This window comes from Caballeronia eucalypticola (assembly GCF_047608185.1).
In the GTDB taxonomy this organism is placed as follows: domain Bacteria; phylum Pseudomonadota; class Gammaproteobacteria; order Burkholderiales; family Burkholderiaceae; genus Caballeronia.
In genome coordinates, this window is the sequence record NZ_JBLKRU010000051.1 from 1 (window position 1) to 52,796 (window position 52,796).

The window sequence follows — 52,796 nt, forward strand, 5'->3', positions numbered from 1 at the left end:
CAAAGCCAAAGTCACTATGAGAAAAGCCTATGGATATCGCACCTTCAAAATGACGGAACTCTCGCTATATCACGTACTTGGCAAACTTCCTGAGCCAGAACTCGCCCATAGATTTTACTGACGGACCATCTTGCGTGGCCCATCGCGCAAAGCCACGTCTTCGGCGTGACCGGCATCGCACTCGGCACGGCCGTGCTGCTGATCAACGCGCATGCCAGCAGTGCTCCCGGAAGCGCTCGCCTGCTGGCGCCGCTACGCTGGAGTGGCAGACTCAGCTACGAGCTTTATCTGTTCCATCTCGTTGTGCTCGGCGGGCTTCGCACGCTGTATCCACCATCGGCGACGCACGGTAATGAGAAACTGCTGTTACTCGGCGTTTTTCTGGTGCTGTCGGCTGCTGTGAGCACACTGATCGCGCGAGGCTATGCGACGCCGCTCGATCGCTTCGTTAAGCGGAAGTGGCTTCGCGCCTCGGCGCGAGTTCCGGACGGCGCTCGCCTTTGACACCGCGACGCGGGCTCCCATCAGTTGCATCGATTGAAAATCATCTAGCGGACCTCCTGCCGCCGCCCTGCCGGGCGACGGGGTTAAAGTGAGTTTGCCAAAACCGCTTTAACCGGAAGGAGGTCATCATGAACTATAGCGGCATTGACCTGCATTCGAACAACAGCGTGGTGAGCGTGATCGACGAAACGGACCGCGTGGTCGCCGAAAAGCGATTGCCGAACGACCTGGCAAAGATTCTGGCGTTCCTTGCCCCGTGGCGAGCCGAGCTGGCAGGCGTCGTGGTCGAATCCACGTACAACTGGTACTGGCTTGTCGACGGCCTGCAGGCTGCAGGCTTCGCGGTCCATCTGGCCAACACCACGGCGATCAAGAAATACGACGGGCTCAAGCACAGCGGTGACGAGACCGACGCGCGTTACCTGGCCCACCTGCTGCGCCTGGGCATCCTTCCTACCGGCACCATCCTGCCGGCGAAGCACCGTGAGGTGCGCGACCTGGCCCGCAAACGCATGCAACTGGTGCGCAGCCGCACCACCCACATCCTCGCCGTCGAGAACACAACGGCGCGTCAGTTTGGCACGCGAATCACGAGCAATCAGGTCAAGCAACTGGACGAGGCCGCTGTCGACCAGCTGCATCTACCAGCCGACGTAGCGCTCGCGGTCCGCGCGAACGTCGCGGTCATCACGACGCTCTCCGCACAGATCGCAATCGTGGAAAAGCGTCTTCAGGAAAAAGTCGCGGCACACGCAGACTACGCCCTGCTGACCACGGTGCCCGGCATTGGCCAAACCCTTGCCACCGTGATCATGCTGGAAACCGGGACTATCGAACGTTTCGCCAGCGCTGGCAACTTCGCTTCCTACGCGCGGTGCGTGGACAGTCAGCGCATGAGCAACGGCAAAAAGAAGGGCGAAGGCAATACAAGGAACGGAAATCCATACCTGAGCTGGGCATTTATCGAGGCGGCCAACTTCTCGATGCGCTTTAGCACCGAAGCCCGGCAGTTCTACGAGCGCAAGAAAGCCAGGACCAATCCGGTAGTCGCGCGCAAGGCACTGGCCCACAAGCTAGCGCGAGCGTGCTTCCACATGCTGAAGGAGCGAAAGCCATTTGATGTGACCCGCTGCTTCGCATAAGAGTTACGACGGCGACCGGCAAGCCCTCATCGCTGACTGGCGAGAAGCCACCGAGATTGAATGGGATGCCGTGCCGCCGTCCCCGATGTGCAGCAAAGCGGATCGCCCGCAACACGAGCCAACCCTAGATTGGTGCCGGACGTTTGGCAACCACGAGTATTGTGCGAATTCATTGGACGTGTTGCGGCACCAACGTTCGGGGGTGGCAGAGCCACCAGGGCGACAGGCAGCCGATGTACGCCGATCGCTTGATCCTGATGGGTGTCTGGCGCGATCCGTCGCAGCCATGAATCGAAGAAACGGGTGCGCTCGGCTACTGCGTTCGGTCAATGGAATCGAAATCGACTGCTCAGACGGTCGAGGGTATTGTTTGCTCACTTGACACCGGGCCCGCTAATGGGTGTCAGCGATCTAGACATCAACCGCGAATGGCCGAATGTGGCCGAACCCTGACTCATGCAAACCGCATTGCTCGCCAATCTCGCATGGGCGCGATCGGCGGCACGCGACCCTGAAGGGACCTTTAGATTTCCCAAAAGCGGTCGTTCTGCGATATAAAATCCGGTTCACGGGCAACGTTAAATCGCTCGAGCCATTCGGTACATTGCGGGCTGCACAACGCCTAACTCGATTGACGGAGAACTAATCAGGATGAAGTGCAATTGCCGCGATCAACCTGCCATCCAACGAGTCGACGGGACAATACGACTGTTGTTTCCCGAGTTTGATTATGTGGATACGGCCAACTGGAAGGCGCTCTTGAGATGTCAACATTGCGCTCAACTTTGGGCCGTGGACGAATGGGACAAATATCAAATCCAGTTGGCCGTGAAGATCACCGATGAGGCCGATTGGCAGACGTCTGATGAGACATACCGGAAGGCGTATCTCACGCAATCACACGGCGGTACCGGAAATGCTAACTGCATGTGGAGCGATTGCAGCAACAAACAGCTAAAAGGCAGTGCCTATTGCGGCGACCATCTGTACGCGACCGGCGTACGAGAATAAACCGACGCTCTGATTGTCCTGGCCGGACCCAGCCTCACGGCGAACTCCCGTAGTCGACCCGTAGCGGGCAATCAAGATTACCTTAACCGGACGTTCGCGAGTGTGAAGCCGGCCATTTGCCTTGTGATGTCGGCGGCGCTACACTGCGCGGGCGATAAGGAAGTGCCAAGTAGCAAGCTTCCAGCGGGGCATCTGTCATATGCCGGTAAAAACGAGTTAGGTGGCAAGAGGTAACAGCGACATGACTGCTCCATTTTCCGGTGGGTGTGCATGCGGATCGATCCGATATGTATGCTCGCGCGCGCCAGTTGCGACGCTCAACTGCCACTGCCTGGACTGCCAACGCTCAAGCGGTGCTCCTTTCGCTTCCGGCTTCATCGTGCGGGTGTCGGACATGGCGATCACCGGCACGCCGAAGACGTACTCGGTTCGGGCTGGCAGTGGCAGGCTCGCGATTCGCGGCTTTTGTTCCGATTGCGGCTCTCCCCTGTTCACGAGTGGCGAGACTGCTGCAGAAGTTATGTCCATCCGTTTCACTACGCTGGACAATCCGTCGGAGTTTCAGCCAATGCTGGATATCTGGACATCCAGTGCACAACCATGGGTTTGCCTTAGTCAGGCAATTCCTCACTACCCTCAGGTGCCCTAGTTCGCTCGTCGCCGATCGACCCCGAACCGCCGCTCAGACTCGCGCGGCCGCAACGACCGCTTCCAAACTACAACGGCCCCTTGCGCAACCGAGCTGATCGGAGCTAGCTGGCGAGTGGGGTCCCCGTATAGCACGCGCCTCATTATTGGCTCGCCCTTGCAGTGAGACATCCGTCGTCTTGCCAAAGGACCCGATTGCATCACCGGGCGAAACCACTATGGCTACGGCGAGCGCGTAGTCATTCCCTGCAACTGACGAAGCGGGTTAAGCGGGGCGAGAGGAGTTAGCTCAAAAGTCATAAGATGAGCTTGACCCAACGGCAGCTTCTCGAGCATCTCACGGGCTGCTGCGAGATCCGTGACGCTTAAGACGAGAGCCACGCCGGTGCGGTCCTGCAACGAGTACCATTGGTCGATCTTGCCATCAAGGTAGAGTTGCACGGTCGCGCGCACTTCTTGTGGAAGGATACGCTGGACGAGCTGCGGGCCCGCGTCAGGGGTAAGGGTTCCGATCGCCAGTATCTTGGTGGTCGGCGTCGGGCGCTGCGGAACTTGAGCGGTCGCCGAAGTCGCGACGGCTAACAAAACAGCGGTGGCGACGGTTCCAGGGCGAAATCTTCTGAGCATGAAGCGGTCCTTGATTTATCGTGGATGACGCGCGCCGATAGATTGGTTGTCGGATGTCGCGCCTCTTCTTCGCAACTAGGCGTTCTCCCGCTCGGCCGCGCCGGTCGGAGTCGCCGCCAAAATCTCGCGCGCGTCGGTCCTTTGATTGAAGGCGTCGATGCTGCGGGCTGCGAGCTCGGCGACAAGCAGCGCCGCGCCGGCTAGACCCGCCGCGATAAACCCCAGGTTGTGCCCGCCAACGAACTGGAGGCCCGCCGCACCGACGATGCCTGCCATAGTGGTCCCGAGGAAGGTCGCGGAGTTGTTTAGGCCCAATAGAATGGGCGCGAGCGTTGGTGCGATCGTCACGATACGGTGTTGTTGTGGCACGAGCAGGCCCCATCCGCAGGCACCCCAGATGATGACCGCTGGGATGGCAGTCCAGAGATGTGAGCTTGTCCAAGGCAGGAGCGCGAAATCGACGATCACGATCACCAGCATCGTGACGAGCACTTTGCGCGAGCCGATAGAATCGACTAAGCGCCCACCAAGAGGTTCGAAAGCGTCCCGGCCACGCCCCACAGCACCAGAGAGCCGCTCAGCAAGGCAGGGCTAGCGCCGATCACCCGATCGAACACCACGGACATGTAGGTGTAAATTGTGAACGCGGCGCTCAGGAACAAGAATGTGGTAGCTAGTGTGAGGCCGATGCGTACATCTGCCAGCGGCGCGAGCCGCTTGGAGAGCGACACGGGCGGGGGCATTGGAATGTGCGACAGAAGGGCCAGAACGCCGACGCCGGAGACGGCGGCGAGCGCCGCGACAACACCATCGTCCAATGCCAGTTGCCAAAACCGCCTATGAGGGTTCCGAGGGGAGCACCAAGGGCTGTGGAAATCGTCATGCCGGCGATCACGACCGAGATGGCGAAGCCACGGCGCTCGGGAGGGACAACCAAAGTCGCGGAGCCGGTTGCCGTCGGCCCGAACATGGCAGCGCCGAGGCCGGCGAGAGCCCACGTTGCAAGCGCAAGCGCGAAGGTCGGGGCGAAGGCGGTGCAGAGGTTCGCGATCACAAAGACGGCGAGGCCGCCGAGCAGAAGTTGCTTTCGTGGAACGTGTGCGGCCAGAGCCGCGATGATCGGCGCAAGCAGCGCATACGTTACGGCATAGACGGTCGTCATCTGCCCCGCGGCGCCGATGCTGATGTTAAAGCCGCGAGAGATTTCGGGCAGCAAGCCGGCGACAACGAAGCTGTCAGTACCAAGCGCGAACATGCCAAGGACGAGAACAATAAGTCGCCGATCCATTTGAATCCTACCCATAGTGGTTTTGCACCCGGCTGTTGGCCGCCCGTTTAAGAGAGCTGGAAGTCGCTAAGGTCAGCCGCCATGATGACGACCTCTTTGTTTGGCTTCTGGCCCGGCCCACGCGGATAGATGCGGCGGCGGACGGGGAAGATGATTCCCCCGAAAGCTTGGTGATCGTGGAGGTAGTGAGCGGCCATGCCGCCAGCGGCGATATCGACCGAGTAGTCCTGTCGGCGGATCAACCCCTCGTCATCAAAATAGAGGACCTGTTCAGACGAGTGAGTGACGTAGGACTTGGGGAAAGTGACCGCGACGGCCCTCCACATTTCACCGTCCTCAATCCACGGCTCAATTTCGTGACACTGGACGCCATCATTTAAAAGAGAGAACGGTAGGGTGAGGTAGGTCCACAGCGCATAGCCGGCGAAGTACGCGAGCTGGGGCGCGCTCCAAGGTCCCTCTGCCGAGAACGAGTCACGGGGGTTTTTCAGCTCCTGGAGAACCACGCCGTCCCGCTTCTCAACGGCTGTGCGGTAAGGCTCGAATACGCCGATTTGCCCCGGTGCTAAGAAGGGGTCGAACGTCGTCCTTTCTTCGCGGGTCTTGATAGTCACCCGCGTGGGCGTGTTGGCAAACGCCGCCTGGCCCCTCAGGTGCAAAGCAGCACCATCAGGAACGCAGATCGCGGAAATCTCTCGAACGTTGTTCCAACGCTCAAGCCCACCATGTGCTTCAATGGATTTGTCGATAAGGTTTTGCATCGGTCTCTCCCTCCGGTCCTAAAGTTATGCGAATGAATGCCTGTTTCGCTCGACAAATTCGGCGACCGATTCCGGCTTGGCCGGTGATCTTCTCCACGATGTCGTTGGTGCCGGCCATGTCGCCTCGCTCGTGCTGCTGCACAATCCCGTTGTCAGGCATAGCCCACCACAACGGCGGCAATCACGAGGGTCGCTCCGGCGCCGATCACGAAGGCGAGCGTTCGGACTACCGGGACGCCTGCGGCGTAGACGATGTAGTGAACGAGCCGCGCTCCCAAATAGGTCTTAGCCGCGAAGATAGCGACCGGGGTGCTCGCGCTGGTTAGCGCCAAGATAATCACGAGCGGCGCGAACACGGCGAGATTCGCCACCGCGTTCGCGTGCGCGCACCGTGCCCGCTCGGCCCACGCGGGGTCGGGAGGAAAGGCCGGATCAGCGGGGTTGGCCAGCGTCGGGCCAACCCCGCGCGTCACGATTCTCGCCAACATGTAGGGAATCCACATGAGGGCCGTCGCTGCGGCGATAAGGGCCAGGACATAGAGTTCCGGTGTGAGCTTCATAGTGATGGCCTCTTATCGCTCTGTTCGTTGGCGCCCGCTTACTTGCCTTGCAGCAAAAGACCCAGCGGTGCGAGCGGACCAATCTGAAGGAACTCGAAATCGAGGAAACCGCCAGAAGCGAGCGGCATCGCATTCACGGTCGCCCTCGCCTCGTCCACCGATCCGACGTTCATCAGAAAGACGACGCCAGGCTTTTCCACCAAGAAGAAGAACTGCTCGATCTTGCCTTCGAGGTAGAGCTTGAGAGTGTGAGGAACTTCCTTCGGCATGATCTGCTGCTTAACTTCATCCGTGAGTGGCTTTACGCCTTTGCCGATAGCTAAAACTTTCATGAGTGAACTCCTTGTCCAATGTTTGTGGCGGGGTGAAGGCTTAAGTCTGTGCTCAATGGCTCCAAAAACGAACAGTCGCAAACGACAACTTTGCTGTCATTCGCGCCACTAAGAGGGTAGGAGATTTGTATCTTTCGCTGTGACAACGCGATATAGTCGCAAACGACAACTTTAGGGTCGTTTGCGCCATGCACATCTCTTTACTCGCCCTCGACGGTGTATTTGACACAGGGCTGACCGTGATTCTCGACGCGCTCGGGCTCGCCCATAAGTTCGCCGCGCAGCAAATGGGTGGGTCGCTTACTTTCGACGTTTCGATCGTGGGTGTGCGGAAGAAGGTCCGCTCCGGTCAAGGATTGGGGATTCCCGTGAAAGAGGTAACCCCGGATCTGAAGCCGGACTGGGTCATCGTTCCAGCGTTAAATACCGGGACTCCGGATCTGCTGGTCCCGGCTCTTGGGCGGCGGGATGTGAAGGAGGCTATGGAGCAGTTGGTGAAATGGCACGCTGAAGGCGCGCACATCGCGGCTTCCTGTATCGGCACGTTCCTTCTGGCCGAGGCCGGGCTTCTCGATGGCGGGGAAGCGACTACTACCTGGTGGCTCAGTCCGTTGTTCCGACAGCGGTACCCGAATGTCCTGCTCGACGAGACTCGGATGCTCGTGCCGTCGGGCAGAATCGTTACTGCCGGAGCCGCTATGGGTCATCTGGATCTAGCCCTTTGGCTAGTGCGCAAGGCCAGCCCGGAGCTGGCGGCCGTCGTCTCTCGCTATCTGCTCGCCGACTTCCGCTCCTCGCAAGCGCCCTACATCATCCCCAATCATTTAGCACAAGCAGATCCTGTCATTCAGCGTTTCGAAAGGTGGGCGCGAGACAATCTCAAGGAAGGTTTTTCGCTAGCAGACGCAGCCGGTGCACTCGCTACAAGTCCTAGGACATTGCAACGGCGTTGCCAGGCTGTGCTCGGAAAATCTCCGCTTTCCTACTTTCAGGACCTGCGTGTTGAACGCGCGAGATCCCTCGTTCACGGCAGCGACCTCGACCTAGACGCCATTGCAGCGGAGGTCGGCTACGTCGATGGGGCGACGTTGGGAACCCTCTTGCGTGACCGCTTAGGACGAGGGGTGCGCGATCTCCGCGCCGATCTGCGCTAACGAGCCGAAAACAACCAATAGCTGAGTGCGGGCCACGAAATGGACGAATGACGGCAATGGCCGAGGAAATCATGTTCTCCGTCCGCAATCAAATGGCCGCTCACTGGGACCATGCGCCATCTGAGTGTCCAGGCGACGCGGCGGACCGATGGCTTTTTATGGCCGATCGCCGTCTGCTAGCGCTCGTTGGCACGCAACCCAATTCGCGTATGTCAGATTTCTACAAACCGGCCGTTCGATCGTCGTGAAGTGCTGGGGTTATCGGTCTCATCGCGAAAAAGGTAACACTCCTACGCCAGTCGCAGATCCCACAATGCATCGAGTACATGCTGCGTGGACCGATCGACGTACCCTGTACGATGCGCAATGCCAAGCCGACGCCACAACGCTGGACATAGCGGACGCATGGCAATGCGGCTGTCCGGTAACGGTGTAGTGGCCTCGTGAGGTAACAGCGCCGCGCCGTAACCTGCCGCTACGAGACTCTTGATCGCATCGTTGTAATTGAGCTGAATGCGCGGCGCAGGATGATGCCCTCCCGTTGCAAACCACTCGGCGGTCAGACGCGAGAGACGCGTGGTCGCATCATTGAGAATGAGAGGGCGAGCGGCCAGCCATTCAGGTGTGAGGCGAGCCGGACACTGCCAATGGGCCGGCACAAAGGCCATCACGGGATCGCGGCGCCAAGGCTTTATCACGAGTCCCGCCGCCGGAGGCTGGGGCAGTGCGACCAGCCCGACATCCAGCGTTCCATCCGCCAATCGGGTTAGCGTTTCATGCGAAGTAAGAACCGCGATCTGAATATCGATAGCGGGATGGTGCTCACGCAGCACTTCGAGCGCTTGAGGCAACAGGTGCGCAATCGCGCCGGTCGACGCACCGAGCCGAACGCGTCCGACAAGCCCTTGGACCTGGCGGTGAACATCGTCTAACGCCTGTTCCGCGTCGGCCAGCAGTCGACGCGCGCGCTCGACCAACACCTCGCCTGTTGCGGACGGCCGAACATGTCCGCGCTTGCGCGACAAGAGCGGAGCCCCGATACGCTCTTCCAGTTCGGCGATGTGAAGGCTGACCGTTGGCGGAGCCAGATGCAACGCACGCGCCGCGTCGGCGAATGAGCCACGGTCGACAATAGCCACCAAGGTACGCAAACGGTCCAGGCTGATCTCTCGCATGTCGGCCTCCAGATTCAGAAAAACTGAATCTTCACGTTATGAAATTCAACTTTCGCTATTCTAGCGGTGCGCGGAAGATAGCAGGCACGTTCTACTTGTTGTCATTGAGTCACCGGAGGATCCCCGCGCATGAGCTCTCCCCTTGTTTTCATCGACGGCGACCAAGGCACCACAGGGTTGCAAATTCACGAACGGCTTCGCGGCCGGACCGATCTGAAGCTGGTCACGCTTCCCGCGGCGGAGCGCAAGGATTCCAAGCGTCGCGCCGAAGCCATCAATGCCTGCGATATCGCCATCCTCTGCCTGCCCGACGCCGCCGCGCGCGAGGCTGTGGACGCCATAGTCAATCCCGCCACCAGAGTAATCGACGCAAGTTCCGCTCATCGCACAAAGGCGGACTGGACATACGGCTTTCCGGAAATGACACCGGGCCAGGCTGAGCGCATTGCGACCGCACGTCGGGTCACCAACCCAGGTTGCTATCCAACGGGTGCAATTGGTCTGCTGCGTCCCCTGTTGCACGCCGGCCTCATTCCAGAGAGCCACCCCGTCAGCATTTACGCGGTGTCTGGCTACTCCGGACGAGGGCGTGCCGGCGTGGAAGAACACGAGAGGCCGGGGGCTGCCAATGCACCGTCGTACCAGGTGTATGGACTGGAGCTCGCGCACAAGCACATCCCGGAGATCCAGCAGCACGCCGGCCTCGCGCAGCGTCCGATCTTCGTCCCTGCGTATGGTGCGTTCCGTCAGGGCATCGTGTTGACAGTGCCCTTGGATCTACGGCTGCTGACACGCGGCGTAGACGGCGTCACGTTACACGCATGCCTCGCACGCCACTATGCCGAGGCGGCCCACGTACATGTCTTGCCGCTGCATGAATCGTGCGTTTTAAAGCAGTTGGATCCACAGCTACTGAACGGTACGGACAATATGCGCTTAAGCGTATTTCCTAACATGGAACACGGGCACGTCTTGCTATCCGCAGTTTTCGATAATCTCGGCAAGGGCGCAGCCGGCGCAGCGGTTCAGAACCTGAACCTGATGCTTACGCGATAACAATGTCCGCTGGCTTTCGGTGACAGACATGGCAGATTCAGAGATCCTACTACGCATCGCGTTGCGTGATGATGCACGATGCATTGCAAGGCTACACACCCAAAGTTGGCAGGCAGCTTACCGGGAAATCCTACCAGCCGCGTACCTACGTGAAAACGTCCCGGCCGAGCATGTCTCGCATTGGGAAAACTATATGCTGCGGCCAGCAGCAGCGCGAGGCCTCGTCATGTTGGCGGAGCTTAACGGCACAGCGATTGGCTTCGTCAGTGTGGAGAAGGTTGAAGACTCATCCCACGGAACTTTACTTGACTGCCTACATGTGCTCGCCACTCATCAAGGACGCGGAGCAGGACAGCTCATGATTGACGCGGCACGCAAGTGGACGAAGGAACAAAACCAGAATTTGATGCATCTTTACGTTCTCGACGCAAACGGTCCTGCGATTGCCTTCTACGAGCGGAATGGTTGGCGATTTGCAGGGATTGAAGCCGGTTACATCGACGCTACACCAGTGGTCGACCGTCGATACGTTATCGACGTATAGATTGTCGGCGGTTTGGGTGCATTTCGTGACGGTCCGTTATTGGCCGAACGCCGGCAAATACCCGTGCCGTAATTCGACCCTGCCAGTCATCGATCGTAGTTCGGCGCTCGTCGACCTTAAGTGGACGGTCAGCGTGGCGACGAGTATTCACTCACATTGAGTGAGCGCGATATCGCCCATACGCGAGCAGCATGAAGAACACCACAGCAGCGAAAGCACCAACAAATAGTGCCGCTCTTGCTTCCCGCGCCCAGCTATCAATTTGTGGATCGTTCAGCGACCTATAGTCACCAGTGGCGAGCCAGATAATCGAAGCGTAGTTGAACCTCCCGCCTACACCGACAGCAGCATCACTGAGGCGCGCACTTTCTGCCGGGTAGTTTTTCTCCAGCTTGGCAGAAATTTTGTTCTGCATAAGGCCGCAGCCTCCCAAGCCGATGAGCGCTAGGGCGATAAGCGCCTCGAAGATGTGCATAACGTCGGCGGAAGTCATGTCGCGGAAGTTTCCTGGGTTTAATACATGCCAAGCACCAAAAGCCCGGCATTGGGGTTGCGCAATTGGCAACGATCTAGCGCCTCGGTCAAACGGCGGCTTCAGCAATGAGCTGTCCATACTTGCTCTACGGGGCAATGACTATTAGTTCGGTCGCCGTGACCATGCGCCGAGAACAAAGCTGCCCGGAGATTGTTACCGATATAGTGGTCTGTGTCGAATGACCGTTCGTGGCGTGCGCCGTGCAAAGGCGGCGCTTTCCCAGCGGGTGCAAGCCCCGCCCGGCAACCGCTCCAGCCGGAAGCAACCGGAGCAATCGTGGAGGTAACGAAGCGGTTGAAGCCTTCGGTGAAGCGTGTCACGAAATACGGTGACAGCGCGAATGTGCAGGCCGTAACGCGAGTGAACGCTGAGCAAGCCTCGAAAAGGACGATGCGCAGGCCGACCTGACTGCCATATCGGGGAAGGCTGATACGGCTGGGTGAACGAGCAGGCAGGACGCCCAGTCGCTGCGCCGGGGTAGTGGCGACAGCATGCACACAGCCGAGCATATCGGGCGCTCGATAGCTACACCAGCACGCGGTTGCGTCGGTGGTTACGTACCAAGCACAAGGTAAGACGTCGCAGGGGCGGGAGCTATCCAACCTCGCACCTCTACGGGCACTTCGGTCTCGTTCGTCTCCAAGGGCCTTGTCCCAGAAGGACCTGGCATTGCGTTCGTTGGATCCCAGGGCCGGCAGCTTGACGGCAATGTTTAAAGCAGACCGATCGGCAATCCCGGGGGCCGATAGCCAAGGCCGCCGGCATATTTCCTGCCGAATAGAATTTGCTCGTAGGCGTAGTCTTGGGTCTCTAGGGCCACCCGCATGATATTCGAGAGCGCGTTGAGAGAGCCTACGCGCTGGAGGCATTTCCAAATTTGGCCGACGATATTTTCGATACCCTCAGAGCTGATCTGGTATCGGCCTGAGCGGATTGAAAAGGCGTAGCCGAACCGTTTGATCCGAGTCGCTGCGTCCGCAACCGCCTTGGTGCGAGCGTTGGAAAAAGGAAATCGCTTGAGGACCGTGAAGGCGCGGCCTATGAGCATGGCTTCCAGCCAAGCCGACTCATTGTCGAGTGCTTTCACGAAGGCAGTGACTTGCGGGGAAGGAGATGCGCCTGGTTGAACGGGCCCAGATGGAATCCTCGTTCCGTCGGGCTGAGCAATTCCGGGCAGGCAAGCCGCGATGTTGTTGAGCGCCTCGGCGATCGGTTCGCTCACGTTATCCAGCACATTGGCCAAAAAGAAATGATTGGCTAGAGAGCGCACGGTGCCAACCGTTTGGTCAGTATTCTCCAAGACGATCAATAAATCGAAGAGTCGGTCCGTTGCGTGTTGTAGGCTCTGATAGGCTTCCAAAGCCTTATTCGCAGCAGCTTCATCTTTCATCGGCACGGCTGTGGCGGAATCCAGATAAATCGCTCTTAGCTTTTGCACCTGATCGTCCAGGTCCTGCATCCGGGTCTCCTTAAGGCGAAATGTTTGATGAAGAGCAATGCCGTGAATTTAAACGCGCATCGCACGCTGGCTATAGCAGGGCATATTCAACCAGCTACTCAACAAATTGGCTCTCCCAGCGGCGTAATATAAAGCAGTCGTCCTGTCACGATCAGAAAATTTGATTGATTCGGCCGAAGAGGTGATCTGTGAACTCACTCCGGGATGACCGCTATTTGAGGGGAACGGTCGTCCGAACGTCCACAGCGCGCTTTCGGATAATCACCGTAGATGGCCAACCAGAGACCTTACTGCGGACGCGCTTCCACGATCCAATATCCGCCTAAGACAATTAGTGCCTGGAGATTTTTTCCCGGCAAACCCCACCGAAACGTGGTCGGTTTGGAGCGATTTTTCTTCCCAACAGATGGCGCTGCGCTGGCCGAAGCGTTCAATATAATCGACGCGCATGGCATCACATACTTAACGGGAAAGATACCTGCGCACGTGACGAATCACCTAGCGCTGTGAAGCTATCCGTCAAATCGTTTGCTGTGAGCGCCTTAGATGGAATGTGGCGGATTTTCATGAATCCCCGCGTTACCTCTCGTACGTGGACTGGAAATGGCTGTAACGTAGCGCGAGCGGAAGTAGGAATCTAGCGTGACCGCATGCATCAAGTCGATATGGAGCTTGAGTCTACGCTGTCCGTCTGCTGCTTGAGTCTACGCTGTCCGTCTGCTGCTTGACCGAAAGCAGGCCGCCGTATGACTATAAGCGCGGTAGTCGCGTTCGTAGTGAGTTCGGAAACCTTGACGTGGAGCATTGAAGTGGCGTCTATCAAGAATATTAACTGGAACCTCTTGCATACCTTCGTCGTAGTGGCGGAAACTCGCAGCATCTCTAAAGCGGCACAGATATTGGGACGTGGCCAGCCAGCAATCAGCGCGGCACTAAAGAACTTGGAAGGGCAGATGGGCCAGCAACTGGCGGAGCGCGGGCCCAGGTTTTTTGAACTGACGGAGGCCGGCCGCCTGTTGTTGCGCGAGGCTGGCGAAATCTGCGGTGCGATCGATCGGATCTCGGTGCTTCTAAAAGATACTGGCGATGAGCTAACGGGCAATGTGCGGCTTACGCTCGCAAGTCACATGACCAGCCCAATAATCGACCGAACCTTGACGGAGTTCCACCGACGGCACCGTCGGGCGACGATCTCGTGCGCGGTCATGAACAGCTCCGAGATTATTGAGGCGCTGTCGAACCGGCTGATTCATTTCGGTATTGCTCCAGTATTCAATAAACGCCCGGAGTTTGAGCATCTGCACGTTTTTAAGGAGTATTGCGGATTTTACTGCGGGGTCTCCCATCCCCTGTTTGGGCGAGAAAATCTGACCCTCAAGGACCTGGAGGACCAAGATGAGATTACCTATCAGACGGCCGTCCATTCCGACTATCTGCACTCGATCACGGAGATGCGTCATCAAATCAAGTTCCGCAAGCCCCTGACCGGTATATCCGCAAACCTCGAAGAGGTTCACCGCATGATTGTCGCGGGTATGGGCATAGGGGCCATTCCGGTGCAGATCGCCGCGCGCGATGTACGCGACGGCATTCTGTGGCGCTTGCCGCCCTATGAAAACATCATGCCTATTGACGTTTTCATGATCAAGAACGACAAGGTTCGGGCCAGCCCTACTGAGCAAGCATTCCTTAAGACGTTGGCCGATGAAATCGGCAAGGCTTCAGACTTGGAACGAGGAACCCAATAGCCATAGTTTTGTTGCCGTCAGATGATGCGAGTTGGCACAAATACTAGAGCCATCATCCTGACGCCTCGTGAACCGCACGCCGGTGAACGCCGCCCCGCGTCTTGCGGGCGCCATTGTTTGCTTACTTCTTGCCCGCAACAATAGCCGCGGCGATCCAGGCATCGAACTCAGCTTGGTGTTTGGCTATCCACTCCCGAGCGTGGCGTCCGATGTCTTCTTCGCGGTTCTCGCCATTGAGCATTTTAATGTTTTGCTCGGCGCGATCTTCTAATGTCATTTTGAACTCGCTGAAAAACTTCATCGCTGCGGGATTCTCGGCCGCCCAAGCGCGGTTAACCGCAATGTAGTAGACCGTCGGAAGCCAACCTAGATTGCACGGATTGGACGCACATCCTTCGACGTTGGGCCTGGCTTTATACTTTTCCATCTGGTTGCCCGGCAACGATACTTTCTTCAACTCAAGCCACACCAGGTCCTTTCCGGGACGTAGCTTCATCGTCGTCGGATTCGGGTACCAGGTGTACAGGAATATAGGCTTCCCGGCAGCGTAACGGCCCACCGCATCTGCGGCGAGGGTGGTGTATTCACCCTGCACCACGCGAATGCGATTTCCCAGCCCCAGCGTTTTAATGTGATTCAGCGCTACCGCCGAAGACCCCGTCCAGTCGACTGAGGGGCCAATCATGTCGGCGCGGCCGTCGCCGTCTTGATCGAACAACGCGGCAATCTTGGGGTCGGCAAAGTCTTCGAGATAGCGGATGTTGTATCGGTCAGCGGTCTTCTTGTCGATCATGTAGCCTTGCAGAGTGCCTGGGTCCATAATGGGCCCTACGGGCATCACTTCCTTTTCCGTCTTGGCATACAAGTCCGCATGGTTGGGCAGGATAGTATCTACGGAGTACATAAGGTCGCCGCGCGCGATCGAAGTGAAAATGGCCGGCGGCGTTAAGGTCGCTGGCTTTTCCACCTTATAGCCTAACCGCTCCATGCCCATATCCACGACCTTCTGACCGAACCAGAAAGAGTCCCAGTTCGGCCGAGCCGGCCTTACCGTCTTGCCTGCGCCCGGGAGCGTTACCTGCGCTCCTGCGTCTGCGCAGGCCAAGATAGTTACTGCAGATGCCACTGCCATCATCAAGCTTCTTCTACGCAAGTTCATTGTCATCCCCCTATAACACGCTGTGAGTGGTTTATCTTCATTTACAGATCTTCAACACTTTGTGCCCACCTGTGATACATCCACTGATAGTCGCATTCGTTCAGCGAGCATCGACCTTGCGCATCCATCCGATGCGCAAAGCGCGCCGTGCCAGGGTATGCGTCGGCCTGGATTTCTCTCCCATGCCCTGCGTTATGCGATCTAGTGAAATGGCCAACAGAACGATCGCCAAGCCGCCAATACCGGCCAGCCCAACGTCCAGCGCACCAATACCACGCAGCACGGTCAGGCCCAGGCCCTCAGCACCTATCATCGAAATGATCACGCTCATCACCATCGCCATTAGCAAAGTCTGATTCAGGCCAGCCATGATCGACGGCAGCGCCAAAGGCAATCGCACATTGATCAGCGCTTGCCACTCAGTCGCGCCGAAAGACTCGGCCGCCTCAATGGCTTCAATAGGTATCTGCCTTAACCCCAGGTTGGTCAGACGGATAATTGGCGGCATAGAAAAGATGATCGTCGCAATGACACCGGGTACGGTGCCGATGCCGAACAGCATCACCACCGGTACCAAGTAAACGAAGGACGGCGTCGTCTGCATTACATCAAGCACCGGCCGCAACACCGACCAGAACCTATTGCTTCGGCCAGCCACGATGCCGGTAGGCACGCCCACCACGACGCAGAAAGCCACGGCGGTGGTCAGAATAGACAATGAATCCATAGCCTCTTCCCACAGCCCCATTACGGCAATCAGCCCAAATGACGCACCGCAGAATATGCCGTTGCGCACCCCCGCAGTCCTGCAGCCCACAACCAGGAAAAACGCGATGACCAGCCAGAACGGCAAGGCATGCAATCCCGCGGATACCGAAGCCAGCACCTGTGAGATAGGCCACCGTACCGCCTGAAATAACGGTCGCCAATCATTGACAAGCCAGTCCACGGCGCCTTGAATAACTTTATCCACAGGCAGAACATATTGATTAGGAAGACGATTCATGGGTCCACTGCCTCGAAACGTTGATTAGCCGGAAAGATCGGTTGCGAACCCTCGGTTGTGCCGTCGGGCGCAGCGACAGCCGCCGAGGATTCGGCATCCACGGCACCCCGTAACGGCTCTAACTGCCCAAGGTGCGTCAGCACGTCGTTGGCGTCGAGCGTGCCGACGATGCCGCCAGTTCCGTCCAGGATGGCTAGGGGCATACGGCTGGCAAAATGCGGGTAAAGGGCAGCAAGGGTTGTGGTTGCGGGGAGAGAAATAGCCGGCTGCGCAACCTTGCAGTCGAGTGCGGACTTGCCATCAAGCGCGCCAGACCTTTCCAGGTCGGCGCGGCACAGCAAGCCTACCGGCAAGCGAGCAGCGTCCTGGATAATCCCGTAGGGCCGATTTGACTCTCGCAGCAGATCCAATGCGGCCGCGGCGGGTATGCCGGCCGGAATCGAATAGGCGCCGGACGACGCGATTTCCCCGGCAGTGATTGTTTGCGCGCGGTCTATATCCCGTGCAAACCTCAACACATAGTCATTTACGGGTCGCAGCAGAATTTCTTGGGGTGTGCCCACCTGCACGAACTTGCCGTCGCGCATAATTGCGATTCGGCTGCTGAGTCTCACCGCTTCGTGGAAATCGTGTGTGACGAAGATAATCGTCTTCTTGATATCCAGTTGCAGCTTTAGCAGCTCCGCTTGTAGATCCGCGCGAATCAAGGGGTCCAACGCGCTGAACGGTTCGTCCATCAACAAGATGTCTGGGTCATTAGCCAAGGCGCGTGCTAGGCCAACCCGCTGCTTCATGCCTCCGCTCAAGTTATCGGGAAACCGGCTTGCCCATTGCGCTAGGCCGACCTTGTCCAATGCACGGTTCGCTTTGAGACGCCGCGCCTTCGGCGTCTCGCCCCGCAGCTTCAGTCCGAATTCGACATTCTCAACGACCGACTTATGCGGCAGCAGGGCAAAGTTTTGGAAAACCATCGCGATCTTCGTACGCCGCAAATGCCGCAGCTCATCGCTGGTCTTCACGCAAATGTCCTGTCCATCGATCAAGATAGACCCAGACGTAGGTTCGATAAGCCGATTCAAACATCTCACCAGCGAAGATTTGCCAGATCCGGACAGGCCCATAATGGAAAATATCTCGCCTTGCTCGACACACATGGACACGTCGTTGACCGCCAGCATCTGGCCGGTCTGTTCAAGAATCTCCTTTGGATGAAGGCCTTGTTTCGCGAGTTTCAGCGCATCGAGAGGTTGATGCCCATAGGCCTTGCTCACCCCCCTGATCTCCAGTTTTATCGTCATGGATGGTTTCCGGATTAATCGAGTTTTAGCGACCATTGCGTGGCAATGGCCATACTGATTGAGCGATAACTAAACTGGCTTTCGATAAGGCACTTCGCACATGCAAGACACCTCGAGTGCTAACCACCAGCCATCTACTACGCTTTGATCCCGTGCGAATCGATCAACAGCATTTAATCCAGCCGTTATAGATCAGTCAATTCGATAATTTCAATAGTTCTATCAAAAATATCGATATTGCTTTTGTGCTTCTCCGCATTTTTTATCAGCAGATTGTGTCAGGCGCAATGAACGGCGGTGTTTGCGAAGGCAGCAATCTCATTGGCCACGCGATCGGGGATTTCCGTAAGGATGCCGTTCTTCATTTGCGGGAAAATAACGAGCTTGGCTGTCGGTATGGAATTGGCTGTGTATTGGGCAACGTCTGCCCCGCAGCCCTTAGCGAACTCACCCGTCATTACTAAGGTGGGCGCCGCGACGGTTGGCAGCCAGGCGTCAATTTCCGTGCGGTTGTACAACTCGTAGGCGCTGACAAAGGCGCTTTCGCCTATGCTCAGCAACTGGTCCAAGCGTCGTTGCAACAGCGCCGGGTGAGCCACAACGAAGGGGTCGGTGTACCAGCTCTTTACCAAACTGGAAATGGTCTCTTTCACACCGTTGCGCTTGATCTTTTCGATCAGCGTTGCGTTGGACTGCCTTTCCTGATCTGTGCGCTTTACTGGCGTAGCCATCAGGCAAAGACGCTCTACGTGCCGAGGGTATTTACGCGCGTAGGCCGCAGCGATGAATGAGCCCAACGAATGTCCTACGACAAAGACGCGTTCGATATCGAGCGTGGCGCGTAGCTGCTCCAAGTCTTCCACTAGCACGTCGAGTGTCAGCTCGCCTTGGATAGATTGCGAATGACCATGTCCCCGGAGGTCATAAACCGTGCAGCGGAAGGCGTCCGTCAGATGCTTGACAGTGCTTTGCCAGGTCTCGTGGGTTGAGCCGTTGCCGTGTACAAAAATGATGTTGAGACCTTCGCCTTCAGTCCTCCAGGCCGTGCCGCCCACCATGGTCATTTTCATGGTTAGCCCTTGAGTCTGTCGCTGGCGAGTCGGCCGGCGACTCCCCAGTCGCCCGGCGAATACTCCGTTATCACGACCTGTACGCTTTCGATCTTGCCGCCGCAGGTGCGCATGAATCCGTCGGTCAGCTCTTTGACCAAGCTACTTTTTTGGTCCGCATTGCGGCCCTCGAACATTTCTACGCGAATGATTGGCATGTCTGCTCCACTTGAATTAGATATTGGGTTTATGGTCGAGTGCGCAACGCAGGTTGCGCTGCACGCGTTGCGTCTTAGCCAGCAGTGGAATGAGTTTGGTGCGGAGGTCCAGCAATCCTTTCGGCCAGCGGGTGCCGACGGCACCATATAGATAGGACATACGCTGTGTCTGGCTGATATAGGGTCGTTCTGCCTGTTCCCAGAGTTGGAGTGCGGTAAGGATGTTGCGCTCCCCCGACACCGTGCGGGCCAATACCACTGCGTTGACGATGGCCACGCAAGCCCCCTGGCCAAGATTGGGTGCCATGCCGTGCGCGGCGTCGCCAATGATGCATACATTGCCCTTGGACCAGGATGAACAAGTGACGTTGTAAAAAGGACGCCAGTGCTCGACTGGATGGCGCGGAATACGCTTCAGATAGTCTGCGTAACCAGGGTGGCTGTCGATCCACGCCTCCAGATTGAACGGTTGCTGGATTCGACCGGCCACGTCTTCTTCGGGGCAGCACAGGAAAACATAATGATGATCCTTGCTGGCCGGCGCCATGCCGATGCGGCGGCCGCCATTCCACATTTCCACGCGCCGGGTGTCCAAGCTGTCGCCCGGCAGCCGGGAAATAAGGTGGCGGCCGCAACCGTCTTTCATTTCGCGGATTTCTGTAGCTAGTTTGAGCGAGTCCCGGACTTTGGAGAATACGCCATCTGCTCCCACAATCAGGTCGGCCTTTTTGCCCATTCCGTCGGCAAACTCCAGACGGCCTTCGGGATCGGCACCCATAACCTTTGAACTAGTTACAATTTCCACGCCATGGGCGATGGCGTTTTCTGCAAGGATGCGGTGCAGTTCGGTTCGCAATATAACGATCAGTTCCGGCACCTCTTCGTTAGGCCGACGCATATTCAGTTCACGTTGCTTGTGGTCCAGCAGTAACCTGGGGTTGGGCGAACGCACGCCCGCGGCCGCAACTTTGTCGTACACACCCAGTTCGCGTAGGGCGTCCAAAGCATTTTGCCAAAGGTACAGCCCGGCACCGATTTCCCGCAGTTCCTTGCTTCGTTCATGAACGCGGACGCTCCATCCTCGCTGCGCGAAAGCCGCTGCTGCCGCAAGTCCAGCGAGCCCCGCGCCCGCAATTTCAACTACTGGTTTCACCGTTTGCATCGTCGTTGTCCGTTTGCTTTGAATTGGCATCGTTGGATTTTTATGACTGCCGCCGCGACTTAACAAAGCGGCGGATCTCTGCGGCGACCCTAGCGGGTGCCTCCATCAGGATGGAGTGCTTCAATCCATTCAGAATGACAAGTTCCGAATCGTCCAGCTGGCTCTGTATGTAGGTGTTGAGACGGGGATTGCAGGCGCCGTCGTGTTCGCCGGTGACAATCAGAGAGGGTGTCTTGACCTCATGCAGCCAAGGCGCCATTTCTGTCTCCGCATAGATGTCGAAGACGTTGAGAAATATCTGGGCATTCATGCCGGTGATTTGATTAAGCCTCGCTTGGACCACGGCAGGATTATTCTTAACGAACTCGTCCGTGTACCAACGGTCTACCAGCTTATCCAGGATATTCGGGATGCCGTCACGTTTCATGGCCGTAACGACACCCCGCACTTTGGCGCTATCCTCTTCCGTGCGGCCGGCGGCCGTGGATAGGAGTCCTAGCGTTTTGACGCGATGCGGGTATTTTCGGGCGTACGCCGGGCCTATCATGCCGCCCAGCGAATGGCCGGCGACGTGCATCGACTCAAAGCCCAGTTTTGCGCGCAAAGCCTCCAGGTCGGCTACGAGTTCGTCCAAGCCAAAGGCGCAGTTAGGCAGGGGCGATGCACCATGGCCACGCAGGTCATACGAGACACAGCAAAAGTCCGACTTGAGTTCGTTAACGATGCCGTCCCACGCTGCGTGCGAGGCGCCAATGCCATGGAGCAGGAACAGTGGGTCGCCTTCACCAACCATCCAATGCGCACAATCTATGACGGGCACTTTTGATTTTTGATTTTCGACTGTTTCGACCATCGCGAATCCTGTTAAATGTTGAGCAACAATCTTTGGAATTTTTTGCTGCTAAGAACATTAAATAATGAGACCCATTGATCAGTCAAATCGATAATTTGAATATATTCATCAATAAATTTGATGTTAATAGATTAAAGAACCGCGTGTGGGCACATGCTGGACGAGCGCATATGACGTCGCAACGTATTTGGGTTATTAAAGCCGGTGGATGTCGAGGACTCTTGACCATCGTTCCAGGGCATTCGTCGTCTTTGGAAGCCTTGACGAGCGAGGTGCGAACAATTTAGAACAAGGGCTTCAATCGCAATCGGAAGTGAACGTGCGAGACCTGCAGTTCACGCAGTTATGCAATTCCGATCTTCGATGGGGAGATGGCTTGTCTAAATCTACTCGGAGTCGTTGTTAGTACTGCTTCCCTAGTCACTTTGACATTCGCGGCCAACTTCTTCGTCAGGCCCGTTCGTTGATCATGTAGTCGAATTTCAATCGTCGCAAAGACGGCGCTTGACCTGCCATATGCCTTTGGTTCAGTAGAAGTGCCACGCGTGAGGGATGCGCCAGACGCGTCTCAAGGTCCAAGAAGTACGAGATGCTACGGCCCAAGCGCGTAGGGAAGCGAACATTCACAAATCTTCCCTGACGGCGGTAAGTGGCCGGACCGCGACAGATGGCGATCGGCTCAGCTTGGATCGAAGCCGACGCCTGAACGTCCTCCTTGGCGTCCACACGAACGACTGCAGGTGGCCGATTTGCCCCGTCGTATCCGGCTCTTTCCCTGCTTCTTGCCAGACGTCGGTCGTGCTTCGATGCAGCGCCCGCGTAAACGCAGGGGGCGCCTGTCAAACATTGGTGGCCATACCTTGCTGAAGCTCCTCGTAAAAGTTCTCAACGCATTAGAGGGCCTCCTTTAGGTGATCACTCAAGGCCTCGATGAATGCCCGACTTTTTTGCGGTGAGACCACGACGACTGGCGCAAACGACGTGCGAGAGTGAACCAAACCGTGGGAGGCCATTTCCGTCGACTTGACCGCCGTCATAGACGGCGTGACGGCGCCGTACCCGATGGGATACGGCGCTTGGAATCTGCGAAGTTTCTAACGAAAAGAGCCCAACGAGTCCGCCCAGCACGCTGGCCTTATCAGCTATGCTGGCGACGTTGCCAAACGATCGGAGTTGCCATGCGACTGATCATCGAGGCCCGCCTGGAGGGTGGGGAAACGAGTGAGGCTGAAGCGACGACCGTCGCTGTTGTGGAACGAAAGGACCGGAGCGTCGCCGACCTGGGACTCACACTTGCCGAAGGTCGCGCCTTGCTCGCTGAGGTTCAATCGTTACTGGTGTCGGAGCAGACTGCCGGGTGGATGGAAAGCCAATTGGCTTGCGATCGTTGTGGCTCGACGCTGGCGCACAAGGATGCCCGGTCGATCGTGGTGCGAACCGTGTTTGGCAAAGTCGACGTGCCGAGTCCGAGGCTGTGGGCGTGCAACTGCGCGGCAAAGCAAGGGCAACCGCGTCGCTCTGTGAGTCCGCTGTGCAAGGCCGTTCACCAGCGTGTGACGCCGGAATTGGAGTATCTGCAGGCCAAATGGGCCGCCCATCTACCCTACCGTCAGGCCACTGAGCTGCTTCGAGAGGTCCTTCCGCTGGACAAAGGGATTTCCTTCGGTAGCACTCGCCGTCGGGTCCTCGCCATCGGTAGGGCGCTGGACGCGCAGATCGAGCGCGATATCGCGTCTGGACCAAAAGCGGTCAGCGGAGAGCAGCTTCGCGAATCGACCACCGTCGGCTGCGTGAGCGTCGACTCGGCGTGGCTGAGCTTCCGCAGCAGCCCTAAGAGCCGCAAAGCGGCGCGCGACCTTGCGGAGCTGAAATCGCCTTGGGCGCAGAAGTTGACGCAAGATCGACATGTCAACATCGTTGCGGGCCGTGCAACTCTTACAGATCGCGCCCCGCGTCTCTACGCGTACGTGCATAAGCTGGTGCCATCGGCGCCCGCGCGGCTGGACCAATTTCTCTGTGCAAGCGGCGTGGCTCCGGACGAGCGCGTCACCGTGATCAGCGATGACGCTGGCGAATTCGGCAAAGCTGTGGACGGCAGCCAGCTCGCTAGGGGGAGGATTCTGGACTGGTTTCACATCGCGATGAAGTTCAAGACTGCCAAGAACTCGGTGTTAGGAAGCCAGACGATTGAGCCCGGAGAGCGAATCGCTGTAGAGACAGAGATCGATCACGCCAAGTGGCTGGTTTGGCATGGAAAAGGCCGACAATCCGTTTTCCGCATCAAAGCCCTGGACGCCACGCTGCTGGCAAGGGAAGGTTATGAGCACTCGACGTTGTACTGGAACCTGCGCCGCCTGTACTTCTACATCGAGAACAATGCCGGTACGCTCGTGAACTATGGCATGCGCTATCACAAGGGGCTACCGATCAGCAGCAGCATTGCCGAGTCCGCGGTGAACCTGGTGGTCAGCCATCGGATGGCGAAGAAGCAACAAATGCGATGGACGGACGAGGGAGCGCACTGCCTGGCACAGGTCAGAGTTGCTGTTCTCAACGAAGAATTCTCGGTTAAGAAACTTGCCGCGTTGACCAAGACTTCTGCAGCTGAAAACTCGCCGAGTGCGCGCCGAGCGGCGTGAATTGACCTCCCATGGTTTGGTTCACTCTCTTTGACAGCTGCACAGCGCCTCGGATGAACGACAGTCGCAGCTGCTCGTCTGGCTTGAGAGAGCGTGGCGCATTTGCCGTCAACGCCCCAAAGACAAGAACAAGCTGTATGCACTGCACGCGCCGGAAGTCGAGTGTATCGGCAAAGGCAAGACGCGCCAGCCCTACGAGTTCGGTGTCAAGGTCAGCTTGGCAATTACTGAGAAGCGCGGGCTGATCGTGGGCGCCCGGTCGTTTTCCGGCAATCCGTACGATGGCCACACCCTAGCCGAGCAGCTCGAGCAGACGGGCATTCTATTAGGGAACGTGCCGGGTGAACCGAAGCCCAAGACGGTACTTGCCGATCTCGGCTTTCGCGGCGTAGACGCCGAGCTTGGTCCCGTACAGTTGATTCACCGAGGCAAGCACAAAACGCTAACGAGACCGCAGCGGCGCTGGCTCAAGCGACGTCAAGCGATTGAACCGATCATTGGCCACGTGAAGCAGGATCATGGCATGCGACGTTGTTGGCTGAAAGGACAAAGCGGCGATGCGCTGCATGCGGTGTTGTGCGCGACAGGCTATAACCTGCGCTGGCTGCTGCGTGCGATTGTTCGCCTGGGACTGACGGCGGTATTTTTGCGCTCGCCTTGCTGCGCTGCTTCACCGCGAACACCGGCTTACCAGGCACTTAACCCTTCCAACGTGCGATCCCTTATTCATCCCTGCATCCAATCACAATTCCGATTTGCATTGCCGAGTGAATTTTGCAGGGCCGACGACATACATCCGTCCTCCGATGGGCATGTCGGCCGTTTCGAAATATCCAGGGACAAACTGACCTGGATTCATTCTGGACGAGAACCTTCGGTTCTCGGAATCTCAAGCCTAGGCCGCGTCGCTAAAGGTCGAGCCGGTCCAACATATTGTATCTAGAATTTCGCACTGCCTAACTTAAGCAGAGTCGGAAAAGAGATGTTATCGTGACAAGTAATATCTCTTTCTCACACCATCGGACCGATATGTTTACTTTCAAGCAAATGGAAGCGTTGTACTGGATTGTTCAGTTAGGCTCATTTGAGGCCGCTGCCCGAAAGCTGAATGCGAGCCAGTCAGCGGTATCGAAACGGATAAATGAGCTGGAGTCAACATTTGACTTCCCTGTGTTTGACCGGACGTCACGTACCGCACGCGTTACTGATAGGGGAAGCGAACTATTTGAATATGCGAAGGAACTGCTGGAGAGGCGTGATGAGATTGTTGAGCGAGTCAGCGCAAAAGAGGTTCTCGTCCGGCGCATTCGGATTGGAGTCACCGAATTAACCGCGCTTACCTGGTTGCCACGCCTTATATCGGTCATCAGGGACACCTATCCGAAGGTAATCGTCGAGGCCGAGGTTGATTTGAGCGTCACTCTAAGGGAACGACTCGCGGCGGATACGGTGGACTTGGTCGTTGTTCCCCAAGCCCTTACCGGCGAGCGTTTTGTAAGCACCCCGGTCGGAACGGTTACGAACGCGTGGATGTGCTCCCCGTCGCTATACACGCGTAAAAGTACCATTCCAATCGCAGAGATTGCCCAGTTGCCGTTGCTTCTCCAAGGTAATCTCTCTGGTACCGGGTTAACGTATTCTCAGTTTTTGTCAGAGAATGACGTGAGTATGGCAAGAATACTAATGGTCAACAATCTCGTTGCCCAAATTGGTTTGGCTGTCTCCGGCATGGGCGTGAGCTACTTGCCAAAATCCTGTCTAAACTACATGCTCACTGCAGGTGCACTCAGAATTGTCAAGACAAGACCCGCCCTTCCCCCAATCCGCTACGTTGCACTTTATCGAGCAGAACACGCGCATTCTCTCAGTAATCAGATCGCGCAGTTGGCTCAACAGTGCTGCGATTTCGGTGCAAACATCCTGGACCCGCGAGCCCTTTCATCTATCAGCTAACAGGTACATGCCGCCCCCAAGATTGTCTTTCGTGGGCGGACACCTTCTTTGTACCGGAGTGGATATCTGAACTACAACTTTACAACGTCGACCAATTGCTGAATCCCGCCCACGTAACGATACAAGGAAATAACACTTTTCGTTAGGTCGCCACGCGAATTGAACTGGATTTCCCCAAGAACCCCCTTATAGTCTGTCGCCGGCATTGCCGCCAATATTTTTGCTGGGTCTATTGAGTTTGCACGCTTCATTGCATCGACAATGATATACACAGCGTCGTAGGAGAACGGTGCATTCAACTGTACCGCCTGGCCGAACCGAGCTTCATATCGTTTTCCAAAGGCCGCGCCACCTGCCATATTTTGTAGTGGCACACCAGCGATCGAACAAACGACATTGTCAGCGGCTTCGCCAGCGAGCTTCGATAGCGTTGTCGCACATAATCCGTCGCCGCCCAATAACTTGGCGGAGATAGCGAGTTGTTCCTCCTGTTTAGCAAGAGGCCCGCCGGTAGCATCCATGCCTCCGTACATGATCACGTCGGGTTTTTCGCCTTTGATTTTGGTCAAAATCGCGCGAAAATCGATCGCTTTATCGTTTGTTGCATCGTGCGATAACACGTTCATTCCATTCGCCTTCGCGCGCTTCTCGAACTCGTTGGCCAGCCCTTGCCCGTAAGCTGTAGCATCATCGACAATCGCAACCGATTTCGCATGCAATATTTTTGAAGCGTAATCCGCTAGAGCGGGCCCTTGTTGTGCGTCAGTCGCAACTACACGGTAAGTGGTCTTGAAACCTTGCTGAGTGTAGACAGGATTAGTCGCGGCCGGGGATATCTGAACTATTCCAGCATCGCTGTATATTTTTGACGCTGGAATTGAAGTGCCAGAATTCATGTGCCCAACCACAGCAACCACTTTATCGTCCACGAGTCTTTGCGCGATCTGAGCCGCTTGTCGCGGATCGGATGCGTCGTCTTGAGGATCAAGCTCCAGGAGGAGCTTCTGACCACCGATGACCAGTCCTTTTGAATTGATTTCTTCGATCGCGAGGCGAGCGCCGTTTTCCGTATCTTTTCCGAGATGCGCGCTGCCCCCTGTAAGAGGCGCTGCATGCCCTATCTTTGCGATCTCACTCGCGCCTACGCAGGAAACACCAAACACCAGAAATATCGGTAGTGAACTGACACAGATATTGCGATATGCGTGGATAAACATAATATTATTCCCCAGACATGAAAAGTGCGCGGATTGATAAGTTCACGATTTGCTAGTTTCCAATGCCGCAGTTTCCGCAATATCAGCAGTGATGCGGAGGAAGGCATCGATGTCTTCTGGTGAATTGCAGTGCAAGGGGGAGATACGGACGGCCCCTCTCAACCCGAATGAGTCGAGCATCCGTTTGGAATAGAGACTTGTCGAAATCCTTTCGTAGACAATGACGCCACGCCGTTCGTATTCTCTAACGGCGTCTACTTCTGCAATATCCTCGAATGCCAGCGCGAGAATCAGGTCACGTCGGGTAAGGTCGCTGTGGTCTACCAGCACCTGTACGCGCGGAAGCATGCGAAGCCCTCGAAGATCCTCAGTTCCGTCAAGTATTCTCGTCAGAAGAGCTCGCTCATGAAGCCCGATGGCTTTCATGCCTGTGACAAATTGCATTCGGCGGTCGGACGACAGTTCGACCTGCCCGCCCAGCCAGCATACATAGTCCACAATCTCGCTTACCACGGCAAATTGGCCCGGGGCAGCACTACCCAAGTCCCAGAAATCCGCTGGTTTCGCTGCGAGTTTGTGATGAGGCAGCTTAGCCGCTCGAGGCGAAAGCCATGAAATGCCGGAGCCCCTACATCCGAAAAATTTATAGGGCGCAAAGTTGATAGCGTCGACAGGCGTCTTTTCTAAATCAATCACTCCATGTGGAGCATGCTGCACCGCGTCGACAACGATGTACAGATCTGGCTTGATAGCTCGCGCGTCTCGGACGATTCGCTCAAGGTCAAGCTTTGCTCCGGTGATGTTGGAAGCGTAGATGACGCTAAGCAGGCACGTCTCAGAATCTATCAAGCTAACGATTTCCTCCACGTCGACTCCGCCCGTAACCTGGTTGCTTCTTGCGACGCGAAGCTCTTTACCCAGTTTCTCGGAATACAAGGTCATCGCGTCGAACGAACACGGATGCTCCAGCACCGTCGTGACCAGATTAGCCCCGGGGACGGCTCCTGCTATCGCCTCGACCAATTGGAACATTGCTCCCGAAGCCGTCAAAGAGGCATAAATCGTCCCATCTGATGCATTGAGGATTAGCCGGGCGTCTTCCTCGCCACGCTTTTGGATAGCCTGCAATTCGCGGGAAATTTCGTGCATTCGCTCCGCGTTATCGGGGGTGGAATCAACCTCCGCGAACCGGTCAACGGCCTTCTTCAAGCGGAATGAGCCGCCTGCGTTGTCAAAGTAGAGCCGCTTGCGCCCCGTGAAGTCGGAATCAACGTAATGAAATTTTTCCTTGACCTCGCGCATCAGCGCGTCGCTGAACAGCTGCCCGTTGGCGTTCTCCATTGCATACCCCTCTGCGTTTGTTGTTCACGAGCCACCCTCACGAATGTGCAGGGTCACGATAAGCTCCCATAAATCGGACGGAAAGCGATTTTTTTCGATGAATTTTCATCGCTTTAATTCGCCTTGGAAAGTTGACGCATCGCTGCAGGTCGTGTTGAAACGTCAGAGAGTACCGACCACTGTGCGCCGCGCGTAACTCCCGTTCCTGGCAGGTGTTGGATGTGAAAAATAGCCTTGGCGCTGGCCCGCTATCGCACGACGGCGCGGTTAAAGGGGTGTGAAATGCAGGTGTGCAATGCGGGCGAGCGATGCTTGATAAAAAGCGATGAAAATACATATAAAAATATCGCTTTTTAACAATTTTGTTGCGTGAAAGAATGGTTTGTCAGCAACGGGGTAATCGCTACATCTGCTGAGTAGCGTCGGAAACGATAAATCGAGTGGCGAACGCCGTGCCATTGCAGTGTCGCCCCCTCGGGCTGTTCAGAGCGTAATGTGGGGGTTGAAATAGCATCTTTTGGGAATTGCACTAACGTTTATGACCGATCGCAAGCTTCGCTACCTATGCGCGACAGACGCACAACAACTGATCGCGCGAAAGGAATTGTCGGTGCTCGAGTACGTAACGGCGTCGCTCGACGCAATTGACGCGGAAAACGGCGCGCTGCACGCTTTTCTAGAGGTCTATCGGGACGAAGCGCTCGCGGCGGCGCGCGATGCCGACAATCGCATGGCTCGAGGAAAAATTAGCGGACCGCTTCACGGTTTGCCGTTTGCCGTCAAGGATCTGATCGATGTCAAAGGTAAGCCGACTACTGCGCAATCGGATGTCTTGCGTCATAACGTTGCCTACCAGGACGCAGTCGTTACGCGTCAATTACTTGATGCGGGCGCGATCCTGATCGGGAAATTGACGCTCGAAGAATTCGGCATCGGTTCGCCATCCGATGTATTGCCGTGGCCGGCAGCGCGCAATCCCTGGGACATCGAATGTACGCCCGGGGGCTCGTCGAGCGGCTGTGGCGTCGCTTTGGCCGCGTGCCACGTACCGCTGGCGATCGGCACCGACACAGCTGGCTCCGTTCGAAATCCTGCCGCCATGTGCGGGGTGGTCGGTCTCAAGCCGACATACGACCTGATCAGTCGTCAAGGCGTCTTTCCTCTTGCCCTATCGCTCGACCACGTCGGCTTGATGGCACGCACAGCTAACGATTGTGCGCTTCTGCTCAACGTTCTGAAAGGTGGCTTTGGCGGGCCGGTCACCGCAAGCGCGGCGCACGTCAGCGACTTGCCGCTGCGCGGTCTCCGGGTGGGATTGCTCGCGCATTTCTATATGCGCGACGTCCTTGCAAGCGATGAGACGCGTGCCGCGATCGCGTCGGCTACACGCCAATTAGTTCAACTTGGCGCCGAGTTCGACGAGGTCAAATTGAGTGACCTCCAGTCATATCGCCGGTGCGGCTCCACGCTTCTGCACGTCGAGGCCTACGCGATTCACTGCGAGGCTCTGGCGCACACGCCCGAACGCTACGGCCCTCGCTGTCGCGACGCGCTACTAAAAGGTGCTGCGATTCTGCCGTCGGAATACGCGGAAGCGCAGAGACAACAACGCGCTCTCGCGGACGAAATCGATCGCCTGCTCGACACATCTGACATCTTGATGACAGGCGTCTCAGCCGAAACCGCCGCGTCACTCGCCGACGAGGAGGCTACCAACAAGTCCACCAACGACATGCGCGTGCCGTTCAATGTAACCGGCCATCCGGCGCTTTCGTTCTGCATCGGCTTTTCATCCGACGGTATGCCTATCGGTGTGCAGTTGATCGGGCGGCGCTTTCAAGAAACAAAACTGTTGGCAGTCGCAGCTGCATATCAAGGTGCTACCGGGTGGCATTCGGAGCATCCATCCGTGCCGTTTTCCCGCCGTTACTGATCTGCTTGAAATCAACCCGACTGCCTCAACACAGTCGTTGTCTCGCGCGGCGTGGGAAATGCATTCGGCCCACCATGGTTGCACCGACGATTGGAATAGAAACTACTACGCGCAGAATAGCGGCTCCCGATTTGTGGACTTCGCAACTTTAAAGGAGGCATGTCATGGCGCAGAAGACACATTCGCTGATTGAAGACTTTGAAACCCAGTTGACAAGGGGTGAGACTAGCAGCAGCGCTCTAATCGAAGCGGCGTTGACGGCAGCCGGCACTCACGACGCGGCGTTCACCCGTATTTATGCCGAAGCGGCGAGGGCCGATGCGGCTGCGGTCGACGCACGGCGCGCGTGTGGTCTCGAGAGGCCAAGTGCGTTAGCCGGAATCCCGATCACGATAAAAGACAACATGGATGTTGCAGGCGAACCGACTGCGGCAGGCTCGAGTGCTCTTGCGAACGGAGCACCTTCGGCGGCTAATGACGCTTTTGTGGTCAGACGGCTTCGCGAAGCAGGCGCGATCATTTTAGGCAAGACGGCGATGGCGGAACTCGCCATGTCATCGGTAGGCCTTATTGCAGGAACCGCTCGTCTGGCCAACCCCCTTGATCATGAGCGCGTTCCCGGCGGTTCTTCGTGCGGCGCGGCCGTGTCGGTTGCCGTGGGAGCGGCGTCCGCCGCACTGGGTACCGATACTGGCGGTTCAGTGCAAATTCCCGCCGCACTATGCGGGCTCGTCGGTTTTAAAGCGACGGCCGCACAGATTTCGTGCGAAGGTGTCGTTCCACTCTCGCGCCATCTCGACTCCATAGGAACAATCGCAACCTCCGTTCGTTGTTGCCGCATTGTCCATGAGGTGCTTGCCGGAAAACCCCGAATCTACCCACCCAACGCAGCGCTGAGACCTATCAAAGGACTGAGGCTCGCGGTGCCACGGAACTATGTGCTGGATGACCTCGAACCCCCTGTGGCGGCTGGATTTGAACGGGCACTCCAGCTTCTGTCGGAACATGGAGCTCTTTTGCAGGATGTTAACCTCCAGGAACTCGACCGCATCCCCGATGTTTATCAAGGTGGTGGTTTCTCGATGGCCGAGATTTATACCTGGCTAAGGGCTCGCGGCTTTCTTAAGCAATCGCTCATTGCATCGCGAGCATTTTCGCGAATCGAACAGGGTGGCGTTCTTTTGGCTTCCGACATGCTTGATAGGCTTTCGTTGCGCGCTTCTCTCGTCGAGAGCGCCGAGCAGCAGACAAGGTGGTGGGATGCAGTGCTGATGCCGACGTGCCCAATACTTCCGCCGCTGATTTCTGCCGTCGCCAGTAACGAGGGTTACAACCACTACAACATGCTGTTGATGCGAAATACTCGTGTTGCAAATGTCCTCGATCGCTGCGCGGTGACCCTGCCAGCCGACCGTTACGGTGGGCTTTCCATCGGGCTTACCTTGATGGGAAACCCGAGGTGTGACGACGCCTTATTCGATATTGCGGAGGCCGTAGAAAGTCTTCTCGAGACCGTCCCGAGCAAAGTGTCAGGGCGGAATGGATTCAAAACAGCGGAATAAGGAGCGGAAAATGCGCGTGAAACTTGATCATAGTGTTCTGCACGTTTCGGACTGGGAACGTTCAAATGTTTTCTATCGGGATGTCTTGTTCGCCGAGGTTGTCCCGCACAAGGGGTTTTGGGCCTATCGGTTCGAACGTGGGCAACTCAACCTGCATGGACCGGGCGCCACTCCGAAGCCGGTGGCACGCATACCGGTTGCGCCCGGCGGCAGCGATTTGTGCTTCGAATGGGACGGTCCAATCGAGACCGCGATCAGCCATCTTGGAAGCCATGATGTGGAGATCGAATTAGGACCTCTCCCGAGGTTTGGATCACGCGGGAACGGAATAAGCATCTATTTTCGAGATCCCGATGGTTCGCTATTGGAGTTCATCTCCTATGCCGAAGTCCCATAAGAGGTCTGGTCAGCGCCACACCTAATATCGTTTTCGTCGGACTGTTAGCGCACGCGAATGGACCTACTTTGGGAAGATTTCAATTGCCATTGGCGCGCTTGATGGTCCAACGATCGGATTGAACCGCCCAGCCAGATGCCAGGTGTCTTGGCCCTCATTGCCGCCCAGAGGCGCTCTCCTCGGTTCGCGCCTAGCCTCGATGGGCACCAGCCTGGTGCCCTATCCAAGCGCATCCACCGAGGCCGATATGGTATCGGTCTACGACTCCAACGACGCCCCTTCCGAAAACCAAGCCTTGTTGAAATAATCGATCGCGTCCCGGGACGTCGCAATGGCGGCTTCGTCAAAAGGTCGGTGCGCGTTCTGGATCCATTACGTTGAAGAACGCAATGAACCTTTTCGAGCGTGATCAACGAAACAGACTTTGACGCCGGTCTTGGCGGGTCTATTTAAACACCTTCACTGCGTCATCAGTCCCAGCCCTCCAACCGCAGAGTAGCGCGCACAAGCCGCTGTTCTTCCTGCTCAATCTCGCGCAGATTGGCACAAACGCTAGCAATATGGTCCGCTGCCGCCCTGCGTGCCTGTTCGGGAAGCTTGCCCGTGACGGCGTTGTAAAGTCTCGCATGCTGTCGGTCAATTACCTTTTTCTGCACTTCGCGGTGGTATAGATTATTGACCGATGCAAACACGGAACTGAGCAACGGATCCGTGAGCGCACTTAACGTGTGTGCTAGCACGGGGTTGTGCGATGCCTCGCAAATCGCGAGATGAAAGGCGTGATCAAGGCGGGCGTGCGTCGATGCGTCCGTTTCCGTACCGTGTGCCGCGACCATCTCGTCATAACGCCGCGTGATCAGGAGGAAGTCCGCCGCTGTGCCACGCAGCGCGGCGAGCCGGGCAGATTCCGCCTCCAGCATCCCCCGCACCTCGAACAGATCGTAGAGCGTGCGCGGTTGCGAACCAAGCAGGTGCATTATCGGCGTGAGCGCCGGCCGAGCGGCGAGGCTGGCAACGAAAGAACCTTTGCCATGCGACGTCTCGATGATGCCGCGCGCCCGCAGCAGCTTTAGCCCTTCGCGTAGCGCTGTACGCGAGACACCCAATTTGTCTGTCAGGCGCCGCTCCGAGGGCAATGCCTGCGCGGGCTTCAGCACACCGTCGACGATTAATCGCTCAATCCGCTCAGCGACTACGTCTGCGACCTGCCTTGACACTTCTCTATCCGACATCTGCTCGCAATCTCCACTGGTATTACCACTCTGAAACACTGGCACAACCACCCTCAAAGCGGTGTGCCATTAGCCTTAATAGACGGCGATTCAACCCTATATGGAGGCTGATCCTCATTCTTTAAACTGGTATTACCACTCGGTTTAACCATCGACATAGGAGCTCTGGATAGTAACAATGCCCACAAGAAGATGCTTGCGCGGCGCGAGGAGACAAACCATGAGCTATCGTTACGACGAAAAAATCGACGGCGCAATCGCTACACACGACAAGGCCACCGTCGTCAGTCAGTTGCGGGCGCTAATTCCCGATCTACACGTACTACACGAGCGGGAAGACCTGCGCCCGTTCGAATGCGACGGCCTCGCTGCCTACCGCGCGACGCCGATGCTGGTCGCCTTGCCCGACAAGGTCGGCCAGATCGAAGCGCTGCTGAAATTCGCCAACGAAAGGAAGATTCCTGTCGTGGCACGCGGCGCAGGCACCGGTTTGTCCGGAGGTGCGTTACCACTCGAGAAAGGAATCCTACTGGTGATGGCGCGCTTTAACCGCATTCTCGACATCGACCCCGAAGCTTGTGTCGCGCGCGTGCAGCCGGGCGTACGCAACCTCGCGATCTCACAGGCGGCCGCGCCCCACGGTCTTTACTACGCGCCTGACCCATCCTCGCAGATCGCCTGTTCAATCGGCGGCAACGTGGCGGAAAACGCGGGCGGCGTACATTGTCTGAAATACGGCCTGACCGTCAACAACATTCTCAAGCTGGAAGTTCTCACGATCGATGGCCATCGCATCACGCTCGGATCCGAGGCGCTCGATTCGCCCGGCTTTGACTTTCTCGCGGTCTTCACGGGCTCGGAAGGGATGCTCGGGATTGTCACTGAAGTCACCGTGAAACTGCTTGTCAAACCACAAAGCGCGAAAGTGCTTCTTGCGAGTTTCGATGACGTTGAAAAGGCTGGCGCGGCAGTGGCACAGATCATTGGCGCGGGCGTGATTCCCGCCGGCCTCGAGATGATGGATAACCTTGCGATTCGCGCGGCCGAGGATTTCATCCACGCGGGCTATCCGGTCGATGCGGCGGCTATCCTGCTGTGCGAAGTTGACGGCGCGCAGAGCGACGTGCACGAAGACGTTGAGCGCGTCGAAGCACTGCTGAGGGCGGCCGATGCTACCGACATCCGCGTGGCAAGGGACGAAGCCGAACGCCAGCGCTTCTGGGCCGGCCGCAAGAATGCATTCCCCGCCGTAGGCCGCATCTCGCCCGACTACTACTGTATGGACGGAACGATTCCGCGTCGAGAGCTACCGCGCGTGCTGAAAGGCATTGGAGATCTGTCCCACGAATTTGGGCTCAAAGTCGCTAACGTGTTTCATGCGGGCGACGGCAACATGCACCCGTTGATCCTTTTTGACGCAAACGCACCCGGTGAAGCTGAACGCGCCGAAGCGCTCGGCGCACGCATTCTCGAACTGTGCGTGGCGGTCGGCGGCAGCATCACCGGCGAACACGGCGTAGGTCGCGAAAAGATCAACCAGATGTGCGCGCAGTTCAATAGTGATGAACTCACTTTTTTTCATGCGCTGAAAGCCGCCTTCGACCCCAATGGCCTGCTCAACCCAGGCAAGAACGTACCGACACTACATCGTTGTGCTGAATTCGGCTCCATGCATGTTCACCGAGGCGCACTCCCTTTTCCTGAACTGGAGCGTTTCTGATGCGGACCGAACCGGTATCCATGGACGATAGCGAACGGCTCGTCTACGAAGTTGCCCAGGCATTCTCAAACCGTTCGCCACTCGTCTTTCGTGGCGGCAACAGCAAGGTGTCTCTTGGCCGTCGCGCGGAAGGCGCGATGCTCGACACGCGCTCGCATCGCGGCGTAGTGAGCTACGACCCGACTGAACTCGTGATCACCGCGCGCGCCGGCACTCCGCTCGTCGAAGTGAACGCCACGCTCGACGGGGCTGGGCAGATGCTGCCGTTCGAGCCACCCGATTTCGGTGGTGCGTCTACCGTCGGCGGGATGGTGGCGGCTGGTGTTGCGGGCCCTCGGCGCCCTTGGTCGGGCTCCGTTCGAGACTTTGTACTTGGCTGTCGTGTGATCACCGGCGAGGCGAAGCATTTGCGCTTTGGCGGTGAGGTGATGAAGAACGTCGCTGGCTATGACGTATCGCGTCTACTGACCGGGAGTTTTGGCTGCCTCGGCCTCATTACCGAGGTGTCCCTGAAAGTGCTGCCCAAACCGCGCGCCGCGCGAAGTGTCGCGCTCGACCTGAGCGCGGACGAAGCACTGCGTGAACTCTCCGCGTGGCGTCGCGCGGCGCTACCCATCAGCGGCGCGTGTCATGTGGAAGGTCGCCTGCATGTACGGCTCGAGGGCGGCGTCGGCTCCGTGGCGTCGGCACTGGACCGGATCGGTGGAGATCAGGGGGACTCGACGTTCTGGCAAGCACTGCGCGATCACAGGCTCGCATTTTTCGACGACCCACGCCCGCTATGGCGCCTATCGTTACCGAACGCGTCGCCGCTCGCGTCATTGCCAGGTGATGCGCTGCTCGACTGGGCCGGCGCACAACGCTGGCTGAAAAGCACCGCGCCTGCCGCAGCGATCCGCCAGATCGCTCACGCAGCGGGCGGCCACGCCACCTCCTTTACGCCTCAGGTGGGCACCGAGCCGTTCTCGCCGCTAGCCCCGGCGATGTTGCACTTGCATCAGCAACTGAAGCGGCAGCTCGACCCGCGCGGCCTGTTCAACCCAGGGCGTCTGTACGCGGATCTGTAAATCCCGCATCGCGGGAAGGCCCGCTTCCCGCACCGTATAACCGAATGTGAACCCCAAGCTATGCAGACCAATCTGAGCGACGACGCAAAAACCCTGTCGCGAGCTGACGAAGCCGAGCAGATCCTGCGCTCGTGCGTGCATTGTGGCTTTTGCAACGCAACCTGCCCGACCTATCAGTTGCTCGGAGACGAGCTCGATGGGCCACGCGGTCGCATCTATCTGATCAAGCAGATGCTGGAAGGTGAACCAGTCACGAGCAAAACCCAGCTTCATCTTGACCGATGCCTTAGCTGCCGCAATTGTGAAACTACCTGTCCCTCCGGTGTCACCTATCATGCACTGCTCGACATCGGTCGCGCCGAACTTGAACGACGGATCGTGCGACCGACTCCGGACCGCCTGCTCCGCGAGGGCCTGCGCCGCATAATTCCGCATCCGGCGGTCTTCAACGCATTGCTCAATATCGGACGGGCAATGCGACCGTTTCTTCCGGCTACGCTCGCGAGTAAAGTCCCCGCCCGAAGTACCCACACGAAGGGTCGGCCGACGGCGAGGCACACGCGCAAAATGCTGATCCTCGAGGGTTGCGTGCAACCCTCGCTGGCGCCGAACACCAATGCGGCCGCAGCGCGCGTGCTCGACCGGCTTAGCATCAGTATCGTGAATGCGGCGCGAGCCGGCTGCTGTGGGGCGACGGACTACCATCTGAATGCGCAGGAAGCAGGCCTTGCGCGCGCACGCCGCAATATCGATGCGTGGTGGCCCGCAATCCACGCCGGCGCCGAAGCCATCGTGCAAACGGCGAGCGGCTGCGGCGCGTTCGTCAAGGAATATGGTCATCTGTTGCGCGACGACCCTCACTATGCATCGAAAGCGCAGCGGGTCAGCGAGCTGGCGCGAGATCTTGTGGAGGTACTGGCGAATGAGCCGCTCGATTTATTGCAGTCGGGCCTGCACCGAGACGCGCAGCGGCGACTCGCCTTTCACTGTCCGTGCACCTTACAACATGCGCAAAAGCTGGGTGGCGCGGTTGAGTCGATCCTTCAGCGGCTTGGTTTCGACCTGACTGCTGTGCCCGACGCGCATTTGTGCTGCGGGTCGGCGGGCACATATTCCATCACTCAGCCCGAGCTCGCGCAGCGATTGCGCGACAACAAACTCGACGCGCTAGAGGCCGGCGGACCAGAAGTCATCGTCACGGCTAACGTCGGTTGCCAGATGCATCTTGCCAGCGCGGGTCGCACGCCTGTGCGCCATTGGATTGAACTGGTAGAGGCCACCCTCCCGCAACCGGCGCAGGAAAATTGATTGGGCCAGGTAGACTTGAGCTAACCATTGCCGCAACCACCCACCTGCTCGACGCCGCACATAGCGAAGCCGAGGGAACCCGTTGCCGGAATTCGCCCGGCAGAAATACCGGCACGCTATATCCGTTAAGACTCGTGATCAGGCAAAAACGACGTCCAAGAGCGATCAGGCGTGAGCACCGTGCCGATATGCTCCTCTAATTTCGACAGAATAACGTTGAGTTGATCCGATTCGTTCTTCGACAAGACACCGAACACAGCCTGCTCAACCCCGAGCGCTACTGGCACTATTTTTTTATAAATTTTACAACCTCGTGCAGAAAGCCTTAGCTCAATCTTTCTTCTGTCCTGTTGGTTTACCCGTCGAGTCAGAAGGCCTCTTTTAACCAAAAAGGATGTGGCCCGGGTAATTGAAAAAATATCGATAGCGATAAATTCAGCCAGATCCTTGGCAGACATAGGTGCATGTTCAGCCAAGGCCGCAATAATTCTCCACTCCGTTTGTGAGAGATCAAATTCCGCTTCATACATCTTCGCGAGGGCTAAGGTCAGCTTATTTCCCAAGAAAACGAATCTTGCGTTATGCCAATCTTTCAGTCTAAATTCACTATGCGGAAAATTCTTGTCTTCGCTCTTCATTGGATTCATTGAATAGTTTGCAACAAACCAGTCTCAGGTCTGAAGAAGTTGAAATTATAAATGTTTTCCGAGTATCCAAAACCAGGCCCGGTAGACCTGGACGAGCCTCATCATGCAGACCCGCAAATCCCTGAGCGACAAACCGCTTCTTCCAGTGCGTGATCGGCGGTGGGGCCACTTCGCAGTGCGTCGCAATCTCCCGGGTCCCATGATCGCCCTAGTCCGTCAAGGACTCGATCATAGAACAATCCAGATTTGCGTAAAGTTATTTCTGTGACAGAACGCTGGCTTGGCTTCTGTGAATGAGGGTCTGGAGGCAAGTGCCGCGACCAACCCCGTCAGAAAATTCTCACGGTTGATATCAACCACGCGGCGAAAAGCCAGCGCTCTGAACCAGAGAAATGAAGCAGGTCCAGTGCACAGACATAGGAAAGCTGCTGCGGTAGCCTGTTCGTTTCCCGGCTTGCGACTACAAGTCTAAAGTAATTTCTTCAGATGCACTCCAGGAGACGCATGTGCACATGTATTTTTCGGACTTCTTCTCCTCCTCCGACAAAAACATGTCACGATGAAGCGGAGTGCCACTCATAACCGACACCGCACATATGCCGCATTCACCACGCTTGCATCCATAAAGCGGATTTAGCCCATAGCGCACCATTGCGTCAACTATGGTTTCTGGCTGCTCTATCACAATGGTCTTATTTCTCTTTGCAAAATGCACGGTCAACTTCGGATTGGGAGCGTCTCGGACGCCACCAAAGTTTTCAGATCGCACTACGCCGCGACGCCATTGCTGCCGCTCACAAATTCGGGAGATAGCCCGGACGAAGGGCGGCGGACCGCACACGTAGATACGTTGATTCTCCACCGGATCGCGCAGCAGATTTTCAAAATCGTAAAAGCGCTGCGCCTGCCCGCCATCGGCGTGACATTCAACATCGGCAAAGGCATTTTTTTTCAAACGTTCAAGAAGCGGCGCGTCTTCCATATCGCGTACACAATAAATAAGACGATGCCTAATTTTCAATCTGGACAGTTGAGACGATATCGAGTAAATCGGGGTAATGCCGATCCCGCCTGCTACAAGCAGGTGACTGGTAGCGCTTGCGTCGAGTGAGAAACCGTTGATTGGCCTGCGCGCTTCCAATGTTCCTCCCGCGGATATTACGTCATGTAAATAGCGCGACCCGCCTCGCCCTGTCTCTTCCCGCTTGATCGCAATCTCAAACACCGAGCGATCAGCTGGATTCCCGATCAGTGAATAGGCATTCCAGGCTGGCAGGCCGTCGGGGAGTGTGACTTTGACCTCAATGTGTGCACCCGCTTCATACCGTGGAAGAATTCGACCGTCCGTACCGCGCAGCCTCAATAGCTTCGTGCTGCAAGTCAACGAGACAACTTCGCTGACCGTGAGGTACATCGTATCCGCGTCGACGTTGCTTTCGAATCCATTCATCGTTGATAGTGACATGTGCTTTCCCCTTTCAACTTGCCTGTTTTTCAGTTTTCGTTTGAATACCCATGGTATCGAGTACCGCCGGAACATGGTCGAAATCTGTCGGATCTTCATGCAAGCCCGAGTAGCTCTGCACCATATATATATCGCCGCCCGCACTGGTATGCGGCAACACGCCTTTCGCAACCTCCCTGGCAGCGCGCAACATTACATTACGCATTGCTACGATCGACGTGTCACTCGAGGCCAGGTGTTCGCGCGACCGATCAACAATGGGACCGCAACTTTCGGTTACCACAGCATCTTGTGCGCGGATACCATGAATACCTGTGAATGAATGCTCACGCTGAACGTTGCGATCTAGCAGATAATCATTGTCCTTGTTCTCTATCGGCGTGGTCGTCCCAGGAATTACGCTGCGATGGGCAACGACTCCGCCTTGCCATAAGCCAAGTTCTGCCGCGTCAGGGGGGGCATCTTTACGGTAGGTAACACATATCGACCAAAGGCTTTGATTATCACGTGGAATCCAGGCGCGCCACACGCGGGAATTCTGATCGTCACTTGGTGCAATCATGGTGTAAAACGGCATCAAGAATAAGTCCACACGCCAGAAAAATGGCTTGTCATTTTTTACGTGACGGCGTGCCCCACAAGCAAGGCCGAAATCAGTTTCCAGGATTTTCCAGCGCGGCGCCTGACCCTCCTGGAAATATGAGCCAAACAGCGATTCTTTCGGTACCTGAGGGTTGTCCAAGCGACGGTGTAAAAAAGCGACGTGTGCTTCGTCTACCTCTCCCTCTAGCGCTTGCAGGAAGTTGCAGTCTTGCTGCCAACGCGACATATGTCGATGCGATGCTGGAGATTTCATCCACTCGAATTGCGGCAATTCCGGTGCAGGCGTTGCACTGCCCATATACACCCAGCCCACGCCTGCAAATTCGCGTACTGGGTAAGACTTGATCTTCATGCAGTCCCGGAAAGCACTTGAGGGTGGCTCAGATGGCATGTCGACACAGCTTCCATTGACGTCAAATTTCCAGCCGTGGTAGATACACCGTATGCCATTTTCCTCATTGCGACCGTAAAATAAACTCGCGACCCGATGCGGACAGAACTCGTCAATCATGCCCAGCCTACCATTGCTGTCTCTGAATACGATCAGGTCTTCTCCCAGCAACTTGATCCGCTGCGGTGGAGCGTCAGCCGCAGGGAATTCGTTTTCGCAGAGAAATGGAATCCAGTGACTCCTGATCATCTCTCCCATCGGACTATCCGCATCCGTGTCCGTAAGCAATACATTCTCTTGTTTTGTAATCACGGGAGTTACTCCTTGCCTTGTTTGATAAGCCCATCACGATGGGCGATGCGATTTGATACCGCGACCTCGGCAGACTGCCGGGACTCGCTCGTTTGCATGAGTCGGGAGAACCTCTTTCTGGATTTCTCCGGATTGACCAAATAGAGGCCAACCAGTCCGGATATCAGGAGCAGCTCCCCCAAGATCTCAAATCCATGCTCGAACCCCTTAGCAGGACTAATCGCATTGCTGATAACGAAACCCATAACTGCCGGAGCCACCAAGCCTGCCACGGTGCCGATCGAGTTGTGTATCCCGAGCAACGCCCCTCGTTGGCGCATCGGTACGATCTCGGCTTGCATCAGCGGACCGAGCCACCCAATGAGTTGAATCATCGCGCTGCCAGCAGCAAGGCACGCGACTTTCACTCCCGGACTCTCGATCGAACCAATGCCCCAGAAGATTACCCCGGCAATGACGATCGGGCCGCTAGCCAGCACTCCTCTTGCCATCCTTGACGACACGCCATTGAGCAGCAGTTTTTCGGAAACCCACGAAAGCGCAAGCGCGACTGGAATCTGCGCCACCACGATCATTGAAAACAACCACCCCGCAGATGTCGCCGAATAGCCCAAGCCCAGGCGGAGATAGGCCGGAATCCACGTGAAGCAAAGCGCCACCACAGCGAATGCGGCGAACCACAAGATAAAGTTGCCGACAACCGTGGGGTCGGTCAACAGTGTTCCGTAGGGGACGACCTCCCGATCGTCTTCCTGTGTGGCCCCGTCGACGTCGACCGTCCCTTCCGCGCCCAGCAACAACCACAGCGCGACCCAGACGATGCCCATCACCCCTAGCGCGAGAAAGGCTGAATGCCAACCGTAACGCACGATGAAGAACGTCAAGATCGGTCCGGCAAGCATCATGCCGACAAAGGGTCCTTGCGCGATGATTGCGTTGGGAACACTGCGCTTGCGGTTATCGAACCATTTGTAGCAGGCATGTAACGCAACCGGATAGGCCGGCCCCTCGCCCAGGCCGAGCAATATCCGACACGCAACCAGCGTGGGCAGACTTACGCTGCCCACCATGGGAAATTGCACGACGGTCCACGTAGCGGCTAGAAAGACCAGGATCCAACGTGTTTTCACACGATTGGCGACGAATCCTAATGCGATGCCCGAGACGGAGTACAACAAAAAGAAACTGCTGCCGACCAATCCAAACTGCTTGGGCGTCAGCGACATATCGTGCATGACGGACACAGCCACTAATCCGATGACCGCCTTGTCGGCATAGTTAATGACCATGAACAGGAACAACAAAGCCACCACGACCCAAGCCCGCCACTTATCGTGCAATGAAAACATGTCTCCGCCTATTGTTTATATGATTACGACATTTCGACCAATCGAAGCTGCGTAGTTTTTATATTATTCAAACCAATGGCCCAAGCGCTGCGTCCGCCAACGCGCTCTCCTTCATCATCGGCCTGCGCTGCCCATAAAGCGAAATACTGACTCCGCCGGACGACTCACGCGCCAGACCGTGGCCCACGTACGAAGCAACAGGCAATCTACCGAACTTAATTTCGTGGTTCAAAGAATTCCGTCTCGTCCTGTTCCCACCGAGGGCAACGACCCGACTGATCAGCGCATGCCCATCAAGGCATACGGATAATAATATAAACAAATTTCAATAATTGCAAATTGCAATTATTTTGGGCGGATATCTCAATGGATCGCAGCGCCTCTCGGCCGTGACAAGGGCTACGTCCTGTTCGGCCGTCGTGACGGCGCCGAGCGTCATCCGTAAGCCCGGTGATCCGAGGGATTCAACATCCAGCGCGGGTCTACTCTGCAATCCGCAGGCTGCCAGAAGTAAGAGCATAGACGGCGACATTCATGACGTGTCCCTCATCCAGTCACCCTCCCGAAGGCAGGTTTCGAAGTTCAAGCTCGGAGGCTGCTTAATTGGGCATAGCCCCCTCGTACGCGTCGTGGAGAAGCGCGAGGATGGCCTTGCGTTCCACCGGACGCGGATTCCAGTAGGGATTGGCGCTTGCGATGTCGGCGGCCTTCTCCAGGTCATCCGCCTTCATGCCAATTTCCTTGAGCGCTGTGGGTGCGCCGTTTTCCTTAGCCAACTGATACACCCCTATCGCAGCATCTGCCGAGCCCAACGCTCGAGCAATCCGCTTCATCGCCTCCGGAGCTGCGTCGCGGTTGTACGCAAGGGCATGCGACAACACGATGGTGTGTGTCTGGGCGTGCGGCAAGTTAAAGCTGCCACCCAGTGTGTGGCAGAGTTTGTGATGCAAAGCCATTCCAACACTGCCGAGCACCATTCCGCACAGCCATGCGCCGTAGAGTGCATGCGAGCGGGCTTCGATGTTCGTCGGGTCCGCGACGATTCCCGACATTGCGCGGACGAGCGCCGCGATGCCTTCCTCTGCAAGCAAATTCGTGACTGGATTCGCATCCTTCGAGTACAGCCCTTCCGCAGCGTGTGCGATTGCGTTGATACCGCTGGTGACCGAGAGCTCAACTGGAAGGCTTGTAGTCAAGCTCGGGTCGTATATGACGGTCTTCGGAAGCACGCGTAAGTCGGTTCCCGTGCGCTTCGACCCCGCTTCGGTGATGCCAAAAATAGGCGTCATCTCGCTGCCGGCATACGTGGTTGGAATCGCGAGAATGGGCAGATCTGATTCGAGCGCGATGGCCTTACCGAGTCCGACAGTAGAGCCGCCACCGACGGCGATAGCGCAATCGGCATGCAGCTCGCGAGCAAGCGCCCGCGCTTCCCTGGCCAATTCCAGCGGGACGTGCATGACCGCCCGGTCAAACACTGCAGCGGCACGGCCGCCCAACCGGGCTGCCAGAGCCTCGCTAGTTTCCTTCTGTTCCGGACTGCAGAGGATGAGCGCACGTTCCGACTTCAGATTCAGAACTTCCCGCTCGAGGTGCTCCAGGCTGCCCGCGCCGAAAACTACGCGGCCAGCCCGAGCCTGGTAGACGAAGTCAAGCTTTTGCATGAACACATTCCCTGTTTTGTTAGCGCCGTATCGAGCTTCGATGGCATAGTCCGCCTGAAAGCGGGCGGTACGCAGTGCACCTGAAGATGCCCGGGCCGCGAGGGTTAAGCCGCCCGTCCTTCGACGGACTCGAACTCGGAAACCCGCACGGCATCGTTGGCATAATCGTCTTTGCTCTATTCCAAATTCGTTTCGGAATACTTTATACCCGGAATCAGACCACCCAATCCCTCGAAGCTGTTGTTCACGAGATCAGATGCAGTGGCTCGAGCGGCCGGCGTGTCACCACGCACGCGCCACATCGGAAAGACGCATACACTCTCGGCGATTGTGCTCGTTTGCGAGAATGAAATGACCGCCCCACTCTTCTTCGGTAAATTATTGTCACGAGTGAACGCGTGAAGGTGCTGGACCAAAACTGCTGACGTCCGTAGTCGCGGATTTTTACATTCTTGCCGAAATCCAATCACGGGTTGCATGACGGAGTCTTCTCTCTATTGCGTCTCGGCCTCAAATATACTGGCCTTCTCCATAGCGAAAAATGCCCATCAAGGAAAGCATATTTCCACCTAGTGGAAAACTGCGTGACCCCGAGATGGGGCTTCCCCGTTCGCGCATGATGTGCACGCAATGCTTTCCAGTCGACCGACTTGCTTACACGTAGGCATCCAGACAATAGGCCGCTCGGAATTTTTATGCGCTTGCTGTCGTCATCCAGCGCTTTTCCAGGTGTAGACGCTTTACACGGTCGATGAGAAACTCGGTGAAAACCCTGATCTTCGCTGGCTGGTAACGTCTGCTCTGATAAGCCAGGTTGATGGCCAAGGGCGGCAATTGCCAATCTTCCAGAACGGGAATCAGCCGCCCAGAGATAACGTCGTCGTGAATGATGTAGAGCGGTTGAATCACAATACCCAAGCCGGCCCGGCCGGCGGCAACGATGACTTGACCTTCGTTCGAGTCGAGCGCACTCGTTATTGCAATGTGGTGCTGCTCGTCACACCGACTCAGATGCAGGAGATACGGGTCCGCCGCGAGGTTGTAGACAAGCATCCGATGCCTCGCTACGTCGTCCGGCGTCATCGGGCGCCCGTATTCAGCGAGATACGACGGCGACGCAGCCAGAACTCGCCGAGTTTCAGCGAGACGCCGCACTGTAATCCCCGAATCATCCTCGTGCTCTTTCGTGCGGATTGCGACGTCGATACCGGCCTCTATGAAGTGCCTGTATTGATTCGCGGCTGTGACCTGAACCGAGAGGTCTGGGTATCGCTTGAGAAATTCGGGCAGCGCGGGAGCGATGTGTATGGAGGCAAACGACACCGAGCTTGTGACTCTCAGAACGCCACGCGGGTTGACCGCCTCCTCCGACACGATTGACTCGGCTTCTGCCATTTCCGACAGGATAGAACTACATCGGCGGTGATACTCCTCCCCTACCGCGGTCAGCCACATTCGTCGCGTGGTTCGCTCAATAAGCCGTGCGCCGAGTTGGCCCTCAAGGGCATTGAGCGTGCGGCTGGCCGCAGCGTTCGACATGTCCAATTTCGCGGCTGCCTTTGAAAGACTCCCGAGGTCTGCGGTCAAAACGAACAGCTTGATCTGCGCCCAACGGTCCATCATGTCGCTCCCTGTCTTCTCGACGTCGCCGTCTCAGCCCGGTTCATGGCGCCGACTCTTTCGACGGGCCTTCATAGTCCGAAAAATCCCGGCTTTTCAGGTCTTATTTACTTGCGCCTAACGAAAAACAACTACGCGTATCTTACGATGCAAAAAGGAAAACGAGCAGATCTACACAGGTAGTGCCACCGAAAGTGGCCCACTAAAGGGCGCGATACCCGGTTCGTCGAAGTAACCGAATCAGCTTTAAGAAGCCCGACAGACTCGCATTATGTTCATCCCTTCGGTACGCACAATACACGCTGCTAGTAGGCATCGGCTTGACCACTTTCACGAAGGAGACCTCAGGAAGATGAATGCTCATGGCCGAAATCGGTACCAACGCCAGGCCGACTCCGGCGGAGACCAGGGTCAGACAAGCCATCAAATCCTCGGTTTCCTTGACAATATTGGGCGTGAAGCCTGCCTCTTCACAAAACCGTAGCACCTCGTCTGCAAAGCTCGGTCGCGACATGGCAGGGAAAATCACCAGTGGTTCGTCGCGCAACGCAGACATCGGCAATGTGGTCCGCCTGGCAAGCGCACTGGACGACGCGACGGCGACAACGACCGGTTCGCGAACCACTTCTTCGCACTCGATGTCCGGTTCGTTGCGGTATTGCCTGCTGAAACCAATGTCGAGCCACCCATCACGGAGCGCACGAATCTGGCGATCCTTCGGCAGATTGTGAAGATCCACCGTGACCTGCGGCTGGGACTTTCCGAATTCCGTGATCAATTGCGGTATCACGCGAAAGATTGAGGAACCGTAGTACGCAATCTCCAGGTGGCCGAACTCCCCGCGAGCGGCCCTGCGAGAACGCTCGACAGCTTCGTTCACAACCCTCAGTGCTCTTCGCGCGTCTTCCAGGAACGCTGTTCCCGCATCAGTCAGCTCCACACCTTTGGCCGTTCGCTCAAGAAGCTTTACACCGACCTGCTCCTCCAATTGTCCAATCATCCGGGAAAGGGGAGGTTGCGAAATGTGGAGGCGTGTTGAGGCGCGCCGGAAGCTATGTTCTTCCGCGACGGCCACGAAGTACCGAAGATGTCGAAGTTCCAATCTGAATCCTTGACTGTAAGTGGGAGGTGATACTTTTTAGGTATTCGGGGTTGCGAAAATGATATTGGAAGATAGCACTGGCTCTCCCTATAGTCGAGGCGCACAAAGCGAACAAAGCATCAAGATTTCTCTCTCCATATTCATAAAGGAAACTGACATGTCTACCCGTTCCCAGGAGGTCATCCACGATCTTCTGAAGTCTATCCGTGAGGTATTGTGGCGCCATGACGTGACATTCGCGGAGTACCGTGCCGCAGTCGGCTTCCTGATGAAGTACGCTCAGAGTCCGCAGTTTGAAATCCCGCTGACATGCGACATGCTGTTTAACGCGTCGGTCTCGGACATCGAAATGAAGAATCGGAAAGGTTCGGTCAGCAATCTTGAGGGGCCGTATTTTCTTGAAACTGCACCAACGATCACGGACCGCATTAGTACACGTGATCATCAAGGGGAGGAACTGATCATCGAGGGCCAAGTGAGAGACTTGACAGGGAACCCCGTTGAAGGGGCTGAGCTGTACATCTGGCACTCTGACGCGCAAGGCTTTTACAGCGGGTTCAGTGGCGATTTTCCAGTCGACCTTTACCGTGGCAAGAAAATAATCGGTTCGACCGGTGCGTACAGCGTGCGCACGACGATGCCGACCCCTTACATGATCCCGCACGACGGACCTAGCGGCGAGCTCCTTGGCTTCATGGGCCGCCATCCCTGGCGGCCCGCCCACGTGCATTTCAAAGTGCGTGCAAGGGGTTTTCTTGAACTTACCACCCAAGCTTACTTCGCCGGCGGCGATTGGGTTGACAGTGATTGCGTTGAGGGCGTCCGTGCTCCCCTCGTGCACGATCTAGAAATTCGGGGGAACAACAAAGTGCTCAAGATGGACTTTGTGCTCGATCCGATTTGACGGCCTCCGGCGTGGCGGGACTACGACCCCGGGGACATTACTATTTTCGATAAGCAACGAGATCCACACTGGCTCCCGCACCGCCTGCTCACGCTACGCTTTGCGCGCCAAATCCTGCAGATGAATTTCGGCGACGCGCACGGGACATGCCAATCAATCGGCCCTTGGCGCGCGCCGTGGCTGAGACGGAAATTTTATCTTTAGCATTACCAAATCATAAGGTGCCCGTGGCGCCCCAGTCGAAGCATTCGATATCAGTCTTGTATAGCGCGCACCGGGCAGAGGTAATAAACCCGTATGGGCTCGCTATATCTTTGATTCGTGGAACGATTGCCAACTATATGGCCATACCCTAGTCGGAGGAAGCGTGAATAAGAAAGTTGAGAATATCGCCGATGCGATTGTAGCGGCGGTGCAAAAAATCTCCCGCGTCGAAAATATCCGCGTACACATTGAGTTCGCGCGCGCGCGGCCGGGAGCATACGCGTGAAGATCGATTTAATCGAGGCCGTGATCGTAGATTTGCCGACCAGGCGGCCAATCCAGATGTCGATCACCACAGTTCAACGACAAAGCTACGTCATTGTCCGGGTTTTTTCCGAAGGACTCGTTGGCACCGGTGAAGGAGGAAGCGTCGGTGGTCCCGTCTGGAGCTCGGAATGCGCGGAAACGATAAAAATTATCGTCGAACAATATCTCGCCCCTCACCTCGTCGGCACCGATGCGTTCAACATTTCCAGCGCGCTGCAAACCATGTCGCGCGCTGTAACCGGAAACGCCTCCGCAAAAGCTGCGATAGAAATGGCGTTGCTTGACCTGAAGGCTCGTGCATTGAATGTATCGATCTCCGAGTTACTTGGTGGAAGGTTGCGCAGTGCGATTCCGATTACCTGGACATTGGCCAGCGGTGATACCCAGCGCGATATCGATTCTGCTGTCGAAATGATTGAAGGAGGACGACACAATCGTTTCAAGGTCAAGCTCGGCTTTCGGTCGCCAAAGGAAGATCTGATCCATATGGATGCGTTGTCGAATCGTTTAGGATCCAAGGCCTTTCTTCGCGTTGACGTGAATCAGGCTTGGGACGAACAGGTAGCGTCTGTGTACATCCCAGAACTGGAAGCGCTCGGTGTGGAACTCGTCGAACAGCCGGTCGCTCGTGAGAATACTCATGCTTTGAGGCGGCTCTCCCACAACAACCGAGTAGCCGTCATGGCGGATGAGAGTCTAAGTACTTTGGCCTCGGCATTTGACCTCGCACGTGAGCGGAGTGTAGATGTCTTTTCGTTGAAACTTTGCAACATGGGGGGAATCGCGGCGACGCAAAAGATCGCTGCAATCGCAGAAGCAAGTGGAATTGCTTCGTATGGGGGAACCATGCTTGATTCAACAATCGGCACATCAGCTGCACTTCAGCTCTATTCGACGATTCCATCGCTTCCATTCGGTTGCGAACTGATCGGGCCCTTCGTTTTGGCAGACACGCTGAGTGAGGAATCGCTTGAGATTCGGAACTATGAACTGCAGGTTCCCTCGGGCATTGGTCACGGTATGACGCTTGACGAGGACAAGGTGCGCCAGTACGCACGTGTTAGCTAGGCTGGTCGAGCAACTCAAGCTGCACACCAAAATATGGAATATTGAAGGGAGACTCAATATGTTATCTAGCGGCGTTAAGATCATTTCGCGTTCGGGTGGGGCGATTGGTGCTTACCTCGGAAAGCCAACCATCGCTCCCGCGCCCATCGTCGTAATCGCGCAAGAGATTTTCGGCATCACGCCTTTCATAAAAGGGGTCGTGGATTGGCTTGTTGACGCAGGTTTTGGATGCGTGTGTCCCGATCTGTACTGGAGACAGGCGCCGAATATCGAACTTGATGCAAACATACCATCGGAGCGGGAACAGGCTCTTGCCTTGTTTCGCACCTTCGACATGGAAGCAGGGATCGACGACCTTAGATGCACCATCGAATATGCTCGTGCGCTTCCTTTCTCGAATGGCCGTGTCGCTGTAGTCGGATACTGCCTCGGGGGCGCGCTGGCGTTTGATGTGGCCGCGCGATCGTTGGCCGATTGCGCAATTGGCTATTACGGCGTGGGACTTGAAAAAAAGATCTCACTTGTGCCAGCCATTACACGACCCGCGATGTTTCACATGGGTACCCAAGACCACTATGTCACAGCGGAGTGCTGTAGCATCCTCGACGAACATTTCGGTAAAAATAAAAAATTGCGTCTGCACTGGTACTCATCGGGACATTCATTTGCACGATCGTCCAGTCCGAATTTCGACCAGACGGCAACCACTGTGGCGAATGCACGGACTCTCGAGTTGCTTTCGACGTTGAAGGACGTCATGTGAAGAGGTTCACGCTTGCGTACATGAGCCCAAGGGATGTCTTCAGCGCGGGTACTGTGTTTGCAGTATCTGATGAAATAGAACGCTTTGGCTCATGTCGTATCCCAGTAAATCGTGGATGAGTGACACCGCCTCATGCAACCTCAGTATTGCCCTGCCAAGCTATATCAAACGCCGCAGGTTGCTTAATTTCTCCCACGCGCAGTCGCATGCCACAGGTCATATGTTAACTAATGATAAAGACATTCGGCAAGCTTGTGCCCCAGAACTCTGTCGTGCCTGGGTCCACCTTTCGCTCACACGTCGACGATGCATTGAACTCAAGCCGTAAATGGCCGTTGTTGCGGTGAAGCAAAACTGAATCAACGTATCAAGTAAAAACGTCGATGAAGGCGGTCTAATCAACTTATGTAGTTCGCATTGCAAAAATGTACATGGCTGCACAACGAGCTCAGGCAATTTACATATTTTTCATCGATCTATTCGATTCTTTTAAATATTAAGGAATACATATGAATGGTCATCGCTATGCGGGCGTCATGTTGAGCGCAAGCTTGATCTGGCTGGCGATGGATACTACGGCGCAAGCACAGAGTTCAGTCACAATGTACGGCAGCATCGATGATGGCTTCAATTGGACTTCCAATGTCGGTGGACACAATCAGTACAACATATCGAGTGGCGTAATGCAGGGGAACCGATGGGGTCTTCTCGGCAAGGAAGATCTGGGTGGCGGACTCTCGACAACATTCGTCATTGAAAACGGATTTGACCTGAACACCGGCTCGGCCGGGCAGAGGAATCGCGGCAGCACGCAGGGGTTGATGTTCGGGCGCCAGGCGTATGTGGGAGTGTCCGGTGCATACGGGACGGTGCTGCTGGGACGTCAATACGACTCGGTCATTGACTACGTAGGGGCATACGAATCCGCCAACCAGTGGGCGGGGTATATTGGAGCTCACCCTGGCGACCTCGACAACATGAACACCGCATATCGCGCGAACAATGCCGTCAAATATATGAGCAAGGCGTATGGCGGCTTTACGTTTGGCGGCGTCTATAGCTTGGGCGGCGTAGCTGGCGATGTCTCCCGCAATCAGGTTTGGTCGATAGGTGCGGGATACACAAACGGTCCACTCTCGCTCGCCGCCGGATATTTAAACGCGCGCAACCCGAACGTAGGCTTCTTCGGCGACAACGGCGGGAGCAGCCCCACCACAACAAGTGCCAGTTTCATCTCTTCGCCGGTGTACAGCGGCTATGCATCGGCTCGAACCTATCAGGACATAGCGGCAGGTGCCGCCTATGTATTCGGCGCAGCGACGGTTGGCGCGACCTATTCAAACGTCCAGTTCAAGGATCTCGGAGACACTGTCGCATCGGGGCCGAATCCGCGCGGCTACAAGGGTAATGCAACCTTTAACAACGTTGAGGTCAACTTCAAGTATCAGGTGACACCCGCGTTTTTTCTCGGTGCAGCGTTCGATTACACGAAAGGCGGTAGTGTCGATTCGGCTGCCGGCGTCGATCCAGGCGCCAAATATTTTCAAGGCGCGCTGGGCGCGCATTACTTCCTTTCGAAGCGCACGGACGTCTATCTAATCGGAATCTACCAGAAAGGGCGGGCTCAAAATTGAAGCGCAACACCAAAGCGTATAAGGTGTTGTAATGCATAAAGCAAATCAGTACGAGCAGTTGCAAGCTGAGGAACGTTTGGAGATTGCGAGCCTACGTCAACGGGGTTCTAGTATTCGGGCCATGGCCCGAATACTCGGGCGCTCGGCCTCTACCCTTAGCCGCGAACTCAGGCGCAATAGTTCTGTGCTTGGTTATGTCCCAGCAGCGGCGCACGCACTCAGTTCGGCCCGACGATCCAACAGTGCGGTCGCGCCCAAACTCGGGCCTCACAGCGCTTGCTGGAGGGTCGTCCTCACGCTGCTGGAGTGGCGTTGGTCGCCTCAGCAAATCTCTGGAGTCCTCAAGCGTATGTTCCCAAACGATCCGACTTTGCAGGTCTCGCACGAAACGATTTACACCACTATCTACGCCCACCCAGGCGGCGAACTACGGCGTCAACTCATTGCTTGTTTGCGTCGTGCTCATCGCGCCCGTATGTCGCGGACACGGGGTAGTGATCGCCGCTGGCAAATTCCAAATATGGTCAGCATTCACGTGCGCCCACCTGAAATAGAGGATCGCGTGATGCCCGGGCACTGGGAGGGCGACTTCATTAAAGGCGAAGGCAATCGCTCTTCAGTGGGCGTGTTGGTGGAGAGAACCAGCCGTCTAGTGCTGCTGGCTAAGATGGACGATGCCACAGCCGAATCTGCACTGGCTGGCTTCTCCGCCAAGCTCAACTCGATCCCCGAGCACTTGCGTCACAGCTTCACTTACGACCAGGGGCGTGAACTCTCACGGCATCAAGAACTTGCCGCTCAAACAGGCGTGAATGTCTATTTTTGCGATCCACACAGCCCGTGGCAGCGAGGAACTTGTGAAAATACCAACGGCCTGTTGCGCGAGTACTTGCCCAAAGGCACCGACCTTTCCGTCCATAGTCAGGCCGACCTCGACGTCATTGCAGACAGCTTGAACAACCGCCCTCGTGCTACGCATGCGTTTCATTCACCCTTCGAGGTATTTGCCGCGACACTAAAAGCAGCGGATCTCGCAACGTCATCTAAACATTAGACCAGTTGTTGCACTTCGACTTGAGACCGCC

General features: G+C 56.6%; 46 protein-coding genes and 4 pseudogenes. 23 read left to right on the forward strand and 27 right to left on the reverse strand.

From position 1 onward, the window contains the following. Positions 1-126: 126 nt before the first annotated feature. From ACMX25_RS34385 to ACMX25_RS34400, 4 genes and pseudogenes are all read left to right on the forward strand, one after another. Positions 127-504: pseudogene (locus ACMX25_RS34385) on the forward strand (acyltransferase family protein); the annotation flags it as partial. A 128-nt stretch (positions 505-632) separates the two neighbouring features. Further along, on the forward strand, positions 633-1,646 hold the full coding sequence (locus tag ACMX25_RS34390) for an IS110 family RNA-guided transposase (RefSeq protein ID WP_414954350.1): 1,014 nt from the start codon (positions 633-635) through the stop codon (positions 1,644-1,646). A 732-nt stretch (positions 1,647-2,378) separates the two neighbouring features. After that, a complete protein-coding gene (locus ACMX25_RS34395) occupies positions 2,379-2,657 on the forward strand; it encodes a hypothetical protein (protein ID WP_414954351.1) in 279 nt (92 codons plus the stop codon). Between the two features lie 241 nt (positions 2,658-2,898). Then, on the forward strand, positions 2,899-3,306 hold the full coding sequence (locus ACMX25_RS34400; RefSeq protein ID WP_414954352.1) for a GFA family protein: 408 nt from the start codon (positions 2,899-2,901) through the stop codon (positions 3,304-3,306). A 221-nt stretch (positions 3,307-3,527) separates the two neighbouring features. Here the strand turns inward: ACMX25_RS34400 and ACMX25_RS34405 are convergent, their stop codons facing one another. The 7 genes and pseudogenes from ACMX25_RS34405 to ACMX25_RS34435 all read right to left on the reverse strand — a co-directional run bounded on the left by ACMX25_RS34405 (position 3,528) and on the right by ACMX25_RS34435 (position 6,873). Beyond that, a complete protein-coding gene (locus ACMX25_RS34405) occupies positions 3,528-3,932 on the reverse strand; it encodes a hypothetical protein (protein WP_414954353.1) in 405 nt (134 codons plus the stop codon). Positions 3,933-4,007: 75 nt separating this feature from the next. Continuing rightward, positions 4,008-4,412: an MFS transporter gene (locus ACMX25_RS34410; protein WP_414954354.1), complete on the reverse strand. Its 405-nt coding sequence runs from the start codon at positions 4,410-4,412 to the stop codon at positions 4,008-4,010. A gap of 35 nt (positions 4,413-4,447) precedes the next feature. Beyond that, positions 4,448-4,750: an MFS transporter gene (locus tag ACMX25_RS34415; protein WP_414954394.1), complete on the reverse strand. Its 303-nt coding sequence runs from the start codon at positions 4,748-4,750 to the stop codon at positions 4,448-4,450. Between the two features lie 44 nt (positions 4,751-4,794). Continuing rightward, positions 4,795-5,235: pseudogene (locus tag ACMX25_RS34420) on the reverse strand (MFS transporter); the annotation flags it as partial. 32 nt (positions 5,236-5,267) lie between these two features. Next, positions 5,268-5,981, reverse strand: a complete 714-nt coding sequence (locus tag ACMX25_RS34425; RefSeq protein ID WP_414954355.1) for a hypothetical protein — start codon at positions 5,979-5,981, stop codon at positions 5,268-5,270. Positions 5,982-6,133: 152 nt separating this feature from the next. After that, positions 6,134-6,541, reverse strand: a complete 408-nt coding sequence (locus ACMX25_RS34430) for an MAPEG family protein (RefSeq protein ID WP_414954356.1) — start codon at positions 6,539-6,541, stop codon at positions 6,134-6,136. 38 nt (positions 6,542-6,579) lie between these two features. Then, positions 6,580-6,873: a hypothetical protein gene (locus tag ACMX25_RS34435; RefSeq protein ID WP_414954357.1), complete on the reverse strand. Its 294-nt coding sequence runs from the start codon at positions 6,871-6,873 to the stop codon at positions 6,580-6,582. Positions 6,874-7,061: 188 nt separating this feature from the next. Here ACMX25_RS34435 and ACMX25_RS34440 point away from each other — a divergent pair, with 188 nt between their 5' ends. Further along, positions 7,062-8,027: a GlxA family transcriptional regulator gene (locus ACMX25_RS34440; protein WP_414954358.1), complete on the forward strand. Its 966-nt coding sequence runs from the start codon at positions 7,062-7,064 to the stop codon at positions 8,025-8,027. 290 nt (positions 8,028-8,317) lie between these two features. On the opposite strand, the gene ACMX25_RS34445 is transcribed toward ACMX25_RS34440, so the two are convergent. Then, positions 8,318-9,202, reverse strand: coding sequence for a LysR family transcriptional regulator (locus ACMX25_RS34445; protein WP_414954359.1), 885 nt, complete (start codon positions 9,200-9,202; stop codon positions 8,318-8,320). A 129-nt stretch (positions 9,203-9,331) separates the two neighbouring features. On the opposite strand from ACMX25_RS34445, the gene argC reads away from it, so the two are divergent. Together argC and ACMX25_RS34455 are read left to right on the forward strand one after the other, a co-directional pair. Next, positions 9,332-10,258 (forward strand): N-acetyl-gamma-glutamyl-phosphate reductase, encoded by a 927-nt coding sequence (gene argC, locus ACMX25_RS34450; protein WP_414954360.1) that lies wholly within the window; start codon positions 9,332-9,334, stop codon positions 10,256-10,258. 28 nt (positions 10,259-10,286) lie between these two features. After that, a complete protein-coding gene (locus ACMX25_RS34455; protein WP_414954361.1) occupies positions 10,287-10,802 on the forward strand; it encodes a GNAT family N-acetyltransferase in 516 nt (171 codons plus the stop codon). A 151-nt stretch (positions 10,803-10,953) separates the two neighbouring features. On the opposite strand, the gene ACMX25_RS34460 is transcribed toward ACMX25_RS34455, so the two are convergent. Continuing rightward, a complete protein-coding gene (locus tag ACMX25_RS34460; RefSeq protein WP_414954362.1) occupies positions 10,954-11,295 on the reverse strand; it encodes a hypothetical protein in 342 nt (113 codons plus the stop codon). A 754-nt stretch (positions 11,296-12,049) separates the two neighbouring features. Next, complete coding sequence (locus ACMX25_RS34465; RefSeq protein WP_414954363.1) at positions 12,050-12,796, reverse strand: hypothetical protein; 747 nt, start codon at positions 12,794-12,796, stop codon at positions 12,050-12,052. An 809-nt stretch (positions 12,797-13,605) separates the two neighbouring features. On the opposite strand from ACMX25_RS34465, the gene ACMX25_RS34470 reads away from it, so the two are divergent. After that, positions 13,606-14,544, forward strand: coding sequence for a LysR family transcriptional regulator (locus tag ACMX25_RS34470; RefSeq protein ID WP_414954364.1), 939 nt, complete (start codon positions 13,606-13,608; stop codon positions 14,542-14,544). A 121-nt stretch (positions 14,545-14,665) separates the two neighbouring features. On the opposite strand, the gene proX is transcribed toward ACMX25_RS34470, so the two are convergent. The 7 genes from proX to ACMX25_RS34505 form a co-directional block, all read right to left on the reverse strand. Further along, positions 14,666-15,679, reverse strand: a complete 1,014-nt coding sequence (gene proX, locus ACMX25_RS34475; protein WP_414954365.1) for a glycine betaine/L-proline ABC transporter substrate-binding protein ProX — start codon at positions 15,677-15,679, stop codon at positions 14,666-14,668. Between the two features lie 124 nt (positions 15,680-15,803). Next, positions 15,804-16,709 carry an ABC transporter permease gene (locus ACMX25_RS34480; RefSeq protein ID WP_414954366.1) on the reverse strand — a complete coding sequence of 302 codons (906 nt, stop codon included), beginning with the start codon at positions 16,707-16,709 and terminating at the stop codon, positions 15,804-15,806. Next, entirely contained in the window at positions 16,706-18,007 is a 1,302-nt protein-coding gene (locus ACMX25_RS34485; RefSeq protein ID WP_414954367.1) for a quaternary amine ABC transporter ATP-binding protein, read from the reverse strand. Before ACMX25_RS34485 ends, ACMX25_RS34480 begins: the two co-directional genes overlap by 4 nt. Positions 18,008-18,285: 278 nt before the next feature. Next, complete coding sequence (locus ACMX25_RS34490) at positions 18,286-19,077, reverse strand: alpha/beta fold hydrolase (protein WP_414954368.1); 792 nt, start codon at positions 19,075-19,077, stop codon at positions 18,286-18,288. Positions 19,078-19,079: 2 nt separating this feature from the next. Then, positions 19,080-19,274, reverse strand: a complete 195-nt coding sequence (locus ACMX25_RS34495; protein WP_414954369.1) for a tautomerase family protein — start codon at positions 19,272-19,274, stop codon at positions 19,080-19,082. Positions 19,275-19,290: 16 nt separating this feature from the next. Next, positions 19,291-20,436 (reverse strand): FAD-dependent monooxygenase, encoded by a 1,146-nt coding sequence (locus ACMX25_RS34500; protein WP_414954370.1) that lies wholly within the window; start codon positions 20,434-20,436, stop codon positions 19,291-19,293. A gap of 40 nt (positions 20,437-20,476) precedes the next feature. Next, a complete protein-coding gene (locus tag ACMX25_RS34505; protein WP_414954371.1) occupies positions 20,477-21,289 on the reverse strand; it encodes an alpha/beta fold hydrolase in 813 nt (270 codons plus the stop codon). Positions 21,290-22,467: 1,178 nt separating this feature from the next. On the opposite strand from ACMX25_RS34505, the gene ACMX25_RS34510 reads away from it, so the two are divergent. From ACMX25_RS34510 to ACMX25_RS34520, 3 genes and pseudogenes are all read left to right on the forward strand, one after another. Then, positions 22,468-23,928 carry an ISKra4 family transposase gene (locus tag ACMX25_RS34510; protein WP_414954372.1) on the forward strand — a complete coding sequence of 487 codons (1,461 nt, stop codon included), beginning with the start codon at positions 22,468-22,470 and terminating at the stop codon, positions 23,926-23,928. Positions 23,929-24,004: 76 nt separating this feature from the next. Then, positions 24,005-24,583: pseudogene (locus ACMX25_RS34515) on the forward strand (transposase); the annotation flags it as partial. 374 nt (positions 24,584-24,957) lie between these two features. Then, entirely contained in the window at positions 24,958-25,881 is a 924-nt protein-coding gene (locus ACMX25_RS34520) for a LysR family transcriptional regulator (RefSeq protein ID WP_414954392.1), read from the forward strand. 71 nt (positions 25,882-25,952) lie between these two features. Here the strand turns inward: ACMX25_RS34520 and ACMX25_RS34525 are convergent, their stop codons facing one another. Together ACMX25_RS34525 and ACMX25_RS34530 are read right to left on the reverse strand one after the other, a co-directional pair. Continuing rightward, positions 25,953-27,098 carry a branched-chain amino acid ABC transporter substrate-binding protein gene (locus ACMX25_RS34525; protein WP_414954373.1) on the reverse strand — a complete coding sequence of 382 codons (1,146 nt, stop codon included), beginning with the start codon at positions 27,096-27,098 and terminating at the stop codon, positions 25,953-25,955. A 42-nt stretch (positions 27,099-27,140) separates the two neighbouring features. Next, positions 27,141-28,439: an aminotransferase class V-fold PLP-dependent enzyme gene (locus ACMX25_RS34530; RefSeq protein WP_414954374.1), complete on the reverse strand. Its 1,299-nt coding sequence runs from the start codon at positions 28,437-28,439 to the stop codon at positions 27,141-27,143. A 538-nt stretch (positions 28,440-28,977) separates the two neighbouring features. Between ACMX25_RS34530 and ACMX25_RS34535 the strand changes: the two genes are divergently transcribed. The 3 genes from ACMX25_RS34535 (at position 28,978) to ACMX25_RS34545 (ending at position 32,331) form a co-directional block, all read left to right on the forward strand. After that, positions 28,978-30,372, forward strand: a complete 1,395-nt coding sequence (locus tag ACMX25_RS34535; RefSeq protein WP_414954375.1) for an amidase — start codon at positions 28,978-28,980, stop codon at positions 30,370-30,372. 164 nt (positions 30,373-30,536) lie between these two features. After that, positions 30,537-31,934: an amidase gene (locus ACMX25_RS34540; RefSeq protein ID WP_414954376.1), complete on the forward strand. Its 1,398-nt coding sequence runs from the start codon at positions 30,537-30,539 to the stop codon at positions 31,932-31,934. Positions 31,935-31,944: 10 nt separating this feature from the next. Continuing rightward, entirely contained in the window at positions 31,945-32,331 is a 387-nt protein-coding gene (locus ACMX25_RS34545) for a VOC family protein (RefSeq protein ID WP_414954377.1), read from the forward strand. A gap of 470 nt (positions 32,332-32,801) precedes the next feature. Here the strand turns inward: ACMX25_RS34545 and glcC are convergent, their stop codons facing one another. Then, positions 32,802-33,563 (reverse strand): transcriptional regulator GlcC, encoded by a 762-nt coding sequence (glcC, locus tag ACMX25_RS34550; RefSeq protein WP_414954378.1) that lies wholly within the window; start codon positions 33,561-33,563, stop codon positions 32,802-32,804. Positions 33,564-33,783: 220 nt separating this feature from the next. Here glcC and glcD point away from each other — a divergent pair, with 220 nt between their 5' ends. From glcD to glcF, 3 genes are read left to right on the forward strand one after another with little or no spacing between them, the layout of a single operon-like run. Continuing rightward, positions 33,784-35,283, forward strand: a complete 1,500-nt coding sequence (glcD, locus tag ACMX25_RS34555; RefSeq protein WP_414954379.1) for a glycolate oxidase subunit GlcD — start codon at positions 33,784-33,786, stop codon at positions 35,281-35,283. After that, positions 35,283-36,350: a glycolate oxidase subunit GlcE gene (glcE, locus tag ACMX25_RS34560; RefSeq protein WP_414954380.1), complete on the forward strand. Its 1,068-nt coding sequence runs from the start codon at positions 35,283-35,285 to the stop codon at positions 36,348-36,350. The genes glcD and glcE overlap by 1 nt, the downstream gene beginning before the upstream one ends. Before the next feature lie 60 nt (positions 36,351-36,410). After that, the gene (gene glcF, locus ACMX25_RS34565; protein ID WP_414954381.1) at positions 36,411-37,658 is read left to right on the forward strand and encodes a glycolate oxidase subunit GlcF; all 1,248 of its coding nucleotides are present in this window, start codon (positions 36,411-36,413) and stop codon (positions 37,656-37,658) included. A 125-nt stretch (positions 37,659-37,783) separates the two neighbouring features. Here the strand turns inward: glcF and ACMX25_RS34570 are convergent, their stop codons facing one another. From ACMX25_RS34570 to ACMX25_RS34600, 7 genes are all read right to left on the reverse strand, one after another. After that, positions 37,784-38,305: a MarR family winged helix-turn-helix transcriptional regulator gene (locus tag ACMX25_RS34570; protein ID WP_414954382.1), complete on the reverse strand. Its 522-nt coding sequence runs from the start codon at positions 38,303-38,305 to the stop codon at positions 37,784-37,786. 460 nt (positions 38,306-38,765) lie between these two features. After that, entirely contained in the window at positions 38,766-39,770 is a 1,005-nt protein-coding gene (locus ACMX25_RS34575; RefSeq protein WP_414954383.1) for a PDR/VanB family oxidoreductase, read from the reverse strand. Between the two features lie 13 nt (positions 39,771-39,783). Next, positions 39,784-41,076 carry a Rieske 2Fe-2S domain-containing protein gene (locus ACMX25_RS34580; RefSeq protein WP_414954384.1) on the reverse strand — a complete coding sequence of 431 codons (1,293 nt, stop codon included), beginning with the start codon at positions 41,074-41,076 and terminating at the stop codon, positions 39,784-39,786. 5 nt (positions 41,077-41,081) lie between these two features. Further along, positions 41,082-42,425 (reverse strand): MFS transporter, encoded by a 1,344-nt coding sequence (locus tag ACMX25_RS34585; RefSeq protein ID WP_414954385.1) that lies wholly within the window; start codon positions 42,423-42,425, stop codon positions 41,082-41,084. A 599-nt stretch (positions 42,426-43,024) separates the two neighbouring features. Continuing rightward, positions 43,025-44,089 carry a maleylacetate reductase gene (locus tag ACMX25_RS34590; protein ID WP_414954386.1) on the reverse strand — a complete coding sequence of 355 codons (1,065 nt, stop codon included), beginning with the start codon at positions 44,087-44,089 and terminating at the stop codon, positions 43,025-43,027. A 693-nt stretch (positions 44,090-44,782) separates the two neighbouring features. Further along, complete coding sequence (locus ACMX25_RS34595; protein WP_414954393.1) at positions 44,783-45,709, reverse strand: LysR family transcriptional regulator; 927 nt, start codon at positions 45,707-45,709, stop codon at positions 44,783-44,785. A gap of 202 nt (positions 45,710-45,911) precedes the next feature. Continuing rightward, on the reverse strand, positions 45,912-46,811 hold the full coding sequence (locus ACMX25_RS34600; protein WP_414954387.1) for a LysR family transcriptional regulator: 900 nt from the start codon (positions 46,809-46,811) through the stop codon (positions 45,912-45,914). Between the two features lie 157 nt (positions 46,812-46,968). Here ACMX25_RS34600 and ACMX25_RS34605 point away from each other — a divergent pair, with 157 nt between their 5' ends. The 6 genes and pseudogenes from ACMX25_RS34605 to ACMX25_RS34630 all read left to right on the forward strand — a co-directional run bounded on the left by ACMX25_RS34605 (position 46,969) and on the right by ACMX25_RS34630 (position 52,765). Next, positions 46,969-47,715, forward strand: coding sequence for a dioxygenase family protein (locus ACMX25_RS34605; RefSeq protein WP_414954388.1), 747 nt, complete (start codon positions 46,969-46,971; stop codon positions 47,713-47,715). A gap of 367 nt (positions 47,716-48,082) precedes the next feature. Next, on the forward strand, positions 48,083-48,205 hold the full coding sequence (locus ACMX25_RS34610) for a hypothetical protein (RefSeq protein WP_414954389.1): 123 nt from the start codon (positions 48,083-48,085) through the stop codon (positions 48,203-48,205). Beyond that, on the forward strand, positions 48,202-49,314 hold the full coding sequence (tfdD, locus tag ACMX25_RS34615) for a chloromuconate cycloisomerase (protein WP_414954390.1): 1,113 nt from the start codon (positions 48,202-48,204) through the stop codon (positions 49,312-49,314). Before ACMX25_RS34610 ends, tfdD begins: the two co-directional genes overlap by 4 nt. 58 nt (positions 49,315-49,372) lie before the next feature. Beyond that, complete coding sequence (locus ACMX25_RS34620) at positions 49,373-50,077, forward strand: dienelactone hydrolase family protein (RefSeq protein ID WP_414954391.1); 705 nt, start codon at positions 49,373-49,375, stop codon at positions 50,075-50,077. Between the two features lie 539 nt (positions 50,078-50,616). After that, positions 50,617-51,690, forward strand: a pseudogene (locus tag ACMX25_RS34625) (porin); the annotation flags it as partial. A 52-nt stretch (positions 51,691-51,742) separates the two neighbouring features. Further along, positions 51,743-52,765, forward strand: coding sequence for an IS30 family transposase (locus ACMX25_RS34630; protein WP_414948293.1), 1,023 nt, complete (start codon positions 51,743-51,745; stop codon positions 52,763-52,765). Positions 52,766-52,796: the final 31 nt, after the last annotated feature.

Excerpts from the sequence above, each read along its gene's own strand:
- ACMX25_RS34390 (WP_414954350.1), top strand. The coding sequence starts at position 633 with ATGAACTATAGCGGCATTGACCTGCATTCGAACAACAGCGTGGTGAGC.
- ACMX25_RS34400 (WP_414954352.1), top strand. The coding sequence starts at position 2,899 with ATGACTGCTCCATTTTCCGGTGGGTGTGCATGCGGATCGATCCGATAT.
- ACMX25_RS34405 (WP_414954353.1), bottom strand. The coding sequence starts at position 3,932 with ATGCTCAGAAGATTTCGCCCTGGAACCGTCGCCACCGCTGTTTTGTTA.
- ACMX25_RS34410 (WP_414954354.1), bottom strand. The coding sequence starts at position 4,412 with ATGCTGGTGATCGTGATCGTCGATTTCGCGCTCCTGCCTTGGACAAGC.
- ACMX25_RS34425 (WP_414954355.1), bottom strand. The coding sequence starts at position 5,981 with ATGCAAAACCTTATCGACAAATCCATTGAAGCACATGGTGGGCTTGAG.
- ACMX25_RS34430 (WP_414954356.1), bottom strand. The coding sequence starts at position 6,541 with ATGAAGCTCACACCGGAACTCTATGTCCTGGCCCTTATCGCCGCAGCG.
- ACMX25_RS34435 (WP_414954357.1), bottom strand. The coding sequence starts at position 6,873 with ATGAAAGTTTTAGCTATCGGCAAAGGCGTAAAGCCACTCACGGATGAA.
- ACMX25_RS34440 (WP_414954358.1), top strand. The coding sequence starts at position 7,062 with ATGCACATCTCTTTACTCGCCCTCGACGGTGTATTTGACACAGGGCTG.
- ACMX25_RS34445 (WP_414954359.1), bottom strand. The coding sequence starts at position 9,202 with ATGCGAGAGATCAGCCTGGACCGTTTGCGTACCTTGGTGGCTATTGTC.
- argC (WP_414954360.1), top strand. The coding sequence starts at position 9,332 with ATGAGCTCTCCCCTTGTTTTCATCGACGGCGACCAAGGCACCACAGGG.
- ACMX25_RS34455 (WP_414954361.1), top strand. The coding sequence starts at position 10,287 with ATGGCAGATTCAGAGATCCTACTACGCATCGCGTTGCGTGATGATGCA.
- ACMX25_RS34460 (WP_414954362.1), bottom strand. The coding sequence starts at position 11,295 with ATGACTTCCGCCGACGTTATGCACATCTTCGAGGCGCTTATCGCCCTA.
- ACMX25_RS34465 (WP_414954363.1), bottom strand. The coding sequence starts at position 12,796 with ATGCAGGACCTGGACGATCAGGTGCAAAAGCTAAGAGCGATTTATCTG.
- proX (WP_414954365.1), bottom strand. The coding sequence starts at position 15,679 with ATGATGGCAGTGGCATCTGCAGTAACTATCTTGGCCTGCGCAGACGCA.
- ACMX25_RS34480 (WP_414954366.1), bottom strand. The coding sequence starts at position 16,709 with ATGAATCGTCTTCCTAATCAATATGTTCTGCCTGTGGATAAAGTTATT.
- ACMX25_RS34485 (WP_414954367.1), bottom strand. The coding sequence starts at position 18,007 with ATGACGATAAAACTGGAGATCAGGGGGGTGAGCAAGGCCTATGGGCAT.
- ACMX25_RS34490 (WP_414954368.1), bottom strand. The coding sequence starts at position 19,077 with ATGAAAATGACCATGGTGGGCGGCACGGCCTGGAGGACTGAAGGCGAA.
- ACMX25_RS34495 (WP_414954369.1), bottom strand. The coding sequence starts at position 19,274 with ATGCCAATCATTCGCGTAGAAATGTTCGAGGGCCGCAATGCGGACCAA.
- ACMX25_RS34500 (WP_414954370.1), bottom strand. The coding sequence starts at position 20,436 with ATGCAAACGGTGAAACCAGTAGTTGAAATTGCGGGCGCGGGGCTCGCT.
- ACMX25_RS34505 (WP_414954371.1), bottom strand. The coding sequence starts at position 21,289 with ATGGTCGAAACAGTCGAAAATCAAAAATCAAAAGTGCCCGTCATAGAT.
- ACMX25_RS34510 (WP_414954372.1), top strand. The coding sequence starts at position 22,468 with ATGCGACTGATCATCGAGGCCCGCCTGGAGGGTGGGGAAACGAGTGAG.
- ACMX25_RS34520 (WP_414954392.1), top strand. The coding sequence starts at position 24,958 with ATGTTTACTTTCAAGCAAATGGAAGCGTTGTACTGGATTGTTCAGTTA.
- ACMX25_RS34525 (WP_414954373.1), bottom strand. The coding sequence starts at position 27,098 with ATGTTTATCCACGCATATCGCAATATCTGTGTCAGTTCACTACCGATA.
- ACMX25_RS34530 (WP_414954374.1), bottom strand. The coding sequence starts at position 28,439 with ATGGAGAACGCCAACGGGCAGCTGTTCAGCGACGCGCTGATGCGCGAG.
- ACMX25_RS34535 (WP_414954375.1), top strand. The coding sequence starts at position 28,978 with ATGACCGATCGCAAGCTTCGCTACCTATGCGCGACAGACGCACAACAA.
- ACMX25_RS34540 (WP_414954376.1), top strand. The coding sequence starts at position 30,537 with ATGGCGCAGAAGACACATTCGCTGATTGAAGACTTTGAAACCCAGTTG.
- ACMX25_RS34545 (WP_414954377.1), top strand. The coding sequence starts at position 31,945 with ATGCGCGTGAAACTTGATCATAGTGTTCTGCACGTTTCGGACTGGGAA.
- glcC (WP_414954378.1), bottom strand. The coding sequence starts at position 33,563 with ATGTCGGATAGAGAAGTGTCAAGGCAGGTCGCAGACGTAGTCGCTGAG.
- glcD (WP_414954379.1), top strand. The coding sequence starts at position 33,784 with ATGAGCTATCGTTACGACGAAAAAATCGACGGCGCAATCGCTACACAC.
- glcE (WP_414954380.1), top strand. The coding sequence starts at position 35,283 with ATGCGGACCGAACCGGTATCCATGGACGATAGCGAACGGCTCGTCTAC.
- glcF (WP_414954381.1), top strand. The coding sequence starts at position 36,411 with ATGCAGACCAATCTGAGCGACGACGCAAAAACCCTGTCGCGAGCTGAC.
- ACMX25_RS34570 (WP_414954382.1), bottom strand. The coding sequence starts at position 38,305 with ATGAATCCAATGAAGAGCGAAGACAAGAATTTTCCGCATAGTGAATTT.
- ACMX25_RS34575 (WP_414954383.1), bottom strand. The coding sequence starts at position 39,770 with ATGTCACTATCAACGATGAATGGATTCGAAAGCAACGTCGACGCGGAT.
- ACMX25_RS34585 (WP_414954385.1), bottom strand. The coding sequence starts at position 42,425 with ATGTTTTCATTGCACGATAAGTGGCGGGCTTGGGTCGTGGTGGCTTTG.
- ACMX25_RS34590 (WP_414954386.1), bottom strand. The coding sequence starts at position 44,089 with ATGCAAAAGCTTGACTTCGTCTACCAGGCTCGGGCTGGCCGCGTAGTT.
- ACMX25_RS34595 (WP_414954393.1), bottom strand. The coding sequence starts at position 45,709 with ATGGACCGTTGGGCGCAGATCAAGCTGTTCGTTTTGACCGCAGACCTC.
- ACMX25_RS34605 (WP_414954388.1), top strand. The coding sequence starts at position 46,969 with ATGTCTACCCGTTCCCAGGAGGTCATCCACGATCTTCTGAAGTCTATC.
- ACMX25_RS34620 (WP_414954391.1), top strand. The coding sequence starts at position 49,373 with ATGTTATCTAGCGGCGTTAAGATCATTTCGCGTTCGGGTGGGGCGATT.
- ACMX25_RS34630 (WP_414948293.1), top strand. The coding sequence starts at position 51,743 with ATGCATAAAGCAAATCAGTACGAGCAGTTGCAAGCTGAGGAACGTTTG.